The following is a 57671-nucleotide window of genomic DNA, read 5'->3' as shown; positions in this document are numbered from 1 at the left end:
GGCGTACCCAGTCGAGCATATTGAGATAGCCGTTGATCGTCTCCCAGCCGTTCGGGTCATCGAGCGCGCGCGGCTTGTCCTTGCGATAGAACCGGCTCTTCGAAAAAGGAGGGCAGGGCGGGCCACCCGCGATCAGGTCGATATCGCCGATGCGCCCCCCCAATTGGGCAGCAACATCGTCGCGCGTGATCTTACCCATGCGACCGAGCAGAAACGGCGTCCGCGGCATGCTGCGATGCCAGGTCTCGGCGCAAAGGCGCTCGAAATCGGACGCAAGAACGGTCTCGAAGCCCGCTGCATGGAGGCCGAGATCGAGACCCCCGCAACCGCTGAACAAACTTATACTGCGCAAATTTCGCCCCTCTTAACGATCGACCGTCGCAAACACCGCCTCAATCATCCGCTTCGCCAGCAACGGCGGAACGGCATTGCCCAGCTGGCGCACTCGGTCGCGCCGGCTCCCCGCAAAATGATAGGCCTCCGGAAACGCCTGTAACGCGGCCATCTCCACGGTTCGTAGCCGCCGACTGGTCCAGTGAAACGGTCCGGTCCAAGGGCCCGGCGAGGCCGCGAGCGTCCATGACGGTCGCTCCGGAGACAGCTTGAGCAAAAAGTTCCAGAAGCGCGTCTCGGTCTCGAAACTCGGGTTGGGGTGGCCGGCCCAAGCGGTGTGCGCTTTGTAGTTCCCGCCGGGGGGCACCGCCCGCAAATGCTCGGCCCAGCGTCCGCTCACTATTTCTTCAGGCTCAAAATATTCCGGCCCGGAGAATGCCTCGAGGGCCTCGCCCGCCGTTACAGCGGCCGCATATCCTGTCTCATTCTTGACGCTGTGGCTAGGATGCGGCGCCTCGGGCTTGCCGCGCTTAGCCCCGAGCAGGAAGACCCGCTCGCGCGTTTGCGCGACGCCATAATTGGCTGCATTCGCCGTCACTTGGGTTACTTGGTAGCCTGCGGCTTCGGCGGCGCCGCGAAACCCGTCGAGCACCGGGCGGTTGCGCGGATGCTTGATGCTTGGGACATTTTCGAACACGAAGCCGTCAGCATTTGATTCGAAAATGAGCCGCCAAAATTCCTCCACCAACGTGCGACGCGCGTCGGACCGCGCTTCGGTTGGGGCAGGGGGACGATTCATCGCGATCCCGGCAGCGCGCGCGCGGCGATAGCGCGACTCTTCTCCATTCTCCACCCAATAGGCGGCCTTAGAGAAAGGCTGACACGGCGCGCCGCCGACGACAATGAGCGGATCGTTCGGGCCGAGTTTCGCAATTGTCCTTAGATCGAGCCCCGTGATCTGCGCGACATCGCCCTCTAGAACCATCCCATGATAGCGTTCGTTTGCGCGCAACGTCCGGCAAGCGGTCGGGTCGAGTTCGACGCACGCGCGCACCTCGCATCCCGCGTCGGTAGCACCGATACTCAGTCCGCCCGCGCCGGCGAACAGATCGATCACCGGCAGGCCTCGTCCAGCCGAAGCCGCAGTCGATGCACCCGCGAGATCAGCGGCGTGCGAAAGCGGCGCCGAAGGCGTCTCCAGAAGCGTCACGGCTAGCGACCTCTGCCGAAATCCAACGGGAGTTGAGCTTCCCGCCCCTGCTCGACCACCTGGTCGACCGCGTAGCGTACCAGCCAGGCAACGCTAACCTTATACTTCGCCGCCAGTTCTTTGAGAGCCGCTTCTTGGCTTCGACTCAGCGAAGCAGTGACGCGCACGACACCTTCTTCCGCGATGACCGCCATTCCTCGTCTCCCGCTGCAACTTGCAGCAAGTTACTGCACGATGCTTCATCATGATGCAAGCATAGAACGTTAGGGGAACAAAATGGCACGCCCTACGGTCATGCGCAATGGCTGACTTGGATAGTCTCCAAGCCAGATCATGTCACTCTTCGAGGTCGCCAGATTTGAACTTTCACGCCCATCGCCATTGAAAACCGGCCTTCGCCGAATGCAACTCAAGTGTAGCCGGCCCTGGCCGAAGCCGCAGCGCTTACTGTGCTTCAAGGTCCAACACGTTATCATTGGCATAGCGAACGATGGCAATTGAATGCGTATTTAGAGAGTGGCCGTCGCGGTAGCGGTAGTTTTGTGACCGACAATTTCGAGTTGATAGCAACGCCAATCGAATTGCGCGGATGCCATTAGTGCGCTATGGGACTTCGCGAGCGTTGCTGAGCCTTCCAACACTCGAACCACTCCACGAAATGTTGACGCGGGCCATCGGAGGGGGCACCATTCTGCCTGTTGAAAGGAAATAAATTTCTTTTCAAAATCATAGCTTTAACTATAGATTCCTCTTCTGGGCACCATCTGTTCTCCTCGGAATGTCCGAGGACGTCCAGTAAGCGGCTGGTTTCTCACCGCTTTTTCGATGAGACTCGCTGAGTGGAATCCAGGCTGATCCAGCCGGAACCATCAGCGTACCATCAGCTTTGATGGTGTTTTTGATGGTTTCGGTCAGCCTATCGAAGGTGAAACCATCATGTCGCTTACCCACATCCAGATTTCGAACGCTAAGCCCAAGGAAAAAGCCTATAAAATGGCTGACGCCGACGCCCTGTACCTCGTGGTCAGGCCGAGCGGCGCAAAAGTCTGGCGAATGAACTATCGCTATCTCGAACGGCAAAAGACGCTGTATTTCGGGTCGTGGCCCGATGTCGGCATCGCGTCCGCTCGGGAACTTCGCGACGAGGCGCGCAAGAAGCTTGTCGCCGGGCTTGATCCCGCAGCGGAGAAGAAGGTCGCGCGGATCACCCAGAAGATCGCGCAGGACAATACGTTCAAGGCGATCGCCGAGGAATGGCTGGTGAAAATCGAACGAGAAGAGCGCGCGCCAGTCACGCTTCGGAAGGTGCGATGGCTCCTCGACATCGCCGAACCGATGATCGGCAGTCGCCCGATATCGAAACTCACCGCGCAGGAAATCCTGGCCGTTCTCCGTAAAGTCGAGGCGAACGGCCGATATGAAAGCGCGCGGCGCATGCGGAGCGTGATTAGCCGAGTGTTCCGCTACGCCATTGCGACCGCAAGGGCCGACCGCGATCTGGCGGCCGATCTCCGTGGTGCGCTGATCACTCCGAAGGTGAAGCACCACGCCGCCATCACGGCCCCGAAGGAAGTCGGCGCGCTGCTCCGCGCGATCGATGGCTACGCTGGTCACGAGCTCACCGCGGTCGCGCTTCGATTGACGCCGCATCTTTTCGTCAGACCGGGCGAACTGCGCCAGGCAGAATGGGCGGAGATTGATTCCCATGATGCCGTCTGGTCGATCCCGGCAGAAAAGATGAAAATGCGCCGCTCGCTTTGCGTCCCCCTGTCACGGCAAGTTCTTGCGATGCTCGAAGAGCTCCACGCCCTTACCGGCCATGGGAGATACCTCTTTCCGTCCTTTCGGACGCCCCGCCGTTGCATGTCGGAGAATACTGTCAGCGCCGCGCTTCGGCGGCTGGGCTACAGCCGTGAGGAGATGACGGCTCATGGATTCCGCGCGACGGCCGCCACTCTCCTCAATCAGATGGGAATGTGGCACCCGGATGCGATCGAAAGGCAACTGGCACATCTCGATGCCAATGCGACGCGCCGGGTCTACACCCGCGGCGAATATTGGGACGAACGTGTTCGCATGATGCAGCATTGGTCCGATTATCTCGACGAGCTGCGCGATGGGGCGCAAATTCTGCGCCCCGCCTTCGGCAAGAGTGCGACCTCGACCGCCTAGCGGCCGATCAGGGCCTTGAGGCTCGTATAGAGGACCAGCGTGGACCGGCCGACTTTGACGACCTCAAGGTCGCCGGACACGATCAACTCGTAGATTCTTGACCGACTGAGCCCTGTCAGTTCGACTGCGGTCGGAATCCGCACGGTCAATGGCTCCATGAAGACGATTTCGGACCGTGACAAATCGAGATCCTGCATTTTCCTTGTCCTCGGGATGGATCAATGTCGCGAGCGCGGTTCCAACGCAGCATTCGCCATCGCAAGCGTGCCGGTTGCTACGCCACCTCACAATAATCAGGGCAGGATCGTGCCGTTGAGCGGTGTCGCCGCGCCGCGTGACTTCGTCACCAGGTGGCCGCGAAAAGCACGGCAGGAGAGAGGGGGAGCTTGAGCGAAGTCTGATCTGATTGCGAGAATTCCAATGTCTGTTGTCCTTTCGACTCTCCATGATTCCGAATTGGAGGCTGCCGGGGCCGCACTGGTCAGGGGCCTTGGCGGTTTCTGGCAGGGGTCGACTGGAATGTGTCGCTGCCCAGCCCACGATGACCGAACGCCGAGCCTATCGGTTCGCGTTGGCGACACCCGACTCTTGTTCAAATGCTTTGCCGGCTGCGACACGCGCGACGTGCTGCGCGCCATTCGGCGGCTCGATCCGAATGCCTTGGGCGCAAAGGGCAATGGAATCGCCAAGCAGTTCAAGCTCGACCGATGGCTGCAAAAGCGCGCCTTCGATCTTTGGAGGGTCGGACGGCCGATAAATTGGACTATCGCCGAGACCTACCTACGCAATCGGTCGATTCACATCGCGCTCGACTCTTTGCGCTTCTGCGACCGAACTCCGCTCGGCAAGGGCAAGGCGGCACGGTTTCGCCCGGCGATGCTCGCCGCCGTTACCGACGATTCCGGTCTGCTCGCCGTCCAGAGGACCTTTCTCGATGCCCGCGGGCGGCGTGCACGCGACCTTCGCCATCCTCGACGCCTGCTAGGCAACCCCTGCGCCGGTGCTGTTCGGCTCGCTTCCGCCACCGAGACGCTTGGGATTGCCGAAGGTGTCGAGACAGCGGTTTCGGCGATGATTCTGCTCGGCATCCCGGTCTGGGCGACGCTCGGCAATGAACGCCTCCCCCATGTTGCCATCCCGAAATCCGTGAACCGCCTCATCCTGCTCCCCGACAATGACAATGCGGGACGCTTGGCCGTGCCGCTTGCAACCGAGGCCTATACGGCACCCGGGCGGCAGATCGGCACGATCTGGCCGTGGCACGGGCGGAACGACTGGAACGATGTCCTACGGGAAGGAGGGAAGGGGGTGGGGGACTGGCGGCGCCGAGTGGCCTGATGGTCGGGCCTCCGCCGCCAGGAGACGGACTATGACATATCCGATCGTATACGCGCTTGCGCGTAACTGCGTCGCTTCCCCGCTGAATGTCCGAACGGAAAGCGACTCCGACGCCGACGCCGAACTGGAAGCGATGATCGGCCAAGCCGGCTTCGTGCTCCAGAACCTGATTGGCACCGCAATAAAACGCAAGAAGGACAGCTACAGCATTTTCGGCGGCGGCCGGCGTCTCGCGCGGGTTCATGCCCTGATCGAAAAGGGCCAGCTTCCCGAAGACTTCTGCGTGCCGGTTATGGTGATGCCGGACGCGAAAAACGCCATCGAGCTCAGCCTCGCTGAAAACCAGAAGCTGCCGATGACCGCCGCCGATGAATGCACGGCCTTCAAGAATATGATCGAGAAGGAAGGCAAAACCCCCGCGCAGGTTGCCGCGCGGTTCGGCAAGACCGAGCGTTTCGTGCTCGGGCGCGTTCGTCTCGCCGATCTTCACGAGACGATCTTCGAGGCGCTCCGCAAGGGCGACATCACGCTCGAGGTCGCCAAGGCCTATGGCAGCACGTCCGACACCGTTCGTCAGGCCCGTGTGTTCGAGCAGTATCAGGACAGCTATTACGGGGACGACGTCTACACCATCCGGCGCGAGCTCGCCTCCGGCAGCTATCGCGGCGGTGACCCCAAGGCGCTGCTTGTCGGCCGCGAAGCTTATCTCGAAGCGGGCGGACGGATCGACTCCGACCTCTTCTCCGACAGCGCGTCCGAAAACTGGATCGACGGTGACATACTCGACCGGCTGACGGATGAAAAACTCGCGGTCGAAGCCGAGGCTATCCGCGAACGTGAGGGTTTTGGCGAAATCCGTGCGCTGCCGACGACGCGCGTCTCCTACATCGAGCTTGACGGTCTGAGCCCGGTTCGCGGAGAGATTCCGCCACCCACGGCAGAGGATGAAGCGCGCTGCGCCGAGATCGAGGCCGAAATGACCATCATCGGCGAAGCCGCGAACGAAAGCGACGACGGCATCACCGATGATGACGAACAGCGTTATCGCGATCTGGAATCCGAACTCCGTGAAATCCAGAATCGTCCGCCGGTGTTGTCCGATGACCAGAAGGCCTCGGCGCTCGCCTTCGTCGTCCTCGGTGAGGATGGCCAGCCCCGGGTTCATCATCAGGTCTACCGAACCCCCGAAGCGATGAGCGAAACCGATGACTCGGACGATGACCGCGACGATGCGGCTCCTGGCGGAGCATCAGGCAAACCCGCGATCAGCCAGCGGCTTGCTGACGAACTCGCAACGATGAAGGCGGAACTGCTCCGCGTCCATGTCGCCAGCGACCCGCGGTTCGCGCTCGATCTCGGGACGTTCGTGATGGTCGATGCCGCGCAGCGGCGTTACGGGGCGAGCGATCTCGCGAGCGAACTGAGGGCCGATGCGGCGCCGTCGCGCGTCATCGGGTTCGAGAGCGGCACGACGGCGGCCGAGGAATGGGCTAAGCTCGAAGCCGGACTCGATCGGAGCTGGATCGACCCCGATGCCGGTGTCACTGGCCGCTACGATGCCTTCTGTGCGCTTGGTGAGGAAGCACGCGCGGCATGGCTGGGTTGGGCGATCGCCCGTACGATCCACGCCGTGCCCGCCAAGACGACCGGCAGCGATTTCGTCGACCATCTCGGCTGCAAGCTCGGGATCGATGTCGCCGCCTGGTGGCGACCGACCGCGAAGAATTACTTCAAGCGGCTCACCAAGACGACGATCCTCGACCTGTTCGCGGAAATTGGCGGCAGCGAACTCGGCCAACGCTATGGCGCGTCAAAGAAGGATCTCCTTGCATCCTCGGCCGAACAGCTCTTCGCGGGCAACATCATCGTGGAAGCCGACGTCAAGGAAAAGGCGCTCGCCTGGCTTCCCGACGCGATGCGCTTCGAGCATCCCGTCGCTGCGCTGGCGAACGACGATGCCGACCTGGAGCCTGCTGATGCCGCCGAAATAACGTTCGACGACGAAGCGGTCGGTGATGGCGACGAGGACGAACCGATCGCCGACGCGGCCTGACCCGGCAAAGCCGACCTCGATTGGGGCCGTGACCACGCGTCGCGGCCCCTTTTTCATGCCGCCTTCCACCCTGGAGGAGAGGGGGGAGGGCTGTGTGCGGCGGGGGCAGGTGCCCCGGAGCCCGTTCAGGAGATCTTCCATGACCCTTCCGCTTCTCAATCTCGCCGAGACCCCTGATTCCAGCGCCCGGGAAAAGGCCGAGCGTCTTCACGGCGTAGCGCGGGCTCTGCAATCCCGGCTCGCCGACCCGCATTCGGTCACCCGTTCGCTGCTCAAAGGGCTCATGTCGGAGGCGTTCGGCGGATCCGATGCCGACGGACACTGGTCGATGCGCGACGCCTATGATGCGCTCGAAGCGGCGCAGGCTTCGAACATGTTGTCGCTCGGTGAAGACCAGAACCCGGACTGCCCGCCCGAAGATGCCTTCGCAGCCATTCTTGCATTCGAGAAGGCGCTACCAACGCAGACCTATCGCAGCGAGCATCAAGTCGAGATGCAACAGTTCAGCACGCCAGACGCGCTGGGCTGGCTAGCGACACGTGCAGCGGCGATTACGGCCGACGACCATGTGCTCGAACCGTCGGCGGGCATCGGCATGCTCGCCGCCCGCGCGATCGCCACGGGCGCCTCCGTAACGCTCAACGAACGCGATGCCTGCCGCGCCGCACTGCTCGCTCTCGTGACGAACAGCGACGTCACCACACACGATGCCGAATTCATTCACGACCGGCTGCCGCCGGATGTCCGTCCGACCGTCGTCCTGATCAATCCGCCCTTCAGCCGTAGCGAAGGCCGCGGCGAGGATCGCCATGCCGGCGCTCGCCACCTTCGCTCCGCGCTCCTCCGTCTTGCCGACGGCGGACGCTGCGTTGCGATTATGTCGCCGGGATTCGCGCACGACGGCAGCGGTGCCCGCGGCTATGTCTCGGTCGCCGAGATCGGACGTCCGCGCGTTGAGATCACCATTCTCGGCCGCCCGTACGTCAAGCATGGCACCGGCATCGCCGTTCGGCTGATCGTCTTCGACAAGGGCTGGATCGGCGAGACCGAACGCCACACCGTCGACTCGATCGAGGCGGCGCTGCCCATCGTGCTCGCGCTCCCGCCGCGATTGGGATCGTCCGATGAGCCGCCCCCGGCCACCCCGGCGGTGATCCCGTTCCGTCCGGCGCTCAAATCCGGATCGGCATCGCTCTTTTCCGGGCTCGCGAGCCCCAAGGTCATCGCGCCGTCGCGGATCGCCGCGAAGGACGATCGCGCCGAGCCGCTTGCTTACTCGGTTCGCGACGCGCCGCTTCCGGTCGGCGATCCGGTCGGCATCTACGCTCCCTGGCGGCTTGCGCGCATCGATATACCGGGCGCGACGCCGCATCCGGACAATCTCGTGGAATCGCTTGCCATGGCGTCGGTGCTGCCGCCGATCCCGCGATATCGGCCGCTCTTCCAGAAGCGGGCAAGCAGCGCGCTGTCCGACGCCCAACTCGAAGCGATCATCTATGCTGGCGATGCCTTCTCGCGCGACCTGCCGGGCCGATTCGTGCCCAACGAGGCGGGCGACCAACTCCGCGAGGATGCCGACGGGCACGCCTATCGCATGGGTTTCTTCATCGGCGACGGCACCGGCGTCGGCAAGGGCCGCGAGGGCGCCGCTATCATCCGCGACCAGTGGAACTGCGGCAACCGCCGCGCCGTCTGGATATCGAAGGGCGCGACGCTCCTTGAAGACGCGCGCCGCGACTGGACCGCGCTCGGCGGCCTTCCGATCGACATCCAGCCGCTCGATGCCTTTCCGCTTGGGCAGTCGATCGGCATGGCGAGCGGCATCCTCTTCCTCACCTATGCGACGCTCCGCTCGCAGCGTCACGATCAATGCTCACGTCTCCAGCAGATCCTCCAATGGGCGGAAGGCACTTTCGAGGGCGTGATCCTGTTCGACGAATCCCATTCGATGGGCAATGCGGCGGGCACCAAAGACGAATATCGCCAGGCCAAGGGGTCTGAACAGGGATTGGCCGGAGTGCGCCTGCAGAACGCACTGCCGCGCGCCCGGGTGGTCTATGAATCGGCCACCGGCGCCACCAAGCCCGAGAATCTGAGTTATGCCTCGCGGCTCGGGCTTTGGGGGCCCGACACGGCCTTCGTGAACCGCGACGCTTTTCTCGCTGCGATGACCGACGGCGGTATCGCGGCGATGGAAATCGTCGCCCGCGACCTCAAGTCCATGGGTCTCTACACGGCGCGTGCGCTCAGTTTCGCCGGCGTAGAATATGACCCGCTCGAGCATCGGCTGACGCCCGACCAGATAGAGATCTACGATGCCTATGCCGACGCCTGGGCGATCGTTCACCAGAACCTCGACGAGGTGCTGAAGGCGTCGAACATTGTCGACCGCATGTCGGGCGAGACGATGAATGCCATGGCCAAGGGATCGGCGCTCAGCCGGTTCGAGAGCGCCAAGCAGCGCTTCTTCTCCCAAGTGCTGATCGCGATGAAAATGCCGACCGTCGTTCGTTCGATCGAGGAGGAGCTGGCAGCAGGCCATGTCGCCGTCGTGCAATTGACCAGCACGGCCGAGGCGATCCTCGAGCGCCGCCTTGCGGGCCTTTCGCCGGACGAACGCGCCAACCTCGCGATCGACGTCTCGCCGCTCGATACGCTGATCGATTATCTGAAGACAGCCTTCCCGACGCGTCAGATGCGCGCCTTTCGCTCATCCGACGGAGCATTGCGCTCCGAGCCGATGCACGATGGCGACGGCAATGCTGTCCTCTGCCAGGAAGCGGTCGAGGCGCGCGATAATCTGGTCGAAAGCCTCTGTTCGATGCCGCCGGTCCCGGCCGCGCTCGACTTCCTTATCGCGCATTTCGGAACCGACGCGGTCGCAGAAGTCACTGGCCGCAGCCGTCGCGTTGTCATTGACGGGCAAGGCCGACAGAAGCTCGAGCGCCGCAGCGCCAGTTCCAATATCGCCGAGACCGACGCCTTCATGTCAGGACGCAAGCCGATCCTCGTCTTCTCGGAAGCGGGCGGCACCGGGCGCTCCTATCACGCCGACCTGGATTGTCCGACCGCGAACAAGCGGCGCATCCATTTCCTGCTCGAACCGGGCTGGCGCGCCGACATCGCGATCCAGGGTCTCGGCCGCACGCATCGGACGTACCAGTGGAAGCCGCCGGTGTTCCGGCCGGTCACGACTACCTGCAAGGGCGAACGCCGCTTCATCAGCACCATCGCGCGCCGTCTCGATACCCTCGGCGCGCTCACGCGCGGCCAGCGTCAGACCGGCGGCCAGAATCTATTCGACCCCGCGGATAATCTCGAAAGCAGCTATGCTCGCGAAGCGCTGACCCAATGGTATCATCTGCTCCATGCCGGCAAGCTCGCGAGCATCGGTCTCGAGAAGTTCCAGATTATCACGGGCCTGAAGCTCGTCGACGAGAATGGAACCCTGCTCGACAAGCTGCCGCCGATCCAGCGCTGGCTGAACCGCATCCTCGCGCTACGCATCGCGACCCAGGATGCCATTTTCGAGGAATATATGGGGCTCATCCAGGCCCGCGTCGACGCCGCTCGCGAGGCCGGCACGCTTGATCTTGGCGTCGAGGCGATCCGCGCCGAGCGTATCGTCGAGCTCTCGCAGCAGGTGCTGAGGGAGGATCCGGTATCCGGCGCCGAGACCCGGCTGCTCCGCCTCGAGCTTCACCTCAAACCGCGCGTCACGGGGTGGGCGCGCCTTGACAAGATCTGGGGCGGTTCCGCGGATGGCCGGTCTCTGCGGAACAGCCGTTCCGGGCGCGTCGCCCTTTGCGTTCCGTCCTGGTCGATCACCGACGACGACGGGAGGCCCGTCAAGATGATGGAGCTTGTCCGCCCGACAGGTTCGAACCGCATCCAGCTTGCAGGGCTCGCGCACACGCACTGGGAGGAGATCGACCGCAAGAGCTTCCAGAGCTTCTGGGAAGCCGAAGTGACCGAGGCGCTCGACAAGGTCGATATCGAGACGATCAGTGTCGCAACGGGTCTCCTGCTCCCCGTCTGGAACAAACTGCCGCAGGACGACGTTCGTGTCTGGCGGATCGACGACGCGGCGGGGACGTCGATCCTCGGCCGCATCGTCATGCCCGGGGCGATCGAGAAGCTGCAATCGGCTTTCGGCCTCACTTCCTCGATCATGCTCACGCCTGGCGAACTGATCGAGGCTGCCCGGCATGGCGACGGCGCCTTGATCCCTGGGCTGCACGGCGCACGTCTCGTGTCGGCGATGGTGAACGACAGCCGCCGGATCGAGATCCGGGACTTCCGGCCTCAGGACCGCGAATGGCTGAAAGCGCGCGGCGCGTTCAGCGAGGTGATTGCATACAAGACCCGGCTCTTCCTCCCGGCGGGAAAGGCCGATGAAATCCTGAGCACCATCATCGCCGAGCCGCCACAGTGAAATCGAACCTCTCATAGGGAGAGGGTCATGTCGCGGGCCTATGGGCAGGTCGACCGGCAGTTCGTCGACGGTTTCGACACCGCGATGCCCGTGCTGGAAGCCGGGCGAGCATGCCGCCCGCGACCTTGCCGACCGATTGCACCATATTCGAGCTTCTCGACGAGGGGGGACTTGCTGAACTTGGCTCGTCAAACGCGGAACCTACGCGCCTCCATGCTCGCCCCGCGAAAGCAATTCTCCGGAGGAGGGAAGGGGGTGGAGCGGGGAGTGGCGGCGGAATTGTCTGCCGACCACCAAGAAGATGGAGGTTCCCATGGCAGACCGGGCATCCGCCATGATCCGGATCGGCGGCACGATTTCTCGCAATCTGATACCCGCGCTTCTCGAAGCTATCGAATGCGATGGCGGGAAAGCCGATTGGGAAGGGAATTCGATCGAGTTTTCCCATATTGCCGACGGGCATATCCTGGAGGTTTGTGCCTATGAACTGATCGGCGGTCAGTTCGAATGTGTCGAAGCCTTCTGCTGCAATCACGGCATCGCCTTCGTTCGGCGCTCGGACGCGTGTTCCGGCGCATTCGGACCCGAGCGCGCGGTTCATACGGGCGATCGGGCGCCCCGACACTACGAGGTAAATGACGCTGACCAGATCGTCCTCAATCAACGAGAGCTGAACGACCTTGGTTCGATCGCTGCGGCGAACGCCTGGTTTCAAGCGGGCGATTTCGCTCTGCCGCCCTTGTCCATCGGAACCCGCGAAAGCCCGTCCTTGTGCCGGGAGAATGGCGATGGCTGAACATTATCTCGAGGCAAGCTTCAGCTTCGCCTGCACAGATGCCGAGCTGGCGCTGCTCAAGGAGATATTCGGGGCGGCCAGCGACATGATGAGCGGTATCGTCGCACCGGCGCCAAGCCCGAAAATCCTCGAACTCTTTCCTCCTGAAGACGAAGATGATCTGTGGAGCGGCCTTGGCACGATATTCTGCGATGCGTATTTTCCCGATTTCGGTGCCCGTTTCGAGGCGGGAACTGCGTCGATCGACGGGGTCGGTCAGATCGCGCATATCTATGGCACGCCAACCTTCCAGCCCGACCCGGTCGCAACGGTCATCCATCGGTGCTGCGCCGAATCCCTTCTTCGCGCCGCTATCGGTTTCGAATGGTCGGAAAGCTGCTCCAAACCTCGCGAGGGCGAGTTTGGCGGCGGCTGGTGCGCCATCTTCGCGGATCGCATCGAGATGCATTCGACAAGCGAGGCCTTGTCGGCGGCGCTCGGGCAGTCCGCGCCGAGCGACCCGCCTCACCTGGAACGTGATGCCTGGACCGAGTATCCAGCCCACCCGCTCGCGGATTGGAAATACCAGATCGCGAACGACGACACACGCCTTGGCTATCGGGACTGGATTGCGGCGCGCGTGCTTGGCGAGCCGCACGATACTGCCGGGGACACCGACGCGACCTCGCCTGTCCCGGAGGCGCCCGGACTCTACCTGCATCTCTATCACGGCCGCAAGGATCCCGACGAAAATCTTGAAGACTGGGGGAGCGAAGGACCGGTGATCGGCCCGCTCGCCTATGTGCACACGACCTATATGTGCGACGTCAAGTTCGCGGCGGCTCCCGATGTCATGGACCGATTCTTCCCGGCGGTCATGGCCGAATGGTGCGCACGCGGATTGTCCAACGTCGCGGGTCCGCTCTGTGATTGGCGCCTGACCATCTTCGACGACTATGTCGAATATGACGGCATCTACTATGGCGACTGGACCGTGTTCGCCGCCACGCCCAGTGAGGTCGATGAGCGGTTCGCCAAGGTGGCGAAGGCGGCGTGATGGCGCACATCGTCAAAGGCTAGGCCCTCTGCCAGAAACCGGGCTGCACAATGTCCCGGCACCGCGATCCCATTCTCGAGGTTGTCTGCCCCAACTGCCACGCCGCGGTAGGTGTCGGCTGCCGCCGGCCGAGTGGGCATAGCGGGCCATTCGTCGAATTTCACACCTCGCGCGACATCCTCGCTGACCGCGAGGGCAAGTATGGACCGTGCCCGCTCGGGCTCTGCGGTCTCGGCTGCGTTTCGCCTCAACTGGGCCTGCCGCTGTTCGATTGAACCGCGGCGCCGCCAATCGGAGAGGTTTCCGCAATGCCCGAAATCATCCCCATCACCGTCTATCAGTTCGACGAACTGGACGAGCGCGCTAAGGACAAGGCGCGCGACTGGTATCGTCAGGGCGCCTTCGACCATGACTGGTACGACTTCGTCTTCAGCGACTTCGAGGCGATCTGCGACATCCTCGGTATCACGCTTCGCACCAACCCGGTTTCCCATGTCGGAGGCACAAAGCGCGAAGAGCCGCAGATATTCTTCACGGGCTTTGCCAGCCAGGGAGACGGCGCCAGCTTTGCCGGCAGCTACGCCTATCGGCCCAGATCATCGAAAGCCATCCGGGTCTACGCGCCGCAGGATGCCAGGCTTCACCAGATCGCCGATGCGCTTCGCTACATCCAGCGCCAGCATTTCTACCGGCTCAGCGCCGATATTCGCCACCGCGGTCGCTATTACCATGAATATTGCATGGACATCGCGGTCGAGCGCGAAGGGATCGCCTTCGGTTCCCCCGCGGAAGAAACCATCATCGAAGCACTGCGCGACCTTGCCCGCTGGCTCTATCGGCGCCTCGAAAGCGAATTCGAGTATCTGACGTCCGAGCAGGCCGTAGATGAGGCGATAACCGCCAACGGATACACCTTCGTGGAGAATGGCAAGCCGTTCGGCTGACCACGTCTTTCCTTGCCTCGCTGATGGGCGTCGATGGCAAGACGGTCACGTTCTGCACCGCCTGAGGGCTGCTCAAGGCGAACCGGCGCGGTACCGACCAAACGAGCGCGCACCACGCCATCTGACTGCCGGTCGGGAGGGAAGGGGGTGGGAACGGGGCGAGCCGGTCAGTGATTTCGGTCCGGCTCGACGTTCCACTCTTGCCGGAGATTTCCCATGACCAATCTTGTCCCCGCTGCCGACCGTCCGGTCGGCGGCGCCTATCGCGTCGATATCTCCCGCGGCCGCAACATCGGCCGCGTTTCGTCCGAATGGTTCTCGCGTCCCGACGACGAGCGCTTCCTCTCGCTGACCGATCTCTATGATGTCGTTCGCGCCCGCGCCGACCGGGCAACCGCGCGCGTCGTCGACAGCAAGGCGATCCGTGTCGAGGCGCGGAGCGATAGCCCCGAGCGACTCTCGCTGATGGTCCCCGACGAAGAGCGGCCCGTTGCGCCGACGAACTGGGCATTCGGACAGCTTTGCAGCCTCGTCGGCGCGCCCGCGTCCTATCTTCGCGAGCTTCCGGCTGCGCTTGCCGGCATCAATCTTCAGCACGGCCTCGTCGCGCACCGCGGCGAGCAGGTGAAACTGCTGCAGACCGACGACGGGCGGACCGAACTTCGCGCCGCGACCGGGCCCGAATATGGCCGTATCTGGGATTATGAGCTCGTGGAAGCGGTGATGAAGATCGCCGGCGACGGCATCGGGCAAACGCGGTGGAAGGTCCCCGGCGTGCTCGACTGGTCGAGCATGCACTATAATCCTTATGTCGACGTCACACGCGACACGACGACGCTTTATGCCTCCGACCGCGACGTCTTCATCTTCCTGGTCGATGACACGCACCCGATCGAGGCGGGCAAGCTACCCAATGGCGATCCCGATCTCTATTTCCGCGGCTTCTACTGCTGGAACTCCGAGGTCGGCGCGAAGACGCTCGGCATGGCGACCTTCTATCTGCGCGCCGTGTGCATGAACCGCAACCTCTGGGGCGTCGAGAATTTCGAGGAGGTGAAGATCCGCCACTCGAAATTCGCAGCCAACCGCTTCGCCCATGAAGCAGCGCCCGCGCTCGAGCATTTCGCGGACTCTTCGCCGATGCCATTCCTGAGCGGCATCAAGACCGCGCGCGAGCGCATCGTCGCCCGCAAGGATGAGGACCGCGAGACGTTCCTGCGCAAACGCGGCTTCTCGAAGGCCGAAACCGCAAAGATCGTCGCGACGGTGCTCAATGAAGAGGGCCGCCCGCCTGAGACGATCTATGATTTCGTGCAGGGCATCACGGCCTTTGCGCGCACCAGGACCAACCAGGACAGCCGGCTCGAAGTCGAGGGCAAGGCCCGCAAGCTTCTCGAAACCGCCCACTGACGTCCGAAGCCGCCGGTTCGTTCGATCCGGCGGCTTCCTTCCCATGGAGACCCGCCATGACCGATGCGCGCTACCGCTTGCTCGATACGATGCAGGACCTCATGTCCAACTATCTCCTCGACGAATGCCCCAACGATGTGACGTGGGAAGATTTTGACCCTGACATCGATGGGCTGCGTTCGAGCGTCGCGGACCTCATCGACAGGCATTGCCGAGGCGCGGTCTCAACCGCCGTCGTCGCTACCTACCTTGTCGATGTCGCATTTTTCAGCGGCGACGATTGCTTTGCGAGCGCAGTCTATACGATCGATGCTTCGACACCCGAGGGGGCGGAGCACCACGCGCTGTCGATGTCGCTCGACTGCATTTACAACGACCCGCGCATTCCGGACCTCTCGCGCGCCGCGACCGCGAGGCCGATGGACGATCCCGACGCGCCGATATGATTGTCGATCGGTCCCCACGATGGCGCGAACGGCGCTGTCGCTGGCTACCGAATGCGACGAATATCGGCCCAGGCTCCCTTTCCGTGGACGTCATCGACACGCGCCGACAGGCCTCATCCTTCGTGAAGGTCATCACTTCGCGAGATCAATGCCGGACGCCCGGCATGTCCCTTCTTGCTTTGGGAGCATGACCATTGCCGAAACGGTTCCGACGATGTTGAATCCATTCCAGCGAATTTGCGCCGTCGCATACGGTGAAGGCGACTTTGCCCACATCGAAAGCATCGAGGAGACCCACGATTTGGGCGATCCGCTCTTTGCCTTTCTCATGGCTGAGCTAGCATCGAGCGAGGGCTGTGATTGCCGGAAAGAAGCGCTGCGCCGCCTAGAAATGGCTGCAGCTGATATTCGCTGCGTTATCGACGCGATCGATCAAACGATTGTCATTTGATCGATCCAGCATGCCCAAGCGCCGTAGTTCGCCGAGTGCCGGCGCAGGCTCACATCAGCCGAACAGGATTATATCATGTCTGACATTGGCATCCGCGCCTTGGCGCAACTGCTCGCTCGTGCCCGTGCCGCCATCGAAACGCCGGCCGACCTCGATGACGCTGCCCGCGCCGCGGTGATCGAGGATATCGCTGCGTTCGAGGATTGCCTTGCGCGGGGATTGATTCCGTGGGGCTTCGACATCCACATCGGTTCAATCGATCATAAGCATGGCACCAACCATTATGCCGCGCTGACTCAGAAAGCCTTGATGGCGGAAGTCGCCGAATATTGCCGCGAGTGGTGGTCCGATATCGAAGATGGGCGCGATCCGGCGACGCTCGACGATCAAACGATCGCGGACATCTATTTCGATGATCATCCGAGCGAGAATCTCAAGACTGACCGCGTCCATATCGATCCGCTACTCGCCGACATGCAGACACTGGGCCCCGAAACCGGGCACTATTGCGTCATTGCCACGGCGCATCTGTCGACTGCGACGGCAGCCATGCTTGATGAATGGTGCGCGGCGGCAACCTCCGACCGGCCGATCAATGTTGCGAGTACCATATACGGATGGTTCGTTCCGGCGCGCGAGGTGGATGAGCCGGCGCAGGCCAAGCTACCGGCCGATCTTCTTGCCGCGATGAGATTTGCTCGTGCACATGGCTTCGACCATATCCTGTTCGACTGCGACGCTGGCAGCGTCGAGGCATTGCCGAAGCATGACTGGTGAAGCCGGTCCTTGGTATGTTTGGCGTAATTCCCATTAAGCCTGCGACCGCGCATCGAGCATTTCCAGCCGATCGGCGGCAAGCTCCGCGACATTGGCCTGGATCACATGGCCGCGATTGCGCAGGATTTCGCCGAGATCCCTGACCATCGTGATCAGATCGCCGGTCGCAAGCGGGCCATCGAGCGCGCGCAATAGATGGCGTTCTTCCTCGTCCAGTTCGCGCATCGTCATTCTCCGCGGGACGCAATTTTGGGCAGGCACGTAATCTAGCACATTCGGACGATCGTCGGCTGCGCAAATTCTCCTCTCGGCGATGAATTGCAGCGCCACGACGTGCACTGCACGAACCCGAGCCCGAGGGGCGCCCGCTCGCTTGCCTCCCGCTCGCCATCGATCGACAGATGTGGAACATCGCGGCTGCGGGCACTTGGGGTGCCTTCAATATCCCTGCGAAATGGGAGGAGAGAGGGAAGGACAGGGGCGGGCGCAATAGGCGTCCGGAGAAGGAACCTGTCCCATGTCATACGATATCGCGTTCCGCTTCCAGCAGGCGCTCGATCCTTCGGCACTCTCGACGCTGCCGGCCTGTCTCCACGCGCTGATCGCGGCGATCAAGGATTGCCGAAATGCCGGCAATCCCGACGAAACCGATCCCGCAGTACTGTTGCTCGCGCGGCATCTCGGTGCCGTTGCGGGCGCCACGGGCGGCGGCGACACCGCGCTTCGGCGCGCCTGCTTGGACCGCATCGCCGACATGCGCGGCAAATCCGCACTCGTGGTGCTGGCGCATAGGGGTGTCAGCTACGACGAGCAGGCAAAGAAGCTCTTCCATAGCGACGGCCGAAAGGCCCTGAAGCGGCTTGCCGAGGCCCTTTGCATGGAGGACGGCACCTATGATCTTCGATCGATCAAGGGCGGTATTGCCGTCAGCGGCGAGATCATCCTTCATACCGAGGAAATCTATGTCCAGCTCCGGCTTGGCATCGGATCCGGCCGTGAAGTGATGTTCCGCCGCGTCGCCGGGCGGAAGGATTATTGCGGCGACCGCAACCACTGGGCCGCGGTCGGCGAACTGCTCGAGCCTGACCGCCTCGCCGCGCGCATCCGGCGCGAACTGCACCTCGCCGAACCCGGAACGCCGCCGATGCGGCTGGTCGCTTGAGGAGAACGTCGATGAAAGTCATTGTCTCGCGTTCCCGCATCGCGGGGGCGCTGCCCCATTATGTCTATCGCGCGCTGGTTCCGGCCGAGGGTGTTGCGGTGGAGCGTATCGCGAGCGCCGGCACCGTTCACGCGCCCGGGGTCGCCGGTCGTATTGCTTGCATTCGGATCGCTCCGCTCATTGCGCCCGAGCGCTACCTCGCGATGCGCCCTGTCGAGCGGACGGCGCTTGCCTCGCGCGTCGGGGCAGTCGGACGCCGGATCGAGTGGCTGATCATTCGCACCTTCTTCCGGGAGATGACCGCGGACTCGTTACCGATCGTCTTCCAGCTCGATCCTGATCCGGGCGACGCCTGCGTCTGGGCCGACCTCGACGACCTAACCGGCATCTTTGATGCCGTCGAACCTGGGTTCGCAAGCCTCTCAGCTATCGACCTCGGTCTGCGTCAGCGCGACAGCCTCCGGGCTGCCTGATTGCCGTCATCGACGAGCCGCCCAAGGCGCCTGCCCTGGGCATAGTTACTTCACCCCAGCAGAAAGGGCCTGCGATGACGGTCATCGGACATAATGACATCCGGAAAGTCGAGAACTTCGACAGATATGAGATTCTCGCGCACCCGCTTCCCCATCGTGATAACCGCATTTTCTATCCGGCGGAACCCGATGGTTTTGGCGCCGTCACCTATGCCTCGCACGATGTGATGATTGCGAGGCCGACCGGGATCGGTAGCAAGGGCCGGCTCGCCATACTGATGCACCATGGCGGCGGTCGCCACGCTCTCGAATTCTACGAAAGCACCTTGCCCATCGCCTCGGCGCTGCTCGCGCTTCCGGAACGCGAGCAATATGCGCTCGCCTATACGATCTTCGAGCAAGCGGACGAATGCTCCGCCGGAGCGCGTGCCGCCGAGGCGCAACGATGGGCTGAGGCCTATGCTGAGGGCCGCATCCGGAAACGGCGTCGCGGGCGCGCGCGGCAAATCTATGTCGAAACCGCGGCCGAGAAGGCACTTCGCTCCGCCTGAAGCCTGAGCCGCCCGCACTCAATCGCTCGCGACCGATCGTCATCGGCCGGGAGGAAAGGAGGCGGGGACGTGCGGCGGCAATGAGGCTGCCGCGCAACCGGAGTATTCCCATGACGCTTCCCGCTCAAATCCGCCCTTCCGTCGGCGAGCAGCTTATCACTAAGGTGTCGCGCCTCTTCAACGGGACGATCACCGACGTTCTCAACGAGCTGTTCCAGAATGCCCGCCGTGCCGGTGCGCAGCGAATCGCCGTCGATCTCGGCGAGCATGAAGGCAATCCAGCCCTCTTTATTGCAGACGACGGCACCGGCATCGATGATCCCGCCGCCTTCGTGACGCTGGGCCGCTCTGACTGGAGCGACCAGATCGCACGGCGGGAAGACCCTGCCGGAATGGGTGTGTTCAGCCTCGCCGGCAAGCGCGTTACTGTGCGATCCTTCTCGAGAGCCGCCAATGCCGGATGGACGGTCACGTTTCCCAAGGACGGTTGGCAGGGCGAAAATCCCCTAACGGTCGAAGCCTACGAGGTCCGCAAAGGCACACAGCTCGTCATTGCCATGCCCGCCGAATGGTTGCCCAATCTCCAATCGCGGGTCGAAGCAGCGGCGAAGCATTTCCCGTTGCCCGTCGAATTTCAGGGCGCAGTCTTGCCGCGCGAGGATTTCCTCAAGGGCGCCTGCCGGATCGAAGAGTGGCATGGCTGCCGGATCGGAATCTTCAGCGATTCCTATGACATCGCGAGCGATCCGCGCATCAATTTTCATGGCATCAAGGTTCCCTGCCGCATGCCCGCCATCGGGGAAATCGACGCACGGCGGAAATGGACGGTCCGGATCGACATCGTCGACGCGCCCTCGCTCCAGCTCGTTTTGCCCGCGCGCAAGGAGATGGTCGAGAATGCCGCACTCGCCGATCTGCGGGTTGAAGTGCAGGCGGCCATTTTCCGGACCATCGCGCTCAAAGGCCAACATCGCCTGTCGTTCAAGGACTGGAAGCGCGCTACCGAGCTCGGCGTTGGCCTTCCCGAAGCCAGCCCGTGGCTCTGTGCATGGCGCCCGCGAACCGCGGACGGCAATGCCTACGTCGAGGACGAGCGCGTCGAAGCTGTCCCAATGATCCTGATCCCCAGGCACGAGGCCGATATCGAACAATGCGCGGCGAAGGTGTTGACCGAGGAGAAGCTCGGCTTCCGACCTGTCTTCGCTGAAGACAAATTTGCCGGCTATCGATGGTATGATGTGCTTCCGCGCGTCCCCCGCCTGTCCTTTGCGGTCGAACGGGAGGGCGAACTGTTCCACTATGCCGACGACGACCAGATGCTCGATCATGTTGAATCGGGCTGGGTGACTGCGATCACCCTTAATGTTCCGATAGTTCGCTGCGCCGGGCTCGATGAACCCGCCGCCACGCTTCGCCTTCCCGTCGATATGCTCGTCTGCGCGAACGCGAGCAGCCATATCGGCGAAGCACATGTTTTTGTCCGGGAGGGCGCAATCGTCACGCCGCAGGCGCTCGCGCAGCTGATCGAGGATGCGGTCTTCACTTATGACGAGGATTGCGATAGCGACAGCTGGGGCAGGCAGCATGACGATTTCATCCGCGATGCGCGTAACCTGGCGAACAAGCTCCTCCTCGGAAAGGACGAGGCGCTTCTGGAACAGATCCGATCGGCCTTCCGCGACGATGTCCAATGGCTGATCCCCGAGGGTCGAACACTCACCCTCAAGGCCGATGTCGCCAAGGTTCTAATCGATCTGGCAGCCGCTGATCCTGAAACCGAGCCCACCGCTGCATAGCATTCGGACCATGACAGGCTGGCGACCTTGCGTCCGCTTCTACCCTTACCCCCACAGCCGGAGTGATCCATGACCGCCCTGTCACCCCTTCGGACGCGGCTCGCCTCGTTCGACCACGCCTATGCCGTTGCGATTCAGCTCCGCGGCGCGACCGGTCGTGGTCAATTCATCGTGTGCACCGGCAAGCCGATTCAGCCATTTCGTGTCTCTCCGACATTGCCGCCGCTAGGTGAACATCTGCTGGTCTGGGTAGCCTGAAGCCGACATTCCCTGGGCACACATTTGGTGTAGGTGCCATTTATGTCGGGTCAACGACGTCACAAGAGGCATGTCGGTCCGTCAGATTCCTAAGCCAAGCGTCGAGACGTCGAGCTTCGATGGAATTTGGTCGGGAATGCGCCTTATTCTGTTGAAAAACTATCCACACGGCTTTGGGCGCCTCGACACAAGTAAAAATATTAGCACATTTCTAATTGCTACATAACTTTGGATCGCCAATTGGGTTCTTATTATATGTTTATTACGGAAGAGGCATGGATGAGGTGCGTCGTCCGAGTTTTTCAACAGAATACGCCTAATCGCGGTCATTCGAGAAATCAGCGGGCCTGCCCATAAGCTGTCGTTCGTTTACCCCCGCGAGGATGGCAGCTACGCGCCTGATGCCGGTCGTTTATCCGATTTGGACCATCGCTTTAAAGCTGCCATGACGACCGGCCAGCTAGGTCTGCCGAGTGACAAGTTGAGTTGGTAGCATTGCGGATCGGGGCCTGCTACCGTCCAGCGCTTGCATCAGTTTCTCCACCAGTAACGCGCCTGCGACTCCGGTCTGCTGGGCGATGGTCGTGATCGACGGAGTAAAATGCGCCGCGGGCGGAATGTCGTTGTAGCCGACGAGCGAATAGTCGCGCGGGGTCAAATGCCCCTCTTTGCTGAAAGCGCCGATAACCGCCATCGCTGCGGTATCGGAAAAGGCGAAGACTGCGTCGGGGCGGACGGTACAGGTTTTCAGATAGGCGTTGGCCTGGTCGTGAATCGCGGAAAAAGCCATGGACTCGATCGACAGAACATCGATCTCGACATCCGAATTTTTGCGGGCTGCTTCCTGCAGCCCTTCAAAGCGCAGGCGGATTTCCTCGTGCTGGCGGCTTCCGACGAACAGCCAGCGGCGGCGATCATGCAAAAGGAAGCGTTCACCGGCCAGGCGTCCTCCAAGGCTGTTATCGCTTCCGACCGCGCAGTAGGCGCTCGCTTCATTGACCGCTCCCCAGACCACCATGGGAATATCCTTGCGGGCGACCTTTTGCAGCAGCGCGTCGCGCGCGCCTTGGCCGAGCACGATGAAGCCGTCGGCACCGCGCGACTGGTAAAGATCGACAAAGCCGTCGATCGTGTCCAGCCCCGACGGCGATAGCAGCAGGTCGAGATCGCGGACCGACAGGGCCTCGGAAATCCCGGCGAGCAACTCGAAAATGAAAGGGTCGCCGATCGCGCCTTGCCGATGCGATCCGAAGTCGAGCACGACCGCGATCGCATTGGCGCGTTCGCGCCGCAATTTCTGGGCATGACGGTTGAGCGCATATCCTTGCTCGCGTGCGACCGCCAGCACACGCTCGCGTGTATCCGCGCTGACCAGCGGGCTTCCGCTCAACACCCGTGACACCGTCGGCTTTGAAACTTTTGCAATGCGCGCGACGTCGTCCATCGTCGGCCGGGTTGTGCGCGGCATCGTGGTCGTATCGCTGCTTTTTTGCGCCATTCTGCGTTCATATGGCAGCTGCAGGCCCTGCGCAATCGCCAATAGTCGCCATTATGAAACTTTGTATTGAAATGCATTTCATAAAAACCTATCAAATTGCGCGAACGGGCGATATGGTCCGTCATGGGGAGGATGATCGATGGCAATCTCGCGCAAATTTTTGACGTCGCTTTGCTGGGGCGTGGCACCGTTGGCACTCGCTGCCAATCCGTCGTCGGCCGCAGCGCAGGATGCGCCGCAAGCTGACTCGGCGGGCGGCGGGCTTGAAGAGATCATTGTTACCGCTCGCCGCTTCGAGGAGCGCGCGCAGCAGGTGCCGATCGCGATCACCGCGTTCAGTCAGGACGGCTTGCGCGAGAAGGGGGTCAACACCGGCACCGACCTTCAGAACTATACGCCGTCACTGTCGGTGCTCGGTGATGTCGCTCGCAACCAGGAAACCTATTCGATCCGCGGCATGGGGGGCAATGGGGGACCGGGGACCGGGAGCGGCCCGGGTGTCGTCGGCTATTTCGCCGAAGTGCCGACGAGCGTCAGCGGACCGGGCAGCTTCTACGATCTTGCTTCGCTGCAGGTGCTGAAGGGACCGCAGGGGACGTTGTTCGGCCGCAACACGACGGGCGGCGCGGTGCTGCTCGAACCAGCGCGCCCGAAGATGGGCGTGGTCGAAGGCTATGCTGATTTGACGCTTGGCAATTATAATCGCCGCAGCGGGCAGGGCGCGCTCAACATTCCGCTGGTCGATGACGTGCTGGCGATTCGCGTCGCCGGGCAGTTCGACAAGCGCGATGGCTATGTCCGCGATGCCGTCACGGGTTTCGACTATCTCAACCGCAACAACTACAGCCTGCGCTTCGGGCTGCAGTTCAACCCGACCGACACGATCCGCAGCTATACTGCGGTCAGCTATGTCGATGTGAAGGAGCATGGCGGCGGCAGCATCCTGCTCGCGGTCAATCCGGCACGTCCCTACGCGGCCCTGCTGCAGCCCTACCTGCTGGCGCAGCAGGCGCGAGGTGTGCGCGAGACGGCGCTCAGCGTCCCGACCCGCGAAGTCGCGAAGGCTTTTCTTGCGCTCAACAATACGGAGTTCGATCTTTCGGACACGCTCACACTGAAGAATATCTTCAGCTATGCCCGCACCCGCTCGACGAGCGCGACCGATCGCGATTCGACGCCGTTGCCGATCGCCGATCTGCTCGGCGCCTACCCCGGCAGCTATAACAACAATCTCCGCACGATTACCGAAGAGCTCCAACTGCGTTACGACGATGGCACCTTGCGCATCCAGGCCGGCGGCTTTTTCCTCGACCAGAAGACACCGTCGCCGCTGACCTTCCAGACCGTCAACCCGATGCAGCAACTCGGCCTGCTCGGCGGCGGACCGCTGATCCTGCCGCCCGCGCTGCAGGCCGCGCTCGGCTTGCCGACGCCGCTCGCGCCGGCGCTCAGCCTGCAACCCACCGCGCATGTCGACGGGCGGAGCAAGGCGGTCTATGCGCAGATGCAATATAAGCTGACCCCCGATCTTACCGCCACGGCCGGCTTTCGCTGGACTTGGGATCGTTTCGGCGGCGACATCCAAGCCTATCAGGATCCGCAAAGCTATCAGATATTCAACCAGCTTGCCACGCTCGGGGTGATCACTCCGGCGCAAGCGGCGCAGGTGGTCGGCCTGAATGCCAATCTTTGCGTATACGACGCGTTCAAGGCGGTGGCGGCGGGCGGCTTCCCGACGCTCTATTATCCGAACTGCACAACACCGACGTTCAAGGGCAAGAGCGACGGGCCGACCTGGCAGCTCGGTCTCGACTGGCAGGCAAACCCCGATACATTGCTTTATGCCGTGTCGCGGCGCGGCTACAAGTCGGGTGCCAGCAACCCGATCGTATCGCTGTTCCTCGGCGAGGAGCATCCGCTGTTCGCGGTCCGCCCCGAGCAGGTGACCGATCTCGAACTCGGCGTGAAGAAGGATTGGAACCTCGGCGGCGACGCGCGGGCGCGCACGAACATATCCGCCTTCTATACCTGGTACAACGACATCCAGGTGATCCAGCGCGCATCGATCGCGGGCTCCGACATATTGACCAACGCCAAGAAGGCGCGGGTCATGGGGCTCGAGTTCGAAGGACAGCTCGTGCCGGTGCGCGGTCTGACATTCAGCGCGGTCTATTCCTACAATTCGGCAAAATATCTCGAATATGACTCGATCGCGATCCCGGCGATCCCACAGGCGTTGACCGCGGCGCAGCCGAGCCGCGACCTGTCGGGTACCCCCTTCTCCTTCGTGCCGAAGCACAAGTTCAGTCTCAACGGACGGATCGACCTGCCGTCGGTCGAGGGCGTGGGCGAAATGGCGTTCAACGCCAACTGGACCTACCAGTCGAGCCAGCGGGTGACCCCGGAGGCACAGCCTTTCGACACGATCGCGGGCTATGGCCTCGTCAACCTGCGCTTCGAGTGGAACAACATGTTCGGTGCGCCCATCGACGCCGCGATCTATGGCACCAACATCTTCGACAAGGAATATCGCGTCACCGCGAACCCGGGCTATAATAATTCGGGTTTCATCAACTCGATCTACGGAGAGCCGGCGCAATATGGCGTGCAGCTTCGCTATCGTTTCTGAGCGCACGGCGATGACGCGATCTGCTTTCCCCTTCTTCCTAGCGCTGGCGATCGGCCTTTCGGGGCCGGCGCAGGCTGGGCAGGCAGTCGCCTCCGCCTCTGCGCCGGGCGTCTTCGTTCCCGACGCCGCGCAGGCGGCGCTTGTCGCCAAGGCGCGCCGCGCGGGGGCGACCGACATCACGACGCGTCCGGCTCCGGACGGCGGGATGATTGTGAACGGCAAGCTCGACGGGCGTATCTTCGTGCTCGCCATTCCGGCGAACTGGAACCGCGAGGTCGTGCTGATCGGGCAGGGGTATGCGACACCCGATTCGACCCCGAAGGTGCCCGAAGATCCGACCGCGCCGTCCGAAAGCGGCGGCGTCCTGCGGCATATTTATGGCGAGGGCCTCGCGGTCGGCGTCGCGGCGTTCGACAAATCGGGAATTGCGACCGAAAGCGGCGCCAAGAACGCGATGCGGTTACACGCGCTGACAACGCGGCTCGGTGCGAAGCGGCATTATGCCGTCGGCGGATCGATGGGCGGCAGCATCGTTCTGGCGCTGATAGAGCTCTATCCGAAGGCGTTCGCGGGCGCGGTATCGATGTGCGGCGTGACCGAGGGCTGGCGGCCGCTCGTCCAGCAACTCGCCGACACGCGCGGCGCTTATGATCTTCTGACCGAAGGAACGCCCTATGCGCTTCCCGGTGCGCATGATCTGACGCGTTCGGGATTGCCGACTGAGCCGCCTGCGGGCGACCCGAACTCCGGGGATGCCTTTCGCGCGCAGCAGAAGATGCGCATCCTGATGCCGATCTTCGCGCTGTTCCAGGCGGCCAAGGCGAGGCCTGACGGGCGCGAGGCGCGGATCATTCGGCAGGTCGCGGCAGTGGGCGGCTTCGCGCCCGACCCGGCGGCGATCGGCGCGCCCGTTTATGCGGCGGTTCTCGGTATGGACGATATCGTCGCGACGATGGGCGGTTTGCCGATCGGCAACGGCTCAAAGACCTATGCGCCCCCGGAAATGAGCGCGGAGGAGACAGCCGATTTCAATCGGCGCATGCAGCGTTACAACGCCGCTCCGCACGCCATTGCCTATGCGCGGCAATGGCACGAACCAACCGGAAAATTTCGCGTTCCGCTGGTCACCGTGCACCAGACGATCGACTCGCTGGTACCCTTTTCCCAGTCGGAAGGATTGGGGCGGATCGTCGCTGCGGCAGGTAATGGCGCACGAATAGCGCAATATGCCGTGCCGCCTACGAAGATGCCGCTGCCCGGGGGCTTCGACGGCTATACCCACTGTGGCTTTTCACCCAAGCAGAACGCCGATGCCTTCGATGCGATGCGCGCATGGGTACGCACCGGCCGCCGTCCGGGACCGGAGGCGGTAAAGTGACCGAAGACCGGCTCGCACTCGATCGTCGGCACATGCTTGGCCTGGGCGCTGCTGCTATCGCGACGGTGGCGAGCGGCCGAGTGAGCGCGGCGTCGAAACCCGCGAAGCCATTCCTGTGGGGAGCTGCGACTGCCGGACATCAGGTTGAGGGCAACAATGTCAATGCCGACATCTGGCTGCTCGAACAAGTCGATCCGACGGTGTTTGCCGAACCGTCGGGCGACGCGTGCGACAGCCTGCACCGTTGGCGCGAGGACGTCGCGATCGTGAAGGCGCTGGGGCTCAACGCATATCGCTTCTCCGTCGAATGGTCGCGGATCGAGCCCGCACCGGGACAGTTCAGCCAGGCCTATCTCGATCATTACGCGCGCATCGTCGATCGTTGCCGCGAACAGGGCCTCGCGCCGGTCGTCACCTTCAACCATTTCACCACGCCACGCTGGTTCGCGGCGGCGGGAGGGTGGGAGAATAGCGATGCACCCGATTTGTTCGCTCGCTATTGCGACAAGGTCGCGCGTGCGATGGCGGCGGGGATGAGCCACGCATTGACCTTCAACGAACCCAATCTGGCGCTGGGCGGGCGCTGGTCGGCGAGCCCGCCGCCGCCTGCCTTCATGGATCGCATCGCCGCCTGCGTCGCGGCGGCGGCGAAGGCGAGCGGTTCCGACCGTTTCTCGTTACTCAACACGGGCGATCCGGCGCCGATGATCCCGGGCGTCACTGCCGCGCATGTCAAGGGCCGCGAAGCGATCCGCGCGGCGCGCGGCGACCTTCCGATCGGATTGAGCCTTGCCATTCCCGACAATGTCGCGGTCGTGGAAAACAGTGCGATCGAGCGCAAGCGCGCAGACGTCTACGGTCCCTTCTTCGCGGTGATGGACAAGGATGACTTCGTCGGCGTGCAGACTTATGGCCGTGCCTATGTCGGGGCCGAACGCGACGTCGAAATCCCCGCCGACGTACCGCGCCGGCCGGGCGGCGGCGAATGGTATCCTGCAGCGGTCGGCAATGTCGTGCGCTACGCGCATGAGGCGACCGGCTTGCCGGTAATGGTGACCGAAAACGGCATCGACGCCGCCGACGACGCGGAGCGCGAGCGCTTCATCCCGGAAGCGATCGCCTCGGTCGAGGCGGCGCGCAAGGATGGGGTGCCGGTGCTTGGCTATATTCACTGGTCGCTACTCGACAATTTCGAGTGGTTCTCGGGATACGGCCCGAAATTCGGTCTCGTGGCCGTCGATCGTCAGACCTTCAAACGCACGGTCAAGCCCAGTGCGAAGCGGCTCGGCGCGATCGCGCGCGCTGGCGGAACCGGCGCCCGTTGAGAGCCGCTGCGTCTTTTCTGTGGGGCACCGCGACGGCAGGGCATCAGGTCGAGGGCAGCAATGTCGCCGCTGACATTTGGCTGCTCGAGCAAGTGCGCGAAACCCGCTTCGCCGTGCCGTCGGGGGATGCGTGCGACAGCTTGAACCGCTGGCAGGAGGACATTGCGATCGTGAAGGCGCTGGGGCTCAACGCCTATCGCTTTTCGGTCGAATGGTCGCGGATCGAGCCCGCGCGTGGTCAGTTCAGCCGCGCCTGGCTCGACCATTATGCGCGCGTCGCCGCGGCTTGCTGCGATGCCGGACTTGCCCCCGTCGTGACGCTCAGCCATTTCACGTCGCCGCGCTGGTTCGCGGCGGCGGGGGGCTGGAGCGACGCGGAGGCGCCTTCACGGTTCGCACATTTCGCCGACATGGTCGGGCGCCGGCTCGCGGGACTGGCTCGGCACGTGGTGACGTTCAACGAACCCAATCTGCCGTTGATGGGGCGCTGGGCGCCGACGCCGCTTGCCGATCCGGTGCGCGAAGGACTGGACGCTATGCTCGCGGCGGCGGCGCGCACGACCGGGTCGGAACGGTTCGACGTCTGGGTCTACTCGCGCGGCGACGACGCCGACCTCGAACGGCTGCTTGCCGGACACCGTAACGCCCGCGCGGCATGGAAAGCGAACGATCCCGCCGCGCTTGTCGGATTGAGCCTCGCGCTGCCCGACGCGCAGGGTGACGATAACGCGATTGCTGCCTATCGCCGCCATGCCGAGGACCCTTTCCTCGCTGCGGCGCGCGAGGATGATTTCATCGGCGTCCAGACCTATGGGCGGCTGCGCTTCGGACGCGATGCGGTCCTGTCGCCGCCCGCCGGTGCAGAGCTTACCCAGAGCGGAGACGAATTTTATCCGCAGGCCCTCGGTGCCAGCGTCCGTCATGCGCACGCCCGGACCGGGCGGCCCGTGTTCGTGACCGAAAACGGGATCGCCGCCGCCGATGACGCGCAGCGCTGCCGCTATCTGCCCGCTGCCATCGACGCGCTCGATGCGGCGCGAAAGGAAGGCGTGCCCGTGCTCGGCTATATCCACTGGTCGCTGCTTGACAATTTCGAATGGCGGCGCGGGTACGCCCAGCATTTCGGGCTGGTCGCCGTCGATCGCGGAAATTTTCGCCGCACGCCGAAACCGAGCGCGCGTCTCTATGCCGATCTGGTGAGGGCAAGATCATGATACGACCCTGGCTGACGCTTCTTCTGGGTCTGGCGCTGGCGCCCGCCGCGTCGGCGCAACTCGTCAAGGCGCCGTGGCCATCCTTCCTGTCCGCCGAGGCGCGCGCGGGGCTGGAGGCGAACGACGCACGACCGCCAGAACCCGCGACGATCGAGGGGCGCCGCGCCCGCGCCGATGCGATCCAGCAGGAGATCGGCGCGCCGCGGCTCGCGCGCTACGGCGTGACCATGAAGGACGACGTGATCGCGGGTGTCCCCGTGCGTTTTTTCACGCCGGCGAAGGGCGCTGCCAAGGATCCGGTTCTCCTCAACTTGCACGGCGGCGGATTCCTCGTCGATGCGGGGTCCATCAGCGAGAATGCAGCGGTGGCGGCGCTCACCGGCTATCGCGTGGTCGCGGTGCGCTATCGTCTCGCGCCCGAAAACGGCTTTCCCGCCGGGGTCGAGGATGCGGTCGCCGTTTATCGCGCGTTATTGAAGGAGCATGATCCGAAAGCGATAGGCGTTTACGGCACATCGGCGGGCGCGATCCTGTCGGCCGAACTCGTCGCGCGATTGCGCGCCGACAAGCTGCCGCAGCCCGCCGCGCTCGGCTTTTTCTCGGGCGCTGCCGATCTGTCGGCGGTCGGCGACAGCGCGGGGCTATTCGCCGACGCGTCCGGCGTCGATGCGCTCGCGCGCCTCTATGCAGGAGAGCGGACGACGCATGATCCGCTCGTCTCGCCGCAACGCGGGGACCTCGCCGGCTGGCCGGCGACGCTCTGCCTCGCGAGCACGCGCGATTTCCTCCTCAGCGGCACCGCCGACTTCTGCCGCGCGCTCGACGGGGCGGGCTCGCCCGCGAAGCTCATCGTGTTCGACGGACTACCGCACGCCTTCTGGGCTTATATCGACGCGCCCGAAACCGATGCGGCCTTCGCCGTGATGGCGCGGTTTTTCATCGCAAGTCTGGGAGCGGAAAAATGAGAAAGATACTGATCCTCGCCGCGCTTCTGGCGGCTTCACCCGCTGCGTCGCAGACTTCGGTTCCGGCGTTCAATCTCCCGGCGTCGAACCAGCTCAGCGAGGAGGCGCGGCAGGTCCTCGAACGCATGAAGCAGGCTACGGCGCCCGCCGAGATCGTCGGCGACGTCGCTCGGCAGCGCGCCTTCTATGGTCGCTACAATGATGACAGGCTCGCCGAGATGCGTCGCCATTTCCGTACCCGCGAATGGCGTACGACAATGAACGGCGTCACAGTCGATGTCGTCGAGCCGGCGAGCGGCGTGGCGGGGAGCCAAAAAGGCCGCGTTCTCATCAATGTTCACGGCGGAGCGTTCATGTGGGGATCGGGCAGCGGGGCGCTGGTCGAGGCGATCCCGATCGCCGCGACGATGGGGATCAGGGTGGTGACGGTTGATTATCGTCTGTCGCCCGAACATCGTTACCCCGCCGCTTCCGAAGACGTGACCGCCGTCTACAAGGCGTTGCTGGGGCAATATCCGGCCGCCAACATCGGCATCTACGGCTGTTCGGCGGGCGGGGTCATCACGGCGCAGGCGACGGCGTGGATTCGCCGTGAAAAACTGTCGCGCCCGGGGGCCATAGGCACCTTCTGCGGGACCGGCGCGCCCTATTCGGGCGACAGTCCTTACCTGGCGGGTCCGATCACCGGCGGCGCGGTGCTCGCGGCGCCGGCGCTCCCCGACGTCCTGCCGCTCCCCTATATGCAGGACGCGGCGCCCGGCGATGCCACCGCCTATCCGCTGGTGTCCGACGCGGAGGTGAAGGCGATGCCGCCGACGCTGCTGCTCGCGGGCGGTCGCGATTTCGCCGCGAGCGCGCTGACGCTCGCGCATCGTCGTCTTGCGGCGGCGGGCGTGGAAAGCGAGCTCCATCTGTTCGACGGGCTACCGCACGCCTTCTTCGTCTGGCCGGATATGCCTGAGTCCACCGAGGCCTACGGGCTCATCGCCTCCTTCTTCGATCGGCATCTGGGACGGCGCGCGCGCTGATGCGAACACGCACAATCATAACCCTCGCTCTGACCTATGCGCTGCTCGGCTTGATGATGAACAGCGTCGGCATCGTCATTCTCCAGTCGATCGCCCATTTCGGCGCGACCAAGCTGATGGGGTCGACGCTCGAGGCGTGCAAGGACCTGTCAGTCGTCGCCGCCTCTCTCCTTCTTGTCGCTGCGGTGCCGGCATTCGGTTATCGCTGGTCGCTGGTCGCTGTGCTCGTGCTGATGGCGACCGCCTGCCTGCTGGCGTCGTTCGCGACGAATTTCATTGCGATGCAGGCGCTATTCGTGCTCACTGGCCTGTCGTTCGGGATTACCAAGATTGCAACCTATTCAACCATCGGGCTGATAGCGCGCAATCCCGCCGACCATGCAAGCATCACCGGACTCGTCGAAGGGGTGTTCATGGGTGGCGTCCTCGCTGGCGCGTGGATTTTCGGCTGGTTCATCGACGCGGGCGATTGGCTGCGCGTCTATTGGCTGCTTGCCGCGCTGTGCGTCGTGACGTCGTGCGCCTGGCTCGGCATCCGGCTCGATGAAGCTCCTGTGCCGGTCGCGAAGCGGAGTGCCTCTGTTGCAGCGGGATGGAAAGACATGCTTGCCCTCGCGGTCTTGCCCGCCACCGTCGCCGTGCTCGCTACGCTGTTTCTTTATGTCCTGATCGAACAGGGTGTGGGAACCTGGCTTCCAACCTTCAACCGCGAAATCCTTCATCTGCCCGCGACGACCAGCGTCCAGATGTCGAGCATCTTCGTCGCAGCGCTCGCGCTCGGGCGCTTGCTTTCGGGGCTCGTACTGCGCCGCGTCGCATGGCTGCCGGTGCTTCTCGCCTGCCTCGCCGCGCTCGCGCTGCTGGTCGTCGCTGCGCTGCCATTGGCTGAAGGCGTGCGACCGCGCGCCGATACGGGATGGGCGAATGCACCATTCGCCGCCTATCTTTTCCCGCTGATCGGCCTGTTTCTCGCGCCTATCTATCCGACGGTCTGTTCGGTCGCGCTCAGTGCGCTGCCGCAACACAGGCACGCCGCAATGATCGGGCTGATTGTCATCTTCTCGGCCCTCGGCGGCACGATTGGCTCGTTCGTCGTCGGATTGCTGTTCCAGTCGCTCCCGGGTGCGGCGGCCTTCTATTTTCTGCTGGTACCCATAGCGCTCGTGGCGCTTGCGCTATCGCTTGTGCGTCGCCGGATCGCGGGGGTTACGGCATGATGGTTACAGACACACCCGCCCAATTGTTCGGTCCGCTGTTCGCTGCGGTGCAGGAGACGGGGCTTTTTCCAGATTCCAAGACATTCGCCGATGCGCGTCCGCTGCGCGCGCCCGCGGCGATCCTTGCCGACTGGCAAAGACAGCGACCGGGAACGAGCGAAGGCCTCCGGCACTTCGTGTTCGCCAACTTCGATATTCCGCAAGATTTGCCGACGCCTTCACCCGATGGTCTTGAGCTTGCAGCGCATATCTCGGCGCTTTGGCCGCTCCTGACCCGCGAGTCCGCCAATCCCGCGCCCGGATCTTCGGAACTATGGCTGCCTCACAGCTACGTCGTTCCCGGCGGCCGTTTTCGCGAGCTGTATTACTGGGACAGCTATTTCACGATGCTCGGCTTGGCACGATCGGGCCGTTACGATCTTATCGAGAATATGATCGGCGATTTCGGCAGCCTGCTCGACCGGATCGGCCATATTCCGAACGGTACGCGCAGCTATTACACGACCCGGTCGCACCCGCCCTTTTTTCACCTCATGGCTGCACTATCGCGCGATGATAGCGTCGAAGGCCGCCGTCGTCGATTGGACTGGATGCGCAAGGAACATCGCTTCTGGATGGCGGGCGCCGAGGATCTCGCGCCGGGAGGCGAAGGGCGACGTGTCGTGAGGCTGGACGACGGGGCGCTGCTCAATCGATATTGGGATGACAGCGACAGGCCACGCGACGAAAGCTGGCGCGAGGATGTTGCGCTTGCGGACGAAGCTCCTGCGCGCAATCGGGGTGAGCTTTGGCGCGACATTCGCGCCGCGGCGGAGAGTGGATGGGACTTCAGTTCGCGCTGGTTTGCCGACCCGCGCGCGCTCACGAGCATTCGCACCACCCGGCTAGTTCCAGTCGATCTCAACGCCCTGCTTTTCGGTCTTGAGCAGGCTATTTCGAAAGCCGCATCCGGTCTTGGCGAGAATGACCTGTCGTATGATTTTGCTGCGCGCGCCGAGCGTCGCGGACGGGCGGTCGCGGCGCATTTATGGAATCCACTAGGCGGTCATTATGCGGACTTCGATCTCGACAGCGGCCGCGTGTCGGATCGATTGACCGCTGCCGCCGCCTTTCCGCTCTTTGCCGGTATTGCATCCGCCGCGCAGGGACGCAGCACGGCCGTCGCGCTCGAACGATTGCTCCGCCCGGGCGGATTGATGACGACGTTAAGTGAAAACGGACAGCAATGGGATGCTCCCAATGGCTGGGCCCCGCTGCAATGGATCGCGATTATCGGTCTGCGCCGCTATGACGAAATGACGCTCGCCGACGAGATCGCAGAGCGCTGGCTCGCGATGGTCCGAGCCCATTATGAGGCGAGCGGCCAGCTTCTCGAAAAATATGACGTCGTCGCCTGCGCTGCAGGATCGGGCGGCGAATATGCGACCGAGACGGGTTTTGGATGGACCAACGGCGTGACGATCGAACTGCTTGCAACGCGCCGAGGTGGCGCATCCGATATAGAGGCGATAACGACAGGAGGCGTGAATGGATAGCAAGAGTAGAGGCGGATATTTTGCCCGGCTGATTCCGGTGCTTCTCGTGCTGGCCACTCCGGCCGCGCTATCCGCCGAGGAGCTTCAGCCCGCGGCTCTCACCACCGCGCAATCGGTCCTGGCGGCGGACGCTCGCAAGCTTGGCGCAACGGATATCGCTACCTTTGCTGCACCCGATGGCGGCTTCATCCTTGCGGGCAAGCTGGCGGGCGACCAGTTCTCGGTGGCTATTCCCGCGAAGTGGAATCGCGAGGCGCTTCTCTATGTCCACGGCTATTCCACTCCGGGAACGCCCGTCGCGGTCGCGGTCGACCCGCTCGCCAAGGGAACGGGCGCGAGCGGCGTGCTGCTCGAAGCCTATCGCGACGGATATGCTGCCGGCCACAGCGCCTATGACAAGCCCGGAATGGGGGTTCAGACCGCCACCGAAAACACGCTGCGCCTGCGGGACTTTCTCGCGAAACTCGGCGCGAAACGATTTCTGGTCGCGGGCACGTCGATGGGCGGCAACATCACCCTGTCGCTGATCGAACAATATCCGAAAGCCTTTGCCGGTGCACTGTCGTCCTGCGGGGTCACCGACGGATGGGAAAGCCTGTTCGGCCAGCTCATCGACATGCGCGCCGCCTATAATCTGCTCACCGAAGGCACGCCCTATGCGCTGCCCGGTGAGCAGGACCTGACCCGTTCGGCCTTGCCGATGGACCCGCCTGCGGGTGAGGCGGCAACCAGCGAGGCGTTTCGCTGGGGCCGGATCGGCCAGATCGCGATGCCCGTGCTGGCGCTCGCGCAGGCAGCGCAGGCCAATCCGGCGGGGCGCGAGGCGCGCATCATGAAGCAGGTGGCCTCGATCGGCGGGTTCGAGCCTGAACCGGCGTCGATCGCCTTTCCGCTGGTCACCGCGACGCTCGGCATGGATGACCTCAACCAGACGCTCGGCGGCAATATCTATGGCAATATGGGCAAGGTCTATGCGAGCCCCGAAATGACGCCGGAGGAAGCCTCGGCCTTCAACGCAAAGGTCCAGCGCATTGTCGCGGACCCGCGCGCGGTCGCCAATGCGCGCCACTGGCATCAGGCAACAGGGCGCTTTCGCGTCCCGTTGGTGACGATCCACAATCGCATCGACTCGCTCGTCCCTTATGCACAATCGGAAGCACTGGGCCGTATCGTCAAGGCCGCGGGCAATGAAAAGCGGCTCGTCCAATATACGGTGCCGGGCACGAAGGCGCCGCTGCCGGTCGGCGGAGTCGAAGGCTACACACATTGCGGCTTCAGTCCCGAGCAGTCGGCCGCGGCTTGGGAAGCGCTGCGAGGCTGGGTCGAGACCGGCACGCGTCCTGCCGTAGATGCCGTAAAATAGCTCGGGGGCGTAATATGCAGGGCTGCGTCAGCCGCCGCGATTTCCTGCAGGCGAGCGCGATCGCGGGAGCCATCCTGTCGAGCGCCGGTGCGCGCGCCGCACCGCGCATCGCAGCGGCCGACGTGGACGCGCTGCTGGCCCGCATGACCCTCGACGAAAAGCTTGGCCAGCTCGCTCAGGCGCGCGGCGAGCGGAACGACACGGGCCCCTTCGTGCCAGCTGGAAGCGAAGCCGATGTCCGTGCCGGCCGGGTCGGCTCGTTTCTGAGCGTCTATGGCGCCGAAACGACCCGGCGCCTCCAGCGGATCGCGGTCGAAGAAACCCGTCTCGGCATTCCGCTGCTCTTTGCCGACGATGTGATCCACGGATTCCGCACCATCTTTCCAGTGCCGATCGGCGAAGCGGCGAGCTTCGACCTGGCGGCGGCCGAAGCGGCGGCGCGGATCGCGGCGATCGAGGCGACCGCCAACGGCCTCCACTGGACCTATGCTCCCATGGTCGACATGGCGCGCGATCCGCGATGGGGCCGCGTCGTCGAAGGCGCGGGCGAGGATGTCGAGCTCGCTTGCCGCTTTGCCGAGGCGCGTGTGCGGGGATTCCAGGGACGGAGTCTGTCGGACCCCGATGCGATGCTGGCGACGGCCAAGCATTTCGTCGCATATGGCGATGCCGAAGGCGGGCGCGACTATGATGTCGCCGATGTATCCGACCGAAGGCTCGCCGAATATTATTATCCTCCCTTCCGGGATGCGATCGCGGCCGGCGCCGCGAGTGTCATGGTCGCGTTCAACGAGGTCAACGGCGTACCGATGCACGCCAATCGCGATCTCCTGACGGGCGTACTGCGCGGCGACTGGCATTTCGACGGCCTGATCGTCAGCGATTACTCGGGCGTCCGCGAACTCGTGGCGCACGGCGTCGCAGCGAACGACGAGGCGGCCGGAATCCTCGCGCTGGAGGCGGGCATCGATGTCGACATGGTGAGCGGCATCTATGTCAATACGTTGCCGGGCGCGGCGCGGCGCGGGAAGGTCGATGTCGCACGTATCGACGCGGCGGTGCGCCGCATCCTGTCGGCCAAGGCGGTGCTGGGATTGTTCGACGACCCCTATCGCAACTGCAACCCGGCGCGGGCCAAACGCCAGACGCTTCGCCCCGCGCATCGTGCTGCCGCGCGCGATCTGGCGCGCAAGAGCATGGTGCTGTTGCAGAACGAGGGCAATATCCTGCCTCTATCGAAAGCGCTGCGGTCGGTGGCGGTCATCGGACCGCTCGCCGACGATCGTCGCTCGATGCTCGGAAGCTGGGCCCCCACGGGCGTCGCCGGCGATGCGATCACGCCGCTCGAAGGCGTGAAGGCGGCGCTCGGCCCGAGGGTGAAAATCTTCGGCGCTGCGGGCGGCGATGCGGCGCTGGACGCCGCGCGCGGCGCCGACGCCGTCGTCCTGTGCATCGGCGAGCATTGGGACGAGAGCGGCGAAGCGCGCAGCCGGGTCGCGCTCGACCTCGCGCCCGACCAACAGGCGATGGCCGACACGATCCTTGCGCTGGAAAAGCCTGTCGCGGTCGTGATCTTCGCCGGCCGACCGCTCACCATCAACACCCTCGCACACCGCGCACCCGCGATATTATGGGCCTGGTATCCGGGCGTCGAAGCGGGGCACGCGCTCGCCGACATCCTGTTCGGCGACGTCAGTCCCTCGGGTCGTCTACCGATGAGCTTCCCGCGGGCCGTGGGTCAGATCCCCATCCATTATGACCGACGCAGCACGGGGCGACCGGCTAGCGAAAGCGAACGGAACAGCGCCAAATATGTGGATGCGCCGTGGACTCCGCTTTATCCGTTCGGACATGGTCTCGGCTATTCGCCGGTGCGCTATGCGGGGTTGGAGTTGTCGAGCGAGCGGTTGGCTTCGGATGGCGTGCTGCAGGTAGGCTTTTCCGTTCATAATGCGGGCGCGCATGCGGTCGAGGAGGTCGTCCAGCTCTATCTGCGCGACGATGTCGCCAGCACGACGCGACCATTGAAGGCGCTCAAGCGTTTCGCTCGCGTCGCGCTCGCGCCCGGCGAAACAAAGCCGGTCCGTTTCACGCTCGGCGCGCGCGATTTCGCGTTGCTCGACCACGATCTCCGGCCGGTAGTCGAACCGGGAAGTTTCACGCTTTACGTCGGTGGCAGTTCGGCAACCGAACTCGAAGCACATTTTACGATCGAAGGCGAAGGGAATCGGGCAATATGAGGCTATTGTCGAAGCCATTTCCGCCGCGCGCGGGCGGATTTCTTGCGCTGGTTATGATTGTGCTTCTGACCTTTCCGGCCACGCAGCCTCTTCATGCGAAGACACTGTCCACGACGGCCCCCACGCTGGCACCCTTCGAAGCCGCGCCGCTCTCGATCGGCGTTTCCTGGTACCCCGAACAATGGCCGGAAAGCCAATGGGAAGCGGACCTCGCATTGATGCGGCGGGCGGGCGTTTCGGTCGTGCGGCTCGGCGAGTTCGCCTGGGCGCGGCTCGAACCGCGCGATGGCGAATTCGATTTCGGCTGGATCGATCGCGCGGTGGCGCTTGCCGGGCGCCATGGCATTCGCGTCGTGCTCGGCACACCGACCGCCGCGCCGCCGGTCTGGCTGACCGAGGCGCATCCCGACGTGCTTCGGGTCAACGAGGACGGTAGCGTCGAGGGGCACGGCGAACGCCGCCAGTTCTCTTTCGCCAGCGCGACCTATCGCCGTTATACGGTGCGCATAGCGGGAGAGATGGCGCGGCGTTACGGGCGCAACCCTGACGTGGTGGGTTGGCAGATCGACAATGAGATTGGCGTACCTTCGTTCGATCGCGAGGCGAAGGCACGGTGGGCGAGGTGGCTCACTGCGCGCTATGGTACGGTCGAGGAACTCAATCGGCGCTGGACGACCGATTACTGGAGCCAGCGATACCAGCGCTTCGATCAAGTGCCGCTGAAGTCGAAAGGACCGCAGAACCCGGCACTGCTGCTCGACTTCAAACGGTTCGCCAGTTTCCTCTGGGCGGAATATGTCGACGAGCAGGCGGCCGCGATCCGCACCCACGCGGACAGGCGGCAGTTCGTTACCACCAACTCGACCGCATGGAACAATAATTTCGACCAGTATCTTGTTCATCGCGGCCTCGATCTCGCCGCATGGGATGATTATGTTCCGAACGGCCGTCCTGACTGGACCGCGAATGCCCTGCATCATGACGTCGTTCGTGGGTACAGGCAGCGCAATTTCTGGATCATGGAAACCCAGCCCGGCCGCGTTGACTGGGGGGCGCTCAATCGATCGCTCGACCCCGGCCAGACGCGCGAACTGGCGTGGCAGGCGGTCGGCCGTGGCGCCGATGCGATCCTCTACTGGCAGTGGCGCAGCGCATTGAACGGGCAGGAGCAATATCATGGTACGCTTGTCGGTCCCGACGGGCAGCCGATGCCGGTCTTCGATGAAATTGCGCGGACGGCACGCGAAATGGCGGCGATGTCACGGTGGTTGAAAGATACGCAGCCCGAGAAAGCCGAGGTCGCTCTGCTCTACTCGCAGGAAAGCCGTTGGGCGATCGAGGCGGAGCGGCACAGTCGCGACTATGATCCCGTCGCAACGATCACGGACTGGTATCGCCCGTTCGCCGACGATGGCTATCGAGTGGACGTACTTCCGCCCGACGCGGATCTTGCAGGCTATCGCCTGGTCGTGGCGCCGAATCTCAATATCTTGTCGGGCGACACCGCGGAACGGCTGAAGGCTTATGTCGAGCGGGGAGGCCATCTGGTCCTCGGTCCCCGATCGGGAATGAAGGACGGCGACAACGCACTGTGGCCGATGCGCCAGCCCGGACCGCTGGGGACCTCGCTTGGCGGACGTGTCGGTTATTATTATCCGCTGGACGGCCCAGTTGCAATGTCGGCGATATTTGGCGACACCACTGCGCATATATGGGGCGAGGTGCTCGAACCCGTCGCCGACGACACTAAGGTGCTGGGGCGTTTCGGCAGCGATCAGGGTTGGCTTTCGGGGCAGCCCGCCCTCCTGCGACGAAAGGTTGGACGAGGCAGCATCGCCTACCTTGGCGCCATTCTCGATCAGCAGGGGCAGGGCCGCTTTACCCGTTGGATGATCACGGAGGCCGCCGTGCCGCGTCCCTTGATGACGCCGGTCGACGGTGTCGAGTTCATGACGCGCGCGCGCGGTGCCGAACGCTTCATCATCGCCGTCAACCACGGTGAAACGGCAAAGCGAATATCTCTGCCCGCTGGAGCTGGTTGGCTACATTCCGATGATGTGCAGGGTGATATGCTGCGGCCCCATGGTGTCGCACTGGCCCATGTTAAGCATGGCACAAGATAGGTCGTAATGGTGTCGGTGTCACGCTGTGGGGCCCATCCCCTCATTGTATGTCGCCGGCCGCTGCGTTCGCGGTTCAGATGATGGCCTAAGCGGATCTCGGAAAGCGGGCGTCGGACGGATCTGCGGCGACAAGGCGCCTGGAACTTGCTCGTAACAGGCCTTCCGAACGCGGCCCAAAAGCTGCCGGTTGGGATCTTCTCTTACTCTTCCGGTCTCACCCCGACGCGTCCGACGTTTGGCTGCGGCAAAACTGGTAGCCTGGCGCCGGCGCGAATATCGCTGCCATGGCGAAAAGGGATAAGTGTGTGGCCGGGGAGGGCATTCCATTCGTTGCTCAGATGGCGATGAACGAGCGTGCGATCGGGTTCGAACCTTGAATTCCACGGCCGGGGTGACCGGCGTCACCCTTACGAGAAGGAATGTTCGTGACCAAAGCGATATTGATCGAGCGCGAAAATGATAAGCATGTCGCCGCGTTGCGTGAGATCGACGACGGGCTTTTGTCCGTTGGCAACGTCGTCGTCGATGTGGAATATTCGACGATGAACTATAAGGACGGACTGTTGATCACCGGCGAGCGGTCGCTCGTGACCAAATTCCCGATGATCCCCGGCATCGATTTTGCGGGAGTTGTCGCTGATAGCGAGGACCCGCGATGGCAGCAGGGTGACCGGGTTGTCGCCAACGGGTTCGGTCTTGGCGAGCGCCATCTTGGCGGGCTTGCTCAGCGGGTACGGGTGGAAGGCGACTGGCTGGTTCGTCTGCCCGACAATGTTTCGCCGTTCCAAGCCGCCGCCATCGGCACAGCGGGATATACGGCAATGCTTTGCGTGCTCCGCCTGGAAAGGCTGGGGGTTCTTCCCGACGATGGCGATATTCTGGTCACCGGGGCGAGCGGCGGCGTCGGCGGCGTGGCGGTCGCGCTGCTCAGCAAGCTCGGCTATCGGGTCGTCGCCGCAACGGGCCGGATGAGCGAGGCGGATTATCTGAAATCGCTCGGCGCCGCGGAAATCCTCGACCGGGCCGAACTGGCGGCACCCGGCGAACCCATGCAGCGGCAGCGCTGGGCGGGCGCCATCGATACGGCGGGCAGTCATACGCTGGTCAATGTCATCGCAGGCATTCGTTATGGCGGCGTGGTCGCTGCCACGGGGCTTGCGCATGGGATCGACTTTCCCGCGACGATGTTTCCATTCATTCTGCGCGACATCACCTTGTCGGGCGTCGACAGCGTCATGCAGCCGATGGCGGCGCGCGAAGAGGCGTGGGCGCGCCTCGCGACCGATCTCGACGTAGCGAAGCTGGAGGCGATGGTCGAGGAGATCGGGCTGTCCGATGTGATCGAGCGCGCGCCGCGTATCCTGGCCGGGGAAATTCGCGGCCGAACTGTTGTCGACGTCAATCGCGACTGAAGACCGACTGGCTGATGATGATGGTCGACGGCCGGTCCCGCAATGCGGAGCCGGCCGCCGAATCTTATTGGGCCGTCATGCCGCCATCGACGACCATTTCCGAGCCGGTCATGAAAGCGGCGTCGTCCGAAGCGAGAAAGGCAACCGCGGCGGCGACATCGGCATCGCGTCCGAAGCGGCCGAGCGGGTGCAGTCCGCCTACCGCGACGCGGGCGTCGCTCTCGACGACACCGAGCCGATCGGAGAATCCCGCCACCAGTTCGCTGCCCATCACCGTGTCAATGACGCCGGGGTGGACCGAATTGACGCGGATGCCTTGGCTGGCGAGTTCAATGGCGACCCCCTTGGTGAACAGGCGAACGGCGCCCTTGGACGCATTGTAGCAGCTGGTGTTCGGCGAACCGATCAGCCCGGCGACCGAAGACAGGTTTATGATCGAACCACCGGCGGCCCAAAGGCTGGCCCGTTCCGCGAGAAGAGGGGCCGCATAGCGACAGCCGAGGAATACCCCTTCGACATTGACGGTATGGATGCGCCGCCAATCGTCGAGGGTGGTATCCGCGAGCGATTTCATCAGGAAGAGGCCGGCGTTGTTGACCAATATGTCCAGGCCGCCGAAGCGGTCCTGTGCAAGGGACATGGCGCTTGCCCAATCCGCTTCGCTGACCCGCTCGGGCAAGATCATGCGCCGCATCCTGCGCAAGATCGCCGAAAATGATTTCGGATCGCTCGGCGACACCTCGACCCTCGCCGACCCCAGCCTCGTTGACGGACTGATCGAGGGGCGCAAGAACCGGTAAAAATGCCGCAGCCTCCCGCCAGCATTGGACGGGCCCGATTCGGGCCGTCTCCGCAGAAGGGCTGGGCAGGCCCCCTGCGCCGCAGAGTAGCGGTGAAGATCGGGACATGAATGGAACTGCAATGGCGCGCGTGGGAACTTTCACACGCGCAGACAGTCGCAAACTCAAGAAGTCACCGAACCCGTCAGCGGCGCCGGCGATCATTTGCTCCGGTCCAGTGCCCACGTCATCAGCCAGCTCCGCCGGCATGCTCGACTATCCTGTCGATTTGTCCCTTTATTGCGGCTCGTGGATCGGCTTTCTGCTCACCCTTCGCGCTCGCTGCAAACCTCGAACTTCCGGCTCTGATGCATGAGCCATGGCCCTAAATGCGGACGGTCTATGCCGCCAATTCGGGCATCGGGTAGGGCTCGGCAGTTATAGCCGCTATTTCGAGCTTGCTTCCGAAAGTTACCGGTCCGCTATACGGCCAATGACGGACACTATAGGATGGCTGGCCCACTTCGTAGCCGGGCTCACGGTTCGATCGATGAGGGTGCCGTCGATTTCCAAAGGAAAAATGGTGGACGCACTTTTTTTAGGGCTCGAACCTAGGACCCGCTGATTAAGAGTCATTGGTTCTTCTAAAATATTGATCTTGTGTCTTTTTATTCTTTCCGTTTTCGTTGGGGCCTCCCACACGTAAACGGCAAACAGGCCAAAGGTTTTTAGGTCGTCGGCCCCGTTATTTCTCACACGGTCAGGGCCTGAAATGATAGGGATAGATTGTCCGTATGTCGCAGATTTATTGGCCACATATGGCCAAATGCCTGTGCGGTAAATCGTTCTTCAGATGACCTCAGCCAAGAACTTGAGGTGATAGCGAGCATGGCGATGCTCACCCGTTCGGTAAAGCGCTCCGAGCTCGACCAGCTTTGTTAGATCGCGCGTAGCCGTCGCAGGAGCGGCGCCGGTGATCGTTTGATAGTTGCGAGCACTCAATCCACCTGTGAAGCCATCAGGGCCTTCCGCGAATATGCGTAGGATAGCTTTCTCCTGTCGTTCGTTGATTTGCCCTTGGATGCTGTCGAACAGGCGTGTCTTTCCGATCAAAAAGCGAACCTCGAGCAGGGTGCGTTCCTGCGCTTCCAGCACGATCGCTCCGAACCAGTTCAACCAGTCGTCGATCCCGAGATCGCGGCTCCCTCTATGAAGAGCGGCGTAATAGTCTTTGCGATGCCGATGGATGGTTTTGGCCAGAGCGGTCAGTGTGGGCGCGTTCAGGGCTTGCGCGAGAGCCTTTTCCGCGATCGCTCTCCCGATACGTCCATTGCCGTCCTCAAAGGGGTGGATGCTTTCGAACCAGAGATGAGCAATGCCAGCGCGCAAGACGGGGCCGAGCGGCTTCCTCCCGTCCGGTGCGCTATCGTTGAACCAGGCAATGAAGGCTTTCATCTCCCCCGCGACCTCAGATGAGGGCGGTGCTTCGAAGTGGACGCGCGGCGCATGGAGAGGGCCCGAAACGATCTGCATCGCATCCTCATGCGTTCGATAACGCCCGACGTCGACGATATCGCGCCTGCCGTTCATCAGCATTGCGTGCCAGTTGAACAGAAGCTCGTCGTTCAAGGGCATTGCGTAGCGTTGAAACAGGTCCGCCATGAGCTCGGCGGCGCCCGCCTCGGCATTGCCGACGCGCCGTTTTTCAGCAGTCAGGCCCAAGTGGCGGGCGAGGGACGACTGCACGCTTGCGCGATCCAGAATCTCACCCTCGATCGCTGAGCTCTCGATCGTTTCCTGAGAGATGAGGTCCAGCGTTAAACCCTGCCGCGCTTCCTGATCGACGTGATGTAGTGCGCCGATGACAACGCCGGCTCCCTTTAGGAAACTGGCCTCCACATCCTGGAGGAGGGAAGGGGAATAACGGAATGACGGCCAGTCTGCTTGTTGCCAATTCCACTGCATGATCGATACCGAGCCCTTCTATCGATCACGATAGCGGTATTTTATGATCGATAGAAGCACCTTCTATCGATCATCCGCACTCGGCCCATTGAGCTTCCGAAATCATTTTGTTCCTGTAAGGAGCCCAACCCCACGCCGTAACTGATTACAGGATCGCATCCATTTCATGATTCCCAAGAGCCGTCGCAAGCGAATTTCCAAAGCACCAGTGCTCCCGGCCCAACCAAATAAGAAACGCGGTCCCAAGCCGCGCGCTATCGTGGAGTTTCCCGAGCCGAACTCGACCATGTGGGGCGATCGGGACATATTCCACGAGGCGCTGGCGCTGCATATGGAGCGGCACGGCGACACCGCGTGGCATCTGCATAAAGCGATTATTGGACCAAAGGACCGTATCGACCGGAAGACCATCGTGCATTGGGTCGCTGGCACAAAGGTACCGCGATCCGTTACAAGCCTGGAAATTCTGAGCCGCATCGAGACGCGCTATCGCCTTCCGGCCGGTTACTTCGCCGCCAAGCTTCCGCATACCGGGCGAGCGGGGAGCGGGCATACCAAACTCGGCGAGATGAGTGTGGCGGAACGCCGCCGGATGGCCTGGCATCTGCCCAATGATTTTGACAGGCGCCCCCTTCGCGAGCGCCGCGAGATTTTGGACTGGGTACGGAAGGTCATTATTTCCGGCGCCACCGACTATCGTCGCTATCAGGCCATGGCCATGCGGCAACGTTATGCGCTTCGCTTCCCGGATCTGAACAACATTCGGCCGCAGGTCCCGGTTGAGCCTGCCGAAGAGTTCGACCTCGGCGAACTGGATGACATCGAACTCGAACTCGTGTCGACATCGCGCGATGCCCCGCGAGCGTTGGCGGAGGAAGTCGCACATCTCATTCAATTCAAGACGGCGACGCTTACCGAGATCGGTTATCAGCGCAACGGCGTCTGGAATGAGCAGACCGCGCTTCAAAAAGTCGATCATCTTGGACTGCTATTCGGCGCGCTCGCCGCGTCGCCCGACGGGGCAGTCGCTGGTTTGGGCGTGCCACTCGCCAAGCTCAGCGTCGCTCTGCTGGTTTTTCCTGCCGTCTGGGACTGGTACGTAAGATGGCGAGAGCGGCGGCGCGGCTTCTTTACTATCTGGGAAGTCAACATGGTGCAGCTTGGGTTGGCGATGACCCGCGCGGACACCGGCTGGCTCCGGCAGCGACCGGATCTGGCGCATAGGCTGCGCCAGATCCCCGGGTTGGTGTCGGAAGCGGACATCCAAGCTGCGCAATCGGATTGGGACGGGGTTTGCGAGGCCTTCTACTCTCACGGCATGGTCCGAGCGAAAGAGATTCAGCGTGTCGCAAAGGTCCATCGCGATACGTTCGAACCGATTATGGTCGAGCTGGAGGCGGATAGCCCCATCGGCGAGTATCGGCGGATCGCGGAGGAGATTGTACGGTTGATGCCGTCTGCGGGGCGCTATCCTCGTCCGGCAGCCGAAGCCATGCGTTCGTTGCTCTTGATCCGGCTCGGGCTGCATTTGGGCATCCGACAACGAAACATGCGGGAACTGCTCCTTTGTCCGCGTGGCGGGACTCCGAGGTCGGAGCGCCAGCTTGAAGCGCAGAGGTGCGGCGAACTGCGCTGGAGCACCAAGGAGAAGGGGTGGGAGGTGCTCATCCCCGCTGCGGCCTTCAAGAACGCGAATTCCTCTTTCTTCGCGAAGCGGCCGTATCGGCTGCTGCTGCCGGACGTTGGAGATCTCTATCGCTTTATTGATAGATATATCCGGATACATCGCCCGGTTCTGCTCAACGGTGCTCCGGATCCCGGCAACTTCTTTGTGAAGACGGTAAAATCCACCAGCCGAGAAGCCGCATACAGCCAGTCTGCATTCTATGAAGCATGGCGGCTGACCATTCAGCGCTATGGGATTTTCAACCCCTATACCAAGCGTGGAGCGATTGAGGGATTGTTGCCGCATGGGCCTCATAATGTGCGCGATGTTCTTGCCACGCATATCCTCAAAGAAACCGGATCGTACGAGCAGGCGGGCTATGCAATTCAAGATACCGCAGATGTGGTCGCCCAGCATTACGGGCGGTTTCTGCCGGAGAACAAAATTGCGCTGGCAGCGAAAGTGATCAACCAAGTCTGGGCTGTGGCTTGAGAACAGCAGGGGAGGCGATGGCGGCGGCGTCCGATTTGCGCCTGATATTGGTCGTTTAGATCCTGATTACGCTGTTCCCAAAAGCGGCCATTCACTGGAGGAGACACGAAGCTTTGGTTTCGATGCTTGTGTCCCACTTCAGCGCTTAGCAGCGCGACCAAATGTACCGAGGGGCGCGGCCAGCGAGGCGCGATGGACGCGCCGCCGGGGCCCCGTCGGAGCCGCGATGGGGTGGCAAGGGCCGTAGCGCGGCTAAGGCTGGCTTGCGACGCGCCGGGCCACGCCCAAGGCTGTGCGCTACCCCAGCGCCACGACGGAGGGAAGGGCCGACAAGAGCGCCGCGCGGTTGCGCGCGGGCCGCGTGGGGCCGACGGCCCACCCGCCAGGAGATCGTCACCGAATGGCCAGGACGCCGCAACGCGGCCCGGGGACGGCGCCGCCGCCACCGGCCTAGAGCCCTGGTCGCGTCCTTGGCGCGAGACGCCTGAATGTTGCAGCCGGCGGCTCCATCCATCGATGTGATGATGGCGACCTGGTCGAACGTCTCGCCATCCCCTTTTTCGCATTGGCGCGGATGGGCGCAGCGACATCCCTGGAAATTGTCGGCGCCCGAACTATCTCCCAATCGGATATAATTTGACTTAAAGGCTCCATTGATGCTGTCGGCGAGCGGTCCATATCGCTATCATCGGCCCCTTGAAGGCTGACGCGGATCGCTATCTGGTCATTCGGTGGCGCGTAAAAATAGTGGGGGCGACATGGCACGTCGGGTATTTTTCAGTTTTCACTATGCGCGCGATGTGCGCCGCATTCAGCAAGTTCGGCAGAGCTGGGTCGTCAGGCCCGAGGGCGAAGCGCAGCCCTTCTACGACAAGGCCGAGTTCGAGGAAGCGAAGCGGCGCGCGGGCGGTATCGAAAACTGGATCGAGCAGCAGCTCAAGGGCACGTCGGTGACGGTTGTGCTGTTTGGTGCCCAGACCTATGATCGCCCTTGGGTCAAGCACGAGATCAAGCGCAGCTACGAGCTGGGCAAGGGACTGCTCGCGATCGACCTGTTCGGCGTGAAAGACCCGCAGACGGGTATCGATGTGCCGGGGCGCAATCCGCTCGACCACTGGAGCATCGACCGCGGCGGCATCAAAACCGCTTTTTCGAAAATCTATCCGACCTACAGCTGGGTGGGCGACGACGGGTATCACAATATGCCCGCATGGATCGAGGCGGCCGCCAAGGCAGCGGGCCGCTAGCAATGGCGATTGATCTGTCGACGCTTACCGAAGCCTCCACGCGCTTTCGGGTCCATGTCACCAAGGCCATGGTCGAGGAAGCGCGGACCCGAAACGCCAAGACTGTCTTTCTCTGCCACAGCCACAAGGACGAGCAATATGTCAAAGGCTTCGTCCAGCTGCTGAATGATGCCGGCTGGGACGCCTATGTCGACTGGATGGACCATGACATGCCGCCGCGTCCAAACCGCAAAACCGCCGAGAATATCCAGCGACGGATCAAGCAATCGACCTATTTCATGTTTCTGGCGACGCCCAATGCCATGAAGTCACGCTGGTGCCCTTGGGAAATCGGCTACGCCGATGGCGTCAAGCAATCGGACCGAATCTTCGTCGCCGCGACTAGGGACGGAGGGGGAATCCATGGCAACGAATATCTCGATCTCTATCGAAGGGTGAATTTTTCCGAAGGAAGAAGGCTCAAAGCTTGGCAACCAGGCGACACTGAGCATGGCGTCGAAATCGCATCGCTTTAGGGGAACAATCGTTTTGCCCCTCGCGATCAACGAGAGCCTGATGGTTGCTCGCCTGCGATGGCTTTGACGATCCGCCGCCGCGATTGGGCGCAGGCAAGCAGCGCCGCCGCTTCGCCAGACTGGTCGATCCAATCGAAAAAGCGTTGGGCGCTAAAGCGGGTCGTTGTTCGGTCGCGGCAATTCTGCAGAAAGAGAAACTGCACTTTTTGCAGGGGGTCGGCGGCATAGACACCGAAGGGCGCCGCCACCACCGTCGCGTCGGGAAAGCCAAGCATCGCGATCGCTTGGCTTTCGGTGGCACCTTTCTGGCAACCGATCACATGAACGGGGCCCGCCGCGGCTGCGAGCGCCGCCTCATATTCGAAGTCGCGTAAAAACGGTTGGCCGACGAGCTCGCGCGCCGCGGCAATTGTTAAAGCCGCCGGGATCGCGTGGACCGCGAACAGCACGGCTTTTCCCGCGACCGGTAATTCGACGCGGTTTCCCGCGCGCTTGCCACCAGGCCGCGCGGCAAAACAGTCGGCGAGCGTGTCGACCATTAGCGCCTGGCGATCGCGAAAGTTGAGACTGCTCCACTGCAGCGCCTCGCCGGTGTGGAACTTGCCCTTGCGCGCCTCGCGCACGCCCAAGCGCGCGAGTGATTGAACTGCGTCGAAGACGGCTTCGCGAATCCGCTCGAGGGCGTCGTCGCGGGTTCGTACCGAACCGCCACGAAAGAAGTTCTGGGTCTGGAGATACTCTCGGAACCGCGCATTGCGCGCGATCTGCGAAGGATCTTTAGGATTGTCGGCGATGTCGGGGAGCGCAACGAGGCGAACCTTGCCCGCCGTCGTTGCCACGCCGCGCATCAATTCGGCATGGCAGATGCCGATATCCGATGCTCCCGCCGCCCAGCCGGCGTTCCCATTGCTCAGCACAACGACGATGTCGGCTTCGTCGACCTGACCGAGGCAAATGTCGATCGAATCGCCCGCGGCGTCGCCGGGCGGGGCATCCTCGTTGATCCAAACCTCGAACATCGGTTTCCCGAAGAGGCGCACGGCTTCGAGTTCGCGCTTCGCTGCGCGGCGCAAATCGCTGAGCGGCGACCCGCCCTCGGGAAACGGGTCGTTGCAGCGGCTCGATATCATCACGCGAAGCTTTTTGTCGGGCATCTACGACTCCATGTTAGGATCAGCGGGGCGGCGGATGGCGAACAACGAAATTCTTCTGTTTCGACAAATAGGGCGCGACGCCTTGCGTCGCGGGATCGAACAGGCGGGGCTTGTGCTTCTTCTCCCATTCCTGCGCGCGCACCTTGTCGATGTCGGCGGGCGGATATGTCAGCTCGACGATCGTCTTTGCGCCGGCGCGCGCCACCGCCAGATATTCGAATGTTTCGCGGTCGGGATTTTCATGCTTGCCGTCGCCCGAAAAGACGTAGTGCTCGGCCGGGAACATCGCAAAGCATTCGGCGCTGTTGTTTCGGTCGCTGCCGTGATGCGGCACCTTGAAAATGTTGACCGACAAGGGTTGCGACTTGCTGGCGAGACCGAAGGCTGCGGCCGCTTCCATCATCTTGTCGCCGCGTGCGTCGCCGGTGAGAAGGAATCGCTTTTTCTCCTTTTCGACGAGGAGGACAATGCTCGACAAATTGGCGACCGACGTGTCGGTGAAGCTCGCGAGCAGCGATGCAGGGGTCGCTTGGCCCTTGTTCCGCGCCTTGAGCCAGGCTGCGAAATCCTTTCGCAAAGCGTCGAGTTCGGTCTTTCGCGGGCCGAGAAGCCGGATCGACAGCCCGTCGATGTCGAGCGGCGCGGCGCTATGCGCCTCGATCGCTTTACCCTTAAATTCGGGGTTAATCGCGATGCCGAGCGCCTTGGCCTGGGTAAGCAAATTATAGCCTTGGGCAATGCTCGCAAGCACCATTCCGAGGTCCTCGGCGCCCTCCTTCGTGGCCTCGGGCGCTATGGCGCCGAGGCTGGCGATGATGGCATCGCCCGCCCCGGCGAGCGCGGCAACGTCACCGCTTTTGGTGTCGACGAGACTCAGAAAGCTGTTGTGCCACAGGCGATCGACCCGAAAATCGGGCTTATGCGTGCCCCCCTGCGCCGCGATATCGTCGAAGAGCGCCTCGATGCCGTTGATATGGTCATCATCGATGTGGCTAACGATTATGAGGTCGATGACGAGCGGATCGGACTTGCCGATCGCGCCTTCGGCGATCCGCTCCTTGCGTAGTTCGAGCAAGCGCGGCTTGAGCGACTGTTTGTAAACGCCAGCGGGACCGCCGTCGATCAGGATCAGGCGCTTATGTCCATTCTCCTCATGGTGGAGGAGCAGGCAATCGCCCTTGGCGGCAGGCAGGACCTCGAGTTCCATATTTTCCCCCTCTCCCTTTTCGCAACCGCAACCTCACCACCCTAGACCCGCTGCATTGCGCGCAAGATATCGAGCATGCCCGCCCCCTGGAAACTGCGCTCGCGTCCGAGATCGGTGCAGCTTTCGCACAGGATCGCCTTGATCTCGGCGGCGCGGCCGAGGAACTCGGGGTTGCGCGCCATCAGCATCGCCGCCGCGCCGCTGACGTGCGGCGCGGCCATGCTCGTGCCGCTGAGAGCGTCCTCGCTCGGGCCGGGGATCATGCTCCATATTTTCTCCCCGGGCGCGACCAGATCAGGTTTCTGGCGACCGTCGCCCGTGGGCCCGCGGCTCGAGAAGAAGCTGACGCCATAGCTGTGGGGCGAGGTGCGATGCGTTGCACCGACGGTGATCACCGCCTCGGCGTTGCCCGGGTCGGTGATACTCGACGGTGCGTAGGATTCGAACGCGCCGCCATCGCTAAGATGGTAACTTTGAAAGCCGTGATTGCCGGCGGCCGCAACGACGACCACACCCGAAGCAACGAGCTTGCTCGCCTCTTCGCAAACAGGGGTTCGGCCGCATGCATAATTACGCACATCGTGGCGAATCGAGAGGCTGATATTGGCGCCATGAATTTCGGTGTGATAGGATCTTGCGTTGAGATAACGGATGAACTGCAAGGCGCCGACGAGCGCAAATTCGCTATCGCCGCCGCCTCCGGTCACGACACGGAAATCATAGAGACGGATATCGGGACACACCCCGCGCTGCGCAGTCGGTGCCCCGCCTGCGAAGTCGGCCGCATCCCAGCCGCCGCCGATGATCCCCGCGACATGCGTACCGTGCGGGTGCGCCGGCACGCCGGGCGAGGCCTCGAGAACATATTTCTCGGCGCGCATCCAGTCGATGGGCCTACGCTCGCGTGCGTCCTGCGCGAGCGATAACAGATCTTTTATGACCAAGCCGAGCGGCAGGCCGCTGCTTTCGGCGAGGAACTGCGCATTGTCGCGGAGGATGTCGCCATTATAAAGATGATCGACGAGCACGGCGCGGCGAAGCTGCGTAAAATCATAGGTGGCAACGACCCGGCTGTTTGGCGGATCGCGCAAATCCTTGAAGGCGGGATGGCTCGCATCGATCCCCGTGTCGAGGACCGCCCAGGCAAGCCGCTCGCAGTTCACAGAAAAAAGCGTCGCGGCCGCGTCGCCCTTGATCGCCGGCACCGAGCGGTCGATCGCGAGCTCGACCGGGCGGTTCAGCGATACCGCGAATATATCATAATCGCTGCCTAGGCCGATGGGGCGCAGCCGCACCAGATGCTCGCCAATCTCGCCGGCAAGCGCCGCGATCGCCTCAATGTCGGCGCGGCGATAAAAGTCGGCGGGCGTCCCGATTTCGGCAGCGTCGGCGGCCTCGGCGCCTTCGGCCCATAGCAGCGATGCCAGCACGCGCAGCGTCGCGGCGAGACGTTCGATCCCGGGAGGCGTCTCGATGGTCGCGCTTTCCCAACCGCGTCTGCGGCGCAGCTCGTGCAGTTGCCGCGCGACGCGCTCCTCCACGCGCGCTGCGACACCATCGTCGGCAGCGAGACCAAGCGACCGTGCCCAGCGGGTGAAAGGCAGCAGCGAATAGGCAAGTTCCTTGATGCGCAGGCGGGCCGCCACAAGACCTTCGACGAAGGACAGGCCGTAGCCGAGCCGATGGCCGGCGTCGCCGAAGCCGGGGCGCTCGGGCGTATCGTAAAGTCGCGCGGCGATGCGCGCCGCGACAAGCCCGGTGGGCGTGTCGCGATAGGCCTCGACCAGGAGATCGAGCGCTTCGCCTGGCGCCCCGGCATAGCCCGCCCAGACGTCGCTGCGGACCGGCGAATCCTGCACGAGACGCCCATCAGCGTCGGGACCAAGAACGAGGCTGTTGACCACCTCGCGACCCAGAATGATCATGTCCCCTCCCGTCACGGCCGCGCGAGCATCGATGCGGCGCGAACACGCGACACGCCGAACATGCTCGAAGGTGCGAGGGCCGTACCCGGCTGTCAAACATTATCGCATCGGCTTTGGTAAGGATTGCCGGGGCGGGCGCACGCTACCGATAAATAGCATATCGGGGAAGATTGCGCTTTGCAGCGCGCGGCCATGAGCTATCGTGCCGGTCTCGAAAATCAGGGAGAGGGCCTGTGGAGGGCAAGCGGCCGCGTAACGTCATTGTCTGCTGCGACGGCACGTCGAACCAGCCGGCAAAACACCAAACCAATGTCGCACGCCTGGTCTACGCACTCGAAAAGGACTTCGAGACGCAGCATGTCTATTATCAGCCGGGCCTTGGAACGCGCGCGTCGCCCGGTTTCCCGCTTCCCGTCGGCAATTTTCTGGCGCGGGTTGGGGGCATGGCGTTCGGCTATGGGATCAAAGACGACCTGCGCGACGCCTATGTGTTCATCATGAACCATTGGCGGCCAGGCGACCAGCTCTTCCTGTTCGGATTCAGCCGCGGCGCCTATACCGTCCGTATCCTCGCTGCCCTGCTCTCCACTTACGGCGTTCCGATGCCCGGCAACGAGGCGCTTCTACCCTATGCGATCAAGATGTTCTGGCGCGCCAATGGGGCCGAAGGCGCAGCGTTCGACACGGTCATGACGCTCGCTAGGCGTTTCAAGGCCAATCTCTCGATGGCCGAATGCAAGCCCCATTTTGTTGGCGTTTGGGATACGGTGAGTTCGGTCGGCTGGATCGGAACACCCGTGGCGCTACCCTATACGGGCGCCAATCCGGATATCGCGCATATCCGGCATGCGATTGCGCTCGACGAGAAGCGGGCCTTTTTCAGGACAAACCGCTTCCGCCCGCACGCCCGGCAGGATTGTGCGGAAATGTGGTTTCCGGGCGATCATTGCGACGTCGGCGGGGGTCATGCCGAATCGGCATCCGGCCTCAGCAAATATTCGCTCCGCTGGATGGCCGACGAAGCCGCGGCGAAAGGGCTTGGCATCGATAAAGACCGCCTTGCCGACATACTCGGCGAGAGCGAGGGGAGCCATTTCACGCCCGCCTCGCCGAAGGCTGAAATTCACCGCATGCCCTTCTATTGGTGGCCGGCAGAATTTCTTCCCAAGAAGCGCTGGGACAACAAGACCCAGCGAACGACACGCCGCCTCAATCTTTTCCGTCGCCGGCGCCCACCGAAAAACGCGCTGATCCATCCCGTCGCGTGGGATATCGACGGCTATGCCGAACGCCATCTAAAGGACTTCCGTCGTCCAGAGGCGCCGCAATGATGCGGTTGGCATGCGTTCCCTTTTGACGCGAGGAGAGACCGCAATGAGCCATTACGAACTCGCCATTCTCGGTTCGCCCACCGAGGCCGAGCGAGCTGCGCTTGTCCGCGCGATTGCCACGCTCGTCGGCGATTTCGGGATAGAAATCGGTCGCGAGCTGATCCTTCACGACGGCGCTAGCGTGGCCGGGCGCAACCCCCGCGCCGCCTTCGTTGCTGCCTATTTCGGGGGCGTCCCCGCAAGCGATGTCGAAGCGGCGCGGATGCTCGTTGCGCAAAGCGCGCCCGTGATCCCGACCGTGGGGCCAACCCAGGAATTTGGCACCTGCATTCCCGATTTCCTCCAGTCGGCGAACGGGCTTCGCCGGCGGGGTGACGACGAACCGATGCGCGAGCTCGCAGCAGCGCTCCTCGAATGCATCGGCCTGCTTCGTCAGCAGCGGCGTGTCTTCGTGAGCTACCGCCGTACCGAGGCGCGCGCCGCAGCGCTGCAACTCCATGACCTGTTGTCGGCACGCGGGTTCGACGTCTTTCTCGACACGCACGACATTCGACCCGGCGATCCCTTCCAGGAAGTGTTGTGGCACCGCCTTGTCGACTCGGATGTCATGGTCATGCTCGACACACCGACCTATTTCGAGAGCCGCTGGACCCGGCAGGAAATTGGCCGTGCCCGTGCCAAGGAAATCCATGTCCTCCGTGTCATATGGCCAGGGCTCGAGCCGAACCGCATGACGGACCTTGCCGAGACGGTCTACCTCGATGCTGACGAACTGACGGGTTCCGACGGTCCGATCGTCGATACCGCCGCCGATGCGATCTTGCTGCGGGTCGAGGATTTGCGCAGCCGGAGCATTGCCGCGCGCTTCATGTCGATCACTGGCAAGCTCAGGGCCGACATTGTGAAGATTGGGGCCGAGGTGGAGGGAATCGGCGCGCATCGGGCAATCGCGGTGCGCCTGCTCGATCAACGCAAGGTCTGGGCCTATCCGATCGTCGGAATCCCGACCGCTGAAATTTTGAACGATGTGGTAGAAAAGGCGCGGCGCGCCGAGCAGCAGGGCATACCGGTGCTCGTTTACGACCATATTGGAATCCGGCAGGCCTGGACGGCGCATCTGAAGTGGCTCGACGAACAGATTGCGGCCGTGCGCGCGATCAAGGTGTCCGACGCCGGTTGGGAACTGGCAGGATGGGAGGCTTGAAAATGGACGCAATTTTCCTGTCCGCCGGCGTCCCCGATCCGCGGCGCGGTCCCGAATATGCCGCGACCGCCGACACGGTGGCGATTACCGCCGCGGTCTCGGCGCTAGTCTATGTCACGCTCGGACGCCGTCCGCTGATCTGGGGCGGCCATCCTGCGATCACGCCGATGATCTGGGTCATCGCCGAAGACTTGGACCTCGATTACGGACGTTGGGTCGGGCTCTATCAGTCACGCCATTTCAAAGACCAGTTTCCGCAAGACAACGCACGGTTCGGCAATGTCACGCTCACCGACGATATCGCCGGCGATCGCGCGCAAAGCTTGCTGCATATGCGTCGACGGATGTTCAGCGAGCATCGCTTCGCCGCCGCCGTCTTCATCGGCGGCATGAGCGGGATCATCGACGAATATGACCTGTTCCGGGAGCTTCAGCCAGAGGCCGCGATTATCCCGGTGGTCTCGACCGGCGGCGCCACGATCGAAGTCGGCAAGCGGCTCGATGCGTTCGCACCCGATCTCGCCGACGATCCCGACTATGTCGCGCTCTTTCACCGCCACCTGGGCATTTCGGCCAGGGAGCGGCGTTTCGACACCCCGGATGCGCAACCGCGCGCTATCGAAGCGCGCTATTGGCGGCCGCCGGAATGAACCGCGAGCCGTCCCCGCTTTCTACGGCTGACGACCGGGCACGGGTCAGTCCGAACCGCCATATCGCATCAGGATTTTTTCCTCGTCGCCGTCGCCAACCACCAACGACCAGTCCGAAAAGCCGAGCCATCCATCGGGCAGCGATGTGGCGGCCTGCATGCCGCTGGCGAGGTCGATCGTGGCTCGGCCAATCCCGCGCTCGAACGGAGCGATGACGAAGCAAGAATGGCCCGCCACGAGGAGTTGCCCCTTGAAAGACTGCCCGATATAGGGGCTGGCCGCTGCGGCGACGGGATCCACGCGCACGGCCACAGGGGGCAGCAATGCGACGGGTTCGCTGTCACTTGGAAGCTGAAGAAACGGCCCGCTCTGATCGGGACGGTCGAAAACGGGTTCCCAGCGATCCGGCGCCCGGCCATCGCCTGCCGCCGCTCCGACGCAGAGCGCGAGCCAGCGCCCGCCAGCATAATCGGACCGAACATAAAATTGTCCCGGTTTTAGCGCGGCGGGATAAACGACGCCGACAATTCCTCGCAGCATCGCTCGATCTCCCTAGCGCTGCAGCGGCCGGATGAAGGCCGCCCAAAACATCTCCGACGCCCCCTCGAAAGTGAGCTTCGCGGCGGGGTCACGGCCGACGTTCATACTCATCGCGCGAAGAAAGCAGCTTTGATCGTCGGCCTCGACATGGAGGCATTCGCTAAAGCTGTTGGTATCGCTCGTCTGGCCTTCGAGGAAATGAATTGCCCGGCCCAGCATGCCGCCCATGAAAATCGTGCAGCGCGCCGCCGCCGCGCCATCGCGATAAATCGTCGCAAAAAACCGATCGGCATCGATACGGCGGACACTTCCCTCGATTCCCTGATTGCGCCGTCCTAGTTCGTCGAGCGATGTTTCGAAAAACCGCACCATATAATCGAAGGCACGGTGCAGGAACTCATCCTTGTCGCGGTCGGAAAATGTCTTGGCGAGTGCCAGATTACTCGACCGCGGCGCCTCGGGCACGACGGCGCTTCTCCCCGACGGCAAAACCGACCGCATCGCCGGGCTTTCACGTGTAGCCATTTGCGGCGCAAGCGACGCCGCCGCGGTGCGAATGGCGTTGGCAACCTCGAGAAATGCCTGGTCACGGTCAGGCCAGAGCGTCACCGGCTTGCCATCGGTGGGAACGGCAAGGAGCTTGCCGAACGGCGCATGTTTCCAATCGCAGGCCCGTAGAATGACGGGAAGCACCACGGCTTCGCCTGCTTCGTGGCGCTCCATGGCGCGCATCATCTCGACTTCGTAGCAATAATCCGAGGCGAGAAAATCAGGGCTCACGAGAAGGAGAAGGATATCATCCTCTTCGACATGCGCGCCGATGACCTTGTCGAACGCGGTTCCCGGCTCGATCTTCCGATCATGCCATGTCTCGATGATGCCCTGACGTTGGAGCATCGCCAGTTGCGTCTGCAACTCGTCGCGCAACGCCTCGTCGCGATGGGAATAGGAAAAGAACAGCGTCGCCACGTGCAAAACTCCTTTCCCCGGCCTTTAGCGTTCCGTATCTGTTCCAACAAGCAGGATATAAAAACCCCCATTCCAGTTCACGAGAAGTGCCTGCGCTGGAAACTGGCAGTCAGGGACACGACAAAACCGCGTTCGGAATTATCGTCGACGGATCGACGCTTGTGAAGCTGGGGTGGAATCGCACGCCCTCGGCCGAATTAGCGTCCGCCACAGTGGCCGGCCCCGCGACGACGGTGCTAATCATGGTCAGGGACAGCAAACGCTTTACCAAATCCTGAGGCTGGGGGTTCGGACGATTTCTCAGCTGCTAGCCTACCGATGAGGCCCAGTACCAAGCCTGCTCCGCCTATCACGAAGTTAAGGTGTCCGACCGGGACTGGGTGTTTACTCGCTATAGTGAATAGTCAGAGCGTCGATGTTGATGTGGCTCCGGGCGGATCGTTGTCACCTGTCGCTGGC

The 57671-nt window shown here is 62.9% G+C and carries 48 protein-coding genes (1 of these 48 cut by a window edge); 35 read left to right on the top strand and 13 right to left on the bottom strand.

The window, feature by feature from the left end; translation table 11 throughout:
• The 3 genes from JHC57_RS00810 to JHC57_RS00800 form a co-directional block, all read right to left on the bottom strand.
• A protein-coding gene (locus tag JHC57_RS00810) for a DNA cytosine methyltransferase (RefSeq protein WP_294027811.1) crosses the window boundary here: on the bottom strand, window positions 1-352 show its 5' portion. It extends 698 nt beyond the left edge of the window; 352 of the gene's 1050 nt are visible here — the first part of the coding sequence; it begins with the start codon at window positions 350-352; its stop codon lies off the left edge, out of view.
• A gap of 12 nt (window positions 353-364) precedes the next feature.
• Entirely contained in the window at window positions 365-1450 is a 1086-nt protein-coding gene (locus JHC57_RS00805) for a DNA cytosine methyltransferase (RefSeq protein WP_366928519.1), read from the bottom strand.
• A 95-nt stretch (window positions 1451-1545) separates the two neighbouring features.
• The gene (locus JHC57_RS00800; RefSeq protein WP_294027808.1) at window positions 1546-1737 is read right to left on the bottom strand and encodes a ribbon-helix-helix protein, CopG family; all 192 of its coding nucleotides are present in this window, start codon (window positions 1735-1737) and stop codon (window positions 1546-1548) included.
• A gap of 742 nt (window positions 1738-2479) precedes the next feature.
• On the opposite strand from JHC57_RS00800, the gene JHC57_RS00795 reads away from it, so the two are divergent.
• A complete protein-coding gene (locus JHC57_RS00795) occupies window positions 2480-3715 on the top strand; it encodes an integrase arm-type DNA-binding domain-containing protein (protein ID WP_054588751.1) in 1236 nt (411 codons plus the stop codon).
• Here the strand turns inward: JHC57_RS00795 and JHC57_RS00790 are convergent.
• Window positions 3712-3912: a helix-turn-helix domain-containing protein gene (locus JHC57_RS00790; RefSeq protein WP_054588750.1), complete on the bottom strand. Its 201-nt coding sequence runs from the start codon at window positions 3910-3912 to the stop codon at window positions 3712-3714. The two genes, JHC57_RS00795 and JHC57_RS00790, sit on opposite strands and share 4 nt — an antisense overlap.
• A gap of 427 nt (window positions 3913-4339) precedes the next feature.
• On the opposite strand from JHC57_RS00790, the gene JHC57_RS00785 reads away from it, so the two are divergent.
• The 10 genes from JHC57_RS00785 to JHC57_RS00740 all read left to right on the top strand — a co-directional run bounded on the left by JHC57_RS00785 (window position 4340) and on the right by JHC57_RS00740 (window position 17401).
• The gene (locus JHC57_RS00785; protein WP_235588038.1) at window positions 4340-5053 is read left to right on the top strand and encodes a toprim domain-containing protein; all 714 of its coding nucleotides are present in this window, start codon (window positions 4340-4342) and stop codon (window positions 5051-5053) included.
• A 31-nt stretch (window positions 5054-5084) separates the two neighbouring features.
• The gene (locus JHC57_RS00780) at window positions 5085-7106 is read left to right on the top strand and encodes a ParB/RepB/Spo0J family partition protein (RefSeq protein WP_054588748.1); all 2022 of its coding nucleotides are present in this window, start codon (window positions 5085-5087) and stop codon (window positions 7104-7106) included.
• A 139-nt stretch (window positions 7107-7245) separates the two neighbouring features.
• Window positions 7246-11541, top strand: a complete 4296-nt coding sequence (locus tag JHC57_RS00775; RefSeq protein WP_058804206.1) for a strawberry notch-like NTP hydrolase domain-containing protein — start codon at window positions 7246-7248, stop codon at window positions 11539-11541.
• 313 nt (window positions 11542-11854) lie between these two features.
• On the top strand, window positions 11855-12337 hold the full coding sequence (locus JHC57_RS00770) for a hypothetical protein (RefSeq protein WP_054588746.1): 483 nt from the start codon (window positions 11855-11857) through the stop codon (window positions 12335-12337).
• Window positions 12330-13373: a hypothetical protein gene (locus tag JHC57_RS00765; RefSeq protein ID WP_054588745.1), complete on the top strand. Its 1044-nt coding sequence runs from the start codon at window positions 12330-12332 to the stop codon at window positions 13371-13373. The genes JHC57_RS00770 and JHC57_RS00765 overlap by 8 nt, the downstream gene beginning before the upstream one ends.
• Before the next feature lie 308 nt (window positions 13374-13681).
• The gene (locus JHC57_RS00760; protein WP_054588744.1) at window positions 13682-14317 is read left to right on the top strand and encodes a hypothetical protein; all 636 of its coding nucleotides are present in this window, start codon (window positions 13682-13684) and stop codon (window positions 14315-14317) included.
• 216 nt (window positions 14318-14533) lie between these two features.
• A complete protein-coding gene (locus tag JHC57_RS00755; RefSeq protein ID WP_215353423.1) occupies window positions 14534-15727 on the top strand; it encodes a DUF932 domain-containing protein in 1194 nt (397 codons plus the stop codon).
• Window positions 15728-15783: 56 nt separating this feature from the next.
• Entirely contained in the window at window positions 15784-16173 is a 390-nt protein-coding gene (locus JHC57_RS00750; protein ID WP_234715582.1) for a hypothetical protein, read from the top strand.
• Window positions 16174-16360: 187 nt separating this feature from the next.
• A complete protein-coding gene (locus JHC57_RS00745) occupies window positions 16361-16624 on the top strand; it encodes a hypothetical protein (protein ID WP_058804208.1) in 264 nt (87 codons plus the stop codon).
• Window positions 16625-16699: 75 nt separating this feature from the next.
• A complete protein-coding gene (locus JHC57_RS00740) occupies window positions 16700-17401 on the top strand; it encodes a hypothetical protein (RefSeq protein ID WP_234715581.1) in 702 nt (233 codons plus the stop codon).
• Window positions 17402-17434: 33 nt separating this feature from the next.
• Here JHC57_RS00740 and JHC57_RS00735 read toward each other — a convergent pair whose 3' ends face one another.
• A complete protein-coding gene (locus JHC57_RS00735; protein WP_054588741.1) occupies window positions 17435-17626 on the bottom strand; it encodes a hypothetical protein in 192 nt (63 codons plus the stop codon).
• Between the two features lie 292 nt (window positions 17627-17918).
• Between JHC57_RS00735 and JHC57_RS00730 the strand changes: the two genes are divergently transcribed.
• The 5 genes from JHC57_RS00730 (at window position 17919) to JHC57_RS00710 (ending at window position 21641) form a co-directional block, all read left to right on the top strand.
• On the top strand, window positions 17919-18563 hold the full coding sequence (locus JHC57_RS00730; protein WP_054588740.1) for a hypothetical protein: 645 nt from the start codon (window positions 17919-17921) through the stop codon (window positions 18561-18563).
• An 11-nt stretch (window positions 18564-18574) separates the two neighbouring features.
• The gene (locus JHC57_RS00725) at window positions 18575-19036 is read left to right on the top strand and encodes a hypothetical protein (protein ID WP_054588739.1); all 462 of its coding nucleotides are present in this window, start codon (window positions 18575-18577) and stop codon (window positions 19034-19036) included.
• 74 nt (window positions 19037-19110) lie between these two features.
• Window positions 19111-19587 carry a hypothetical protein gene (locus JHC57_RS00720; protein ID WP_054588738.1) on the top strand — a complete coding sequence of 159 codons (477 nt, stop codon included), beginning with the start codon at window positions 19111-19113 and terminating at the stop codon, window positions 19585-19587.
• Between the two features lie 110 nt (window positions 19588-19697).
• On the top strand, window positions 19698-21383 hold the full coding sequence (locus JHC57_RS00715) for an ATP-binding protein (protein ID WP_294027798.1): 1686 nt from the start codon (window positions 19698-19700) through the stop codon (window positions 21381-21383).
• A 69-nt stretch (window positions 21384-21452) separates the two neighbouring features.
• Window positions 21453-21641, top strand: coding sequence for a hypothetical protein (locus JHC57_RS00710; RefSeq protein WP_082665232.1), 189 nt, complete (start codon window positions 21453-21455; stop codon window positions 21639-21641).
• A gap of 460 nt (window positions 21642-22101) precedes the next feature.
• On the opposite strand, the gene JHC57_RS00705 is transcribed toward JHC57_RS00710, so the two are convergent.
• Window positions 22102-23139 (bottom strand): LacI family DNA-binding transcriptional regulator, encoded by a 1038-nt coding sequence (locus JHC57_RS00705; RefSeq protein ID WP_235588039.1) that lies wholly within the window; start codon window positions 23137-23139, stop codon window positions 22102-22104.
• 139 nt (window positions 23140-23278) lie between these two features.
• Here JHC57_RS00705 and JHC57_RS00700 point away from each other — a divergent pair, with 139 nt between their 5' ends.
• The 12 genes from JHC57_RS00700 to JHC57_RS00645 all read left to right on the top strand — a co-directional run bounded on the left by JHC57_RS00700 (window position 23279) and on the right by JHC57_RS00645 (window position 41568).
• A complete protein-coding gene (locus tag JHC57_RS00700) occupies window positions 23279-25768 on the top strand; it encodes a TonB-dependent receptor (protein WP_082665233.1) in 2490 nt (829 codons plus the stop codon).
• A gap of 10 nt (window positions 25769-25778) precedes the next feature.
• Window positions 25779-27146: an alpha/beta fold hydrolase gene (locus JHC57_RS00695; RefSeq protein ID WP_149037677.1), complete on the top strand. Its 1368-nt coding sequence runs from the start codon at window positions 25779-25781 to the stop codon at window positions 27144-27146.
• Window positions 27143-28471: a family 1 glycosylhydrolase gene (locus tag JHC57_RS00690; RefSeq protein WP_234715579.1), complete on the top strand. Its 1329-nt coding sequence runs from the start codon at window positions 27143-27145 to the stop codon at window positions 28469-28471. Before JHC57_RS00695 ends, JHC57_RS00690 begins: the two co-directional genes overlap by 4 nt.
• The gene (locus JHC57_RS00685; protein ID WP_201022964.1) at window positions 28468-29685 is read left to right on the top strand and encodes a family 1 glycosylhydrolase; all 1218 of its coding nucleotides are present in this window, start codon (window positions 28468-28470) and stop codon (window positions 29683-29685) included. Before JHC57_RS00690 ends, JHC57_RS00685 begins: the two co-directional genes overlap by 4 nt.
• On the top strand, window positions 29682-30650 hold the full coding sequence (locus tag JHC57_RS00680; protein WP_054588735.1) for an alpha/beta hydrolase fold domain-containing protein: 969 nt from the start codon (window positions 29682-29684) through the stop codon (window positions 30648-30650). The genes JHC57_RS00685 and JHC57_RS00680 overlap by 4 nt, the downstream gene beginning before the upstream one ends.
• Complete coding sequence (locus tag JHC57_RS00675; RefSeq protein WP_054588734.1) at window positions 30647-31678, top strand: alpha/beta hydrolase fold domain-containing protein; 1032 nt, start codon at window positions 30647-30649, stop codon at window positions 31676-31678. The genes JHC57_RS00680 and JHC57_RS00675 overlap by 4 nt, the downstream gene beginning before the upstream one ends.
• Window positions 31678-32895 carry a sugar MFS transporter gene (locus JHC57_RS00670; protein WP_234715578.1) on the top strand — a complete coding sequence of 406 codons (1218 nt, stop codon included), beginning with the start codon at window positions 31678-31680 and terminating at the stop codon, window positions 32893-32895. Before JHC57_RS00675 ends, JHC57_RS00670 begins: the two co-directional genes overlap by 1 nt.
• Window positions 32892-34430, top strand: a complete 1539-nt coding sequence (gene treA, locus JHC57_RS00665; protein WP_054588732.1) for an alpha,alpha-trehalase TreA — start codon at window positions 32892-32894, stop codon at window positions 34428-34430. The genes JHC57_RS00670 and treA overlap by 4 nt, the downstream gene beginning before the upstream one ends.
• The gene (locus JHC57_RS00660) at window positions 34423-35793 is read left to right on the top strand and encodes a hypothetical protein (RefSeq protein ID WP_054588731.1); all 1371 of its coding nucleotides are present in this window, start codon (window positions 34423-34425) and stop codon (window positions 35791-35793) included. Before treA ends, JHC57_RS00660 begins: the two co-directional genes overlap by 8 nt.
• 14 nt (window positions 35794-35807) lie before the next feature.
• The gene (locus JHC57_RS00655; protein ID WP_215353421.1) at window positions 35808-38033 is read left to right on the top strand and encodes a glycoside hydrolase family 3 N-terminal domain-containing protein; all 2226 of its coding nucleotides are present in this window, start codon (window positions 35808-35810) and stop codon (window positions 38031-38033) included.
• A complete protein-coding gene (locus JHC57_RS00650) occupies window positions 38030-40156 on the top strand; it encodes a beta-galactosidase (RefSeq protein WP_149037676.1) in 2127 nt (708 codons plus the stop codon). The genes JHC57_RS00655 and JHC57_RS00650 overlap by 4 nt, the downstream gene beginning before the upstream one ends.
• Before the next feature lie 425 nt (window positions 40157-40581).
• On the top strand, window positions 40582-41568 hold the full coding sequence (locus JHC57_RS00645) for an MDR family oxidoreductase (RefSeq protein ID WP_054590310.1): 987 nt from the start codon (window positions 40582-40584) through the stop codon (window positions 41566-41568).
• Between the two features lie 64 nt (window positions 41569-41632).
• Here JHC57_RS00645 and JHC57_RS00640 read toward each other — a convergent pair whose 3' ends face one another.
• On the bottom strand, window positions 41633-42208 hold the full coding sequence (locus JHC57_RS00640) for an SDR family oxidoreductase (RefSeq protein WP_054588729.1): 576 nt from the start codon (window positions 42206-42208) through the stop codon (window positions 41633-41635).
• Between JHC57_RS00640 and JHC57_RS00635 the strand changes: the two genes are divergently transcribed.
• Window positions 42207-42368: a hypothetical protein gene (locus JHC57_RS00635; protein WP_158500099.1), complete on the top strand. Its 162-nt coding sequence runs from the start codon at window positions 42207-42209 to the stop codon at window positions 42366-42368. The genes JHC57_RS00640 and JHC57_RS00635 overlap by 2 nt on opposite strands.
• 828 nt (window positions 42369-43196) lie before the next feature.
• Here JHC57_RS00635 and JHC57_RS00630 read toward each other — a convergent pair.
• Entirely contained in the window at window positions 43197-44312 is a 1116-nt protein-coding gene (locus tag JHC57_RS00630; protein WP_054588728.1) for a Fic family protein, read from the bottom strand.
• 166 nt (window positions 44313-44478) lie between these two features.
• On the opposite strand from JHC57_RS00630, the gene JHC57_RS00625 reads away from it, so the two are divergent.
• The 3 genes from JHC57_RS00625 to JHC57_RS00615 all read left to right on the top strand — a co-directional run bounded on the left by JHC57_RS00625 (window position 44479) and on the right by JHC57_RS00615 (window position 48232).
• Window positions 44479-46470: a hypothetical protein gene (locus JHC57_RS00625; protein ID WP_058804211.1), complete on the top strand. Its 1992-nt coding sequence runs from the start codon at window positions 44479-44481 to the stop codon at window positions 46468-46470.
• 758 nt (window positions 46471-47228) lie between these two features.
• Window positions 47229-47717, top strand: a complete 489-nt coding sequence (locus JHC57_RS00620) for a TIR domain-containing protein (RefSeq protein ID WP_215353418.1) — start codon at window positions 47229-47231, stop codon at window positions 47715-47717.
• Between the two features lie 2 nt (window positions 47718-47719).
• Window positions 47720-48232, top strand: coding sequence for a toll/interleukin-1 receptor domain-containing protein (locus tag JHC57_RS00615; RefSeq protein WP_215353417.1), 513 nt, complete (start codon window positions 47720-47722; stop codon window positions 48230-48232).
• A gap of 26 nt (window positions 48233-48258) precedes the next feature.
• On the opposite strand, the gene JHC57_RS00610 is transcribed toward JHC57_RS00615, so the two are convergent.
• Genes JHC57_RS00610 through JHC57_RS00600 form a run of 3 tightly spaced genes read right to left on the bottom strand, consistent with a single transcriptional unit; the run spans window position 48259 to window position 52518 of the window.
• The gene (locus JHC57_RS00610; protein ID WP_294027783.1) at window positions 48259-49386 is read right to left on the bottom strand and encodes a hypothetical protein; all 1128 of its coding nucleotides are present in this window, start codon (window positions 49384-49386) and stop codon (window positions 48259-48261) included.
• Window positions 49387-49405: 19 nt separating this feature from the next.
• Complete coding sequence (locus JHC57_RS00605; RefSeq protein WP_215353415.1) at window positions 49406-50593, bottom strand: hypothetical protein; 1188 nt, start codon at window positions 50591-50593, stop codon at window positions 49406-49408.
• A 41-nt stretch (window positions 50594-50634) separates the two neighbouring features.
• Window positions 50635-52518: a S8 family serine peptidase gene (locus JHC57_RS00600; protein ID WP_294027781.1), complete on the bottom strand. Its 1884-nt coding sequence runs from the start codon at window positions 52516-52518 to the stop codon at window positions 50635-50637.
• A gap of 233 nt (window positions 52519-52751) precedes the next feature.
• Between JHC57_RS00600 and JHC57_RS00595 the strand changes: the two genes are divergently transcribed.
• From JHC57_RS00595 to JHC57_RS00585, 3 genes are read left to right on the top strand one after another with little or no spacing between them, the layout of a single operon-like run.
• Window positions 52752-53849 (top strand): DUF2235 domain-containing protein, encoded by a 1098-nt coding sequence (locus JHC57_RS00595; protein ID WP_215353413.1) that lies wholly within the window; start codon window positions 52752-52754, stop codon window positions 53847-53849.
• Between the two features lie 43 nt (window positions 53850-53892).
• Entirely contained in the window at window positions 53893-55053 is a 1161-nt protein-coding gene (locus JHC57_RS00590) for a toll/interleukin-1 receptor domain-containing protein (RefSeq protein ID WP_215353412.1), read from the top strand.
• Between the two features lie 2 nt (window positions 55054-55055).
• A complete protein-coding gene (locus JHC57_RS00585) occupies window positions 55056-55703 on the top strand; it encodes a hypothetical protein (RefSeq protein WP_215353411.1) in 648 nt (215 codons plus the stop codon).
• Between the two features lie 45 nt (window positions 55704-55748).
• On the opposite strand, the gene JHC57_RS00580 is transcribed toward JHC57_RS00585, so the two are convergent.
• The gene (locus JHC57_RS00580) at window positions 55749-56243 is read right to left on the bottom strand and encodes a hypothetical protein (protein ID WP_215353410.1); all 495 of its coding nucleotides are present in this window, start codon (window positions 56241-56243) and stop codon (window positions 55749-55751) included.
• 12 nt (window positions 56244-56255) lie between these two features.
• A complete protein-coding gene (locus tag JHC57_RS00575) occupies window positions 56256-57212 on the bottom strand; it encodes a toll/interleukin-1 receptor domain-containing protein (protein ID WP_215353409.1) in 957 nt (318 codons plus the stop codon).
• Between the last annotated feature and the right edge of the window lie 459 nt (window positions 57213-57671).

Origin of the sequence: Sphingopyxis sp. (assembly GCF_016463645.1) — a bacterium.
In the GTDB taxonomy this organism is placed as follows: Bacteria; Pseudomonadota; Alphaproteobacteria; order Sphingomonadales; family Sphingomonadaceae; genus Sphingopyxis.
This window is presented reverse-complemented; position numbering and strand designations above follow the sequence as displayed.

Coding starts and splice junctions, on each gene's coding strand:
- JHC57_RS00800 (WP_294027808.1), bottom strand. CDS start 1,737: ATGGCGGTCATCGCGGAAGAAGGTGTCGTGCGCGTCACTGCTTCGCTG.
- JHC57_RS00795 (WP_054588751.1), top strand. CDS start 2,480: ATGTCGCTTACCCACATCCAGATTTCGAACGCTAAGCCCAAGGAAAAA.
- JHC57_RS00790 (WP_054588750.1), bottom strand. CDS start 3,912: ATGCAGGATCTCGATTTGTCACGGTCCGAAATCGTCTTCATGGAGCCA.
- JHC57_RS00780 (WP_054588748.1), top strand. CDS start 5,085: ATGACATATCCGATCGTATACGCGCTTGCGCGTAACTGCGTCGCTTCC.
- JHC57_RS00775 (WP_058804206.1), top strand. CDS start 7,246: ATGACCCTTCCGCTTCTCAATCTCGCCGAGACCCCTGATTCCAGCGCC.
- JHC57_RS00770 (WP_054588746.1), top strand. CDS start 11,855: ATGGCAGACCGGGCATCCGCCATGATCCGGATCGGCGGCACGATTTCT.
- JHC57_RS00765 (WP_054588745.1), top strand. CDS start 12,330: ATGGCTGAACATTATCTCGAGGCAAGCTTCAGCTTCGCCTGCACAGAT.
- JHC57_RS00760 (WP_054588744.1), top strand. CDS start 13,682: ATGCCCGAAATCATCCCCATCACCGTCTATCAGTTCGACGAACTGGAC.
- JHC57_RS00755 (WP_215353423.1), top strand. CDS start 14,534: ATGACCAATCTTGTCCCCGCTGCCGACCGTCCGGTCGGCGGCGCCTAT.
- JHC57_RS00750 (WP_234715582.1), top strand. CDS start 15,784: ATGACCGATGCGCGCTACCGCTTGCTCGATACGATGCAGGACCTCATG.
- JHC57_RS00745 (WP_058804208.1), top strand. CDS start 16,361: ATGACCATTGCCGAAACGGTTCCGACGATGTTGAATCCATTCCAGCGA.
- JHC57_RS00740 (WP_234715581.1), top strand. CDS start 16,700: ATGTCTGACATTGGCATCCGCGCCTTGGCGCAACTGCTCGCTCGTGCC.
- JHC57_RS00735 (WP_054588741.1), bottom strand. CDS start 17,626: ATGCGCGAACTGGACGAGGAAGAACGCCATCTATTGCGCGCGCTCGAT.
- JHC57_RS00730 (WP_054588740.1), top strand. CDS start 17,919: ATGTCATACGATATCGCGTTCCGCTTCCAGCAGGCGCTCGATCCTTCG.
- JHC57_RS00725 (WP_054588739.1), top strand. CDS start 18,575: ATGAAAGTCATTGTCTCGCGTTCCCGCATCGCGGGGGCGCTGCCCCAT.
- JHC57_RS00720 (WP_054588738.1), top strand. CDS start 19,111: ATGACGGTCATCGGACATAATGACATCCGGAAAGTCGAGAACTTCGAC.
- JHC57_RS00715 (WP_294027798.1), top strand. CDS start 19,698: ATGACGCTTCCCGCTCAAATCCGCCCTTCCGTCGGCGAGCAGCTTATC.
- JHC57_RS00710 (WP_082665232.1), top strand. CDS start 21,453: ATGACCGCCCTGTCACCCCTTCGGACGCGGCTCGCCTCGTTCGACCAC.
- JHC57_RS00705 (WP_235588039.1), bottom strand. CDS start 23,139: ATGGCGCAAAAAAGCAGCGATACGACCACGATGCCGCGCACAACCCGG.
- JHC57_RS00700 (WP_082665233.1), top strand. CDS start 23,279: ATGGCAATCTCGCGCAAATTTTTGACGTCGCTTTGCTGGGGCGTGGCA.
- JHC57_RS00695 (WP_149037677.1), top strand. CDS start 25,779: ATGACGCGATCTGCTTTCCCCTTCTTCCTAGCGCTGGCGATCGGCCTT.
- JHC57_RS00680 (WP_054588735.1), top strand. CDS start 29,682: ATGATACGACCCTGGCTGACGCTTCTTCTGGGTCTGGCGCTGGCGCCC.
- JHC57_RS00675 (WP_054588734.1), top strand. CDS start 30,647: ATGAGAAAGATACTGATCCTCGCCGCGCTTCTGGCGGCTTCACCCGCT.
- JHC57_RS00670 (WP_234715578.1), top strand. CDS start 31,678: ATGCGAACACGCACAATCATAACCCTCGCTCTGACCTATGCGCTGCTC.
- treA (WP_054588732.1), top strand. CDS start 32,892: ATGATGGTTACAGACACACCCGCCCAATTGTTCGGTCCGCTGTTCGCT.
- JHC57_RS00660 (WP_054588731.1), top strand. CDS start 34,423: ATGGATAGCAAGAGTAGAGGCGGATATTTTGCCCGGCTGATTCCGGTG.
- JHC57_RS00655 (WP_215353421.1), top strand. CDS start 35,808: ATGCAGGGCTGCGTCAGCCGCCGCGATTTCCTGCAGGCGAGCGCGATC.
- JHC57_RS00650 (WP_149037676.1), top strand. CDS start 38,030: ATGAGGCTATTGTCGAAGCCATTTCCGCCGCGCGCGGGCGGATTTCTT.
- JHC57_RS00635 (WP_158500099.1), top strand. CDS start 42,207: ATGGCGCTTGCCCAATCCGCTTCGCTGACCCGCTCGGGCAAGATCATG.
- JHC57_RS00640 (WP_054588729.1), bottom strand. CDS start 42,208: ATGTCCCTTGCACAGGACCGCTTCGGCGGCCTGGACATATTGGTCAAC.
- JHC57_RS00630 (WP_054588728.1), bottom strand. CDS start 44,312: ATGCAGTGGAATTGGCAACAAGCAGACTGGCCGTCATTCCGTTATTCC.
- JHC57_RS00625 (WP_058804211.1), top strand. CDS start 44,479: ATGATTCCCAAGAGCCGTCGCAAGCGAATTTCCAAAGCACCAGTGCTC.
- JHC57_RS00620 (WP_215353418.1), top strand. CDS start 47,229: ATGGCACGTCGGGTATTTTTCAGTTTTCACTATGCGCGCGATGTGCGC.
- JHC57_RS00615 (WP_215353417.1), top strand. CDS start 47,720: ATGGCGATTGATCTGTCGACGCTTACCGAAGCCTCCACGCGCTTTCGG.
- JHC57_RS00610 (WP_294027783.1), bottom strand. CDS start 49,386: ATGCCCGACAAAAAGCTTCGCGTGATGATATCGAGCCGCTGCAACGAC.
- JHC57_RS00605 (WP_215353415.1), bottom strand. CDS start 50,593: ATGGAACTCGAGGTCCTGCCTGCCGCCAAGGGCGATTGCCTGCTCCTC.
- JHC57_RS00600 (WP_294027781.1), bottom strand. CDS start 52,518: ATGATCATTCTGGGTCGCGAGGTGGTCAACAGCCTCGTTCTTGGTCCC.
- JHC57_RS00590 (WP_215353412.1), top strand. CDS start 53,893: ATGAGCCATTACGAACTCGCCATTCTCGGTTCGCCCACCGAGGCCGAG.
- JHC57_RS00585 (WP_215353411.1), top strand. CDS start 55,056: ATGGACGCAATTTTCCTGTCCGCCGGCGTCCCCGATCCGCGGCGCGGT.
- JHC57_RS00580 (WP_215353410.1), bottom strand. CDS start 56,243: ATGCTGCGAGGAATTGTCGGCGTCGTTTATCCCGCCGCGCTAAAACCG.